The organism is Vibrio phycocola (assembly GCF_054404255.1).
The window spans coordinates 691,324-745,569 of the sequence record NZ_JBTAMQ010000001.1 but is presented as its reverse complement, the minus strand read 5'-3'; the positions used below and the strand labels follow the sequence as shown (position 1 = coordinate 745,569).

43 protein-coding genes (1 of these 43 only partly in view) are annotated in these 54,246 nt (G+C 40.2%); 20 read left to right on the top strand and 23 right to left on the bottom strand.

Translation table 11 applies throughout. The features are described from left to right. Window positions 1-612 precede the first annotated feature (612 nt). Together ACXJY6_RS03570 and ACXJY6_RS03565 are read right to left on the bottom strand one after the other, a co-directional pair. Window positions 613-1,092, bottom strand: a complete 480-nt coding sequence (locus ACXJY6_RS03570; RefSeq protein WP_458767415.1) for a hypothetical protein — start codon at window positions 1,090-1,092, stop codon at window positions 613-615. Between the two features lie 98 nt (window positions 1,093-1,190). Then, the gene (locus tag ACXJY6_RS03565; RefSeq protein ID WP_458767414.1) at window positions 1,191-1,589 is read right to left on the bottom strand and encodes a GFA family protein; all 399 of its coding nucleotides are present in this window, start codon (window positions 1,587-1,589) and stop codon (window positions 1,191-1,193) included. Between the two features lie 124 nt (window positions 1,590-1,713). On the opposite strand from ACXJY6_RS03565, the gene ACXJY6_RS03560 reads away from it, so the two are divergent. Next, complete coding sequence (locus ACXJY6_RS03560; RefSeq protein ID WP_458767413.1) at window positions 1,714-2,289, top strand: TetR/AcrR family transcriptional regulator; 576 nt, start codon at window positions 1,714-1,716, stop codon at window positions 2,287-2,289. Window positions 2,290-2,430: 141 nt separating this feature from the next. On the opposite strand, the gene ACXJY6_RS03555 is transcribed toward ACXJY6_RS03560, so the two are convergent. From ACXJY6_RS03555 to yciH, 7 genes are all read right to left on the bottom strand, one after another. Next, window positions 2,431-2,772 carry a hypothetical protein gene (locus tag ACXJY6_RS03555; RefSeq protein ID WP_458767412.1) on the bottom strand — a complete coding sequence of 114 codons (342 nt, stop codon included), beginning with the start codon at window positions 2,770-2,772 and terminating at the stop codon, window positions 2,431-2,433. A gap of 150 nt (window positions 2,773-2,922) precedes the next feature. Continuing rightward, window positions 2,923-3,723, bottom strand: coding sequence for a DUF2971 domain-containing protein (locus ACXJY6_RS03550; protein ID WP_458767411.1), 801 nt, complete (start codon window positions 3,721-3,723; stop codon window positions 2,923-2,925). Between the two features lie 43 nt (window positions 3,724-3,766). After that, entirely contained in the window at window positions 3,767-4,360 is a 594-nt protein-coding gene (locus tag ACXJY6_RS03545; protein WP_458767410.1) for a hypothetical protein, read from the bottom strand. A gap of 1,142 nt (window positions 4,361-5,502) precedes the next feature. After that, complete coding sequence (locus tag ACXJY6_RS03540; protein WP_456050420.1) at window positions 5,503-5,844, bottom strand: carboxymuconolactone decarboxylase family protein; 342 nt, start codon at window positions 5,842-5,844, stop codon at window positions 5,503-5,505. Window positions 5,845-5,868: 24 nt separating this feature from the next. Then, a complete protein-coding gene (locus ACXJY6_RS03535) occupies window positions 5,869-6,843 on the bottom strand; it encodes an SLAC1 anion channel family protein (RefSeq protein WP_458767409.1) in 975 nt (324 codons plus the stop codon). A 133-nt stretch (window positions 6,844-6,976) separates the two neighbouring features. Next, window positions 6,977-7,450 carry an NYN domain-containing protein gene (locus ACXJY6_RS03530; RefSeq protein WP_458767408.1) on the bottom strand — a complete coding sequence of 158 codons (474 nt, stop codon included), beginning with the start codon at window positions 7,448-7,450 and terminating at the stop codon, window positions 6,977-6,979. 95 nt (window positions 7,451-7,545) lie between these two features. Then, complete coding sequence (yciH, locus tag ACXJY6_RS03525; RefSeq protein WP_456050423.1) at window positions 7,546-7,857, bottom strand: stress response translation initiation inhibitor YciH; 312 nt, start codon at window positions 7,855-7,857, stop codon at window positions 7,546-7,548. A 140-nt stretch (window positions 7,858-7,997) separates the two neighbouring features. Between yciH and ACXJY6_RS03520 the strand changes: the two genes are divergently transcribed. Continuing rightward, window positions 7,998-8,966 (top strand): site-specific integrase, encoded by a 969-nt coding sequence (locus ACXJY6_RS03520; RefSeq protein WP_458767407.1) that lies wholly within the window; start codon window positions 7,998-8,000, stop codon window positions 8,964-8,966. On the opposite strand, the gene ACXJY6_RS03515 is transcribed toward ACXJY6_RS03520, so the two are convergent. Together ACXJY6_RS03515 and ACXJY6_RS03510 are read right to left on the bottom strand one after the other, a co-directional pair. Then, entirely contained in the window at window positions 8,959-9,957 is a 999-nt protein-coding gene (locus tag ACXJY6_RS03515; protein WP_456050425.1) for a D-alanine--D-alanine ligase, read from the bottom strand. The genes ACXJY6_RS03520 and ACXJY6_RS03515 overlap by 8 nt on opposite strands. Window positions 9,958-10,083: 126 nt before the next feature. Continuing rightward, entirely contained in the window at window positions 10,084-10,653 is a 570-nt protein-coding gene (locus ACXJY6_RS03510) for an SPOR domain-containing protein (RefSeq protein ID WP_458767406.1), read from the bottom strand. Between the two features lie 211 nt (window positions 10,654-10,864). On the opposite strand from ACXJY6_RS03510, the gene ACXJY6_RS03505 reads away from it, so the two are divergent. Continuing rightward, entirely contained in the window at window positions 10,865-13,543 is a 2,679-nt protein-coding gene (locus ACXJY6_RS03505) for a bifunctional acetate--CoA ligase family protein/GNAT family N-acetyltransferase (RefSeq protein WP_458767405.1), read from the top strand. Between the two features lie 371 nt (window positions 13,544-13,914). Here the strand turns inward: ACXJY6_RS03505 and ACXJY6_RS03500 are convergent, their stop codons facing one another. Together ACXJY6_RS03500 and ACXJY6_RS03495 are read right to left on the bottom strand one after the other, a co-directional pair. After that, window positions 13,915-15,570: an SgrR family transcriptional regulator gene (locus ACXJY6_RS03500; protein WP_458767404.1), complete on the bottom strand. Its 1,656-nt coding sequence runs from the start codon at window positions 15,568-15,570 to the stop codon at window positions 13,915-13,917. A 101-nt stretch (window positions 15,571-15,671) separates the two neighbouring features. Continuing rightward, the gene (locus ACXJY6_RS03495; protein ID WP_458767403.1) at window positions 15,672-16,100 is read right to left on the bottom strand and encodes a hotdog fold thioesterase; all 429 of its coding nucleotides are present in this window, start codon (window positions 16,098-16,100) and stop codon (window positions 15,672-15,674) included. A gap of 143 nt (window positions 16,101-16,243) precedes the next feature. On the opposite strand from ACXJY6_RS03495, the gene ACXJY6_RS03490 reads away from it, so the two are divergent. Beyond that, entirely contained in the window at window positions 16,244-17,041 is a 798-nt protein-coding gene (locus ACXJY6_RS03490; protein WP_458767402.1) for a M48 family metallopeptidase, read from the top strand. An 82-nt stretch (window positions 17,042-17,123) separates the two neighbouring features. Continuing rightward, window positions 17,124-17,690: a PhnA domain-containing protein gene (locus ACXJY6_RS03485; protein ID WP_456050431.1), complete on the top strand. Its 567-nt coding sequence runs from the start codon at window positions 17,124-17,126 to the stop codon at window positions 17,688-17,690. An 84-nt stretch (window positions 17,691-17,774) separates the two neighbouring features. Here ACXJY6_RS03485 and ACXJY6_RS03480 read toward each other — a convergent pair whose 3' ends face one another. Continuing rightward, window positions 17,775-19,013, bottom strand: coding sequence for a sensor domain-containing diguanylate cyclase (locus ACXJY6_RS03480; protein ID WP_458767401.1), 1,239 nt, complete (start codon window positions 19,011-19,013; stop codon window positions 17,775-17,777). A 296-nt stretch (window positions 19,014-19,309) separates the two neighbouring features. After that, a complete protein-coding gene (locus ACXJY6_RS03475; protein WP_458767400.1) occupies window positions 19,310-20,980 on the bottom strand; it encodes a bifunctional metallophosphatase/5'-nucleotidase in 1,671 nt (556 codons plus the stop codon). 242 nt (window positions 20,981-21,222) lie between these two features. On the opposite strand from ACXJY6_RS03475, the gene ACXJY6_RS03470 reads away from it, so the two are divergent. The 3 genes from ACXJY6_RS03470 to ACXJY6_RS03460 all read left to right on the top strand — a co-directional run bounded on the left by ACXJY6_RS03470 (window position 21,223) and on the right by ACXJY6_RS03460 (window position 25,623). Next, entirely contained in the window at window positions 21,223-22,863 is a 1,641-nt protein-coding gene (locus ACXJY6_RS03470; RefSeq protein WP_458767399.1) for a DUF2813 domain-containing protein, read from the top strand. 305 nt (window positions 22,864-23,168) lie between these two features. Further along, window positions 23,169-24,710: a DUF3360 family protein gene (locus ACXJY6_RS03465; RefSeq protein ID WP_456050435.1), complete on the top strand. Its 1,542-nt coding sequence runs from the start codon at window positions 23,169-23,171 to the stop codon at window positions 24,708-24,710. Window positions 24,711-24,891: 181 nt separating this feature from the next. Then, entirely contained in the window at window positions 24,892-25,623 is a 732-nt protein-coding gene (locus ACXJY6_RS03460) for a DUF3108 domain-containing protein (RefSeq protein ID WP_456050436.1), read from the top strand. Between the two features lie 5 nt (window positions 25,624-25,628). Here ACXJY6_RS03460 and cbiB read toward each other — a convergent pair whose 3' ends face one another. Next, window positions 25,629-26,594 (bottom strand): adenosylcobinamide-phosphate synthase CbiB, encoded by a 966-nt coding sequence (cbiB, locus tag ACXJY6_RS03455; RefSeq protein ID WP_458767398.1) that lies wholly within the window; start codon window positions 26,592-26,594, stop codon window positions 25,629-25,631. A 171-nt stretch (window positions 26,595-26,765) separates the two neighbouring features. Between cbiB and cobD the strand changes: the two genes are divergently transcribed. After that, a complete protein-coding gene (gene cobD, locus ACXJY6_RS03450) occupies window positions 26,766-27,839 on the top strand; it encodes a threonine-phosphate decarboxylase CobD (protein WP_458767397.1) in 1,074 nt (357 codons plus the stop codon). A 196-nt stretch (window positions 27,840-28,035) separates the two neighbouring features. Continuing rightward, entirely contained in the window at window positions 28,036-28,950 is a 915-nt protein-coding gene (locus ACXJY6_RS03445; RefSeq protein ID WP_458767396.1) for an EamA family transporter, read from the top strand. A 17-nt stretch (window positions 28,951-28,967) separates the two neighbouring features. Here ACXJY6_RS03445 and ACXJY6_RS03440 read toward each other — a convergent pair whose 3' ends face one another. Continuing rightward, a complete protein-coding gene (locus ACXJY6_RS03440; RefSeq protein ID WP_458767395.1) occupies window positions 28,968-29,837 on the bottom strand; it encodes an AraC family transcriptional regulator in 870 nt (289 codons plus the stop codon). 140 nt (window positions 29,838-29,977) lie between these two features. On the opposite strand from ACXJY6_RS03440, the gene ACXJY6_RS03435 reads away from it, so the two are divergent. The 9 genes from ACXJY6_RS03435 (at window position 29,978) to ACXJY6_RS03395 (ending at window position 42,413) form a co-directional block, all read left to right on the top strand. Continuing rightward, window positions 29,978-31,132, top strand: a complete 1,155-nt coding sequence (locus tag ACXJY6_RS03435; RefSeq protein WP_458767394.1) for an aminotransferase-like domain-containing protein — start codon at window positions 29,978-29,980, stop codon at window positions 31,130-31,132. 335 nt (window positions 31,133-31,467) lie between these two features. Beyond that, on the top strand, window positions 31,468-32,883 hold the full coding sequence (gene xdhA, locus ACXJY6_RS03430) for a xanthine dehydrogenase small subunit (RefSeq protein WP_458767393.1): 1,416 nt from the start codon (window positions 31,468-31,470) through the stop codon (window positions 32,881-32,883). Beyond that, window positions 32,876-35,224 (top strand): xanthine dehydrogenase molybdopterin binding subunit, encoded by a 2,349-nt coding sequence (xdhB, locus tag ACXJY6_RS03425; protein ID WP_458767392.1) that lies wholly within the window; start codon window positions 32,876-32,878, stop codon window positions 35,222-35,224. The genes xdhA and xdhB overlap by 8 nt, the downstream gene beginning before the upstream one ends. Before the next feature lies 1 nt (window position 35,225). Then, window positions 35,226-36,104 (top strand): xanthine dehydrogenase accessory protein XdhC, encoded by an 879-nt coding sequence (gene xdhC, locus ACXJY6_RS03420; protein WP_458767391.1) that lies wholly within the window; start codon window positions 35,226-35,228, stop codon window positions 36,102-36,104. Between the two features lie 2 nt (window positions 36,105-36,106). Next, window positions 36,107-36,598, top strand: coding sequence for a 2-oxo-4-hydroxy-4-carboxy-5-ureidoimidazoline decarboxylase (locus ACXJY6_RS03415; RefSeq protein WP_458767389.1), 492 nt, complete (start codon window positions 36,107-36,109; stop codon window positions 36,596-36,598). Then, entirely contained in the window at window positions 36,595-36,918 is a 324-nt protein-coding gene (gene uraH, locus ACXJY6_RS03410; RefSeq protein WP_458767388.1) for a hydroxyisourate hydrolase, read from the top strand. The genes ACXJY6_RS03415 and uraH overlap by 4 nt, the downstream gene beginning before the upstream one ends. A 77-nt stretch (window positions 36,919-36,995) precedes the next feature. Beyond that, a complete protein-coding gene (locus tag ACXJY6_RS03405; protein WP_458767387.1) occupies window positions 36,996-38,243 on the top strand; it encodes a urate hydroxylase PuuD in 1,248 nt (415 codons plus the stop codon). Between the two features lie 180 nt (window positions 38,244-38,423). Continuing rightward, window positions 38,424-39,815, top strand: coding sequence for a uracil-xanthine permease family protein (locus ACXJY6_RS03400; protein WP_458767386.1), 1,392 nt, complete (start codon window positions 38,424-38,426; stop codon window positions 39,813-39,815). A gap of 816 nt (window positions 39,816-40,631) precedes the next feature. Then, complete coding sequence (locus ACXJY6_RS03395) at window positions 40,632-42,413, top strand: sodium:solute symporter family transporter (protein ID WP_456050450.1); 1,782 nt, start codon at window positions 40,632-40,634, stop codon at window positions 42,411-42,413. A gap of 118 nt (window positions 42,414-42,531) precedes the next feature. Here ACXJY6_RS03395 and ACXJY6_RS03390 read toward each other — a convergent pair whose 3' ends face one another. The 5 genes from ACXJY6_RS03390 to ACXJY6_RS03370 all read right to left on the bottom strand — a co-directional run bounded on the left by ACXJY6_RS03390 (window position 42,532) and on the right by ACXJY6_RS03370 (window position 50,703). After that, the gene (locus ACXJY6_RS03390) at window positions 42,532-43,068 is read right to left on the bottom strand and encodes a peroxiredoxin family protein (protein ID WP_458767385.1); all 537 of its coding nucleotides are present in this window, start codon (window positions 43,066-43,068) and stop codon (window positions 42,532-42,534) included. Between the two features lie 46 nt (window positions 43,069-43,114). Further along, entirely contained in the window at window positions 43,115-43,519 is a 405-nt protein-coding gene (locus tag ACXJY6_RS03385) for a DoxX family membrane protein (protein ID WP_458767384.1), read from the bottom strand. Between the two features lie 380 nt (window positions 43,520-43,899). Beyond that, on the bottom strand, window positions 43,900-46,506 hold the full coding sequence (locus tag ACXJY6_RS03380) for a sensor domain-containing diguanylate cyclase (protein WP_458767383.1): 2,607 nt from the start codon (window positions 46,504-46,506) through the stop codon (window positions 43,900-43,902). A gap of 217 nt (window positions 46,507-46,723) precedes the next feature. Beyond that, window positions 46,724-48,541, bottom strand: a complete 1,818-nt coding sequence (locus ACXJY6_RS03375; protein WP_456050454.1) for an AMP-dependent synthetase/ligase — start codon at window positions 48,539-48,541, stop codon at window positions 46,724-46,726. 368 nt (window positions 48,542-48,909) lie between these two features. Next, window positions 48,910-50,703, bottom strand: a complete 1,794-nt coding sequence (locus tag ACXJY6_RS03370; RefSeq protein WP_458767382.1) for a hypothetical protein — start codon at window positions 50,701-50,703, stop codon at window positions 48,910-48,912. A gap of 420 nt (window positions 50,704-51,123) precedes the next feature. On the opposite strand from ACXJY6_RS03370, the gene ACXJY6_RS03365 reads away from it, so the two are divergent. Then, window positions 51,124-52,230 (top strand): CdaR family transcriptional regulator, encoded by a 1,107-nt coding sequence (locus tag ACXJY6_RS03365; protein ID WP_456050456.1) that lies wholly within the window; start codon window positions 51,124-51,126, stop codon window positions 52,228-52,230. 57 nt (window positions 52,231-52,287) lie between these two features. On the opposite strand, the gene ACXJY6_RS03360 is transcribed toward ACXJY6_RS03365, so the two are convergent. After that, a protein-coding gene (locus tag ACXJY6_RS03360) for a heparinase II/III domain-containing protein (protein WP_458767381.1) crosses the window boundary here: on the bottom strand, window positions 52,288-54,246 show its 3' portion. It continues 300 nt past the right edge of the window; the window shows 1,959 of its 2,259 coding nt (coding positions 301-2,259); its start codon lies beyond the right edge, outside the window; the stop codon is at window positions 52,288-52,290.

Here is a 54,246-nt window from a genome sequence, read left to right as displayed (position 1 = left end):
TCATCTGGTGATACAGATGGTTCACTCATAAAGCGGTGAACAACGCTTCATACGACTTCAGGTCGCACGGGCATAAATGAGTTAGCGATGAACTCGCTAACTCGAACATAGACAAAAGTTTGTTACGAATTTCATACGATAGAGTGAACTCGAAGAACCACAGCTACTTAGGGAGCCTGAATCGGCCAACCTTCCAATCGCCAACAAGGTCATGGTCAACTTTACTCGTCCACTACAATATTGATAGCCCTCACCTCAAAATACAAACTGAATAGACACCGACGTAATAGATGCGTTTTTGTTAGACAGAATACTTTTCAACTTAAGGTGGGGTAATTTCTGGGGTAAAAGAAGTAAAAAGTAACTCTAAGCTTTATCCGTTTATTTATTGTCTTATACTTAAAATGAGGGTGGACGAATACAGTAGTTTTAGATCTCTAGATTCACACCTGTTTTACCCAGAAACCTGCACTATATAGGTAAGATTGAAATACAGAAATGAGTCGGTCTGTGCTAACTCCTGACAAACCTTAAGACAGAAACGATTATCGGCCAAGACATTGTTCCTACCAAGCTAATAAGTATCTCGAGACCTAAACCTTCTTGTTATATTCATTTTTGCGGAACCAACACTTCGTTAAAAAATTGAGCTGTCGCTAACAACAATTCAGGGTCATTTCCTAAATGAATAGCGGCATTCTCATAAGAATATCTATTATCAATGAAAGCATTATCTAAAAGTTCCAGAACTTCGAGTAATGATTGTATTCCCAAATTCCACTTGCTACTTTCAAATGCCCGATCCAAAAGGGACTGCGTTGTGTCTCCTAGCTTAGAAAACAATTGACTTAGCCTGTGCCCTTTTAAATTAGATTTAGTAAAACTCTTAAATATCTGAGCATCACCAACTTCAAGGACTAGCCTATCTTCGGAAATTGCGTCAATCGATTTTAGAAATAGCTCTATAGAAAACGCCAAGTTAGCATTATACGCATATTTATAATCATATATTTCTACACTATGTATTTCAGCCACTTGGCAAAGCTGTAAAAACTGCCTTGCCGATAAATATATGTGTTTATTAACTTCCACGGCTCAATACCTCATTGAATATAACGCCGAAAACACCGGTGGAAAAACCAGAGCGAAACGGCAGTTTTGACATCCGTGTGATTTGCCTTGTTATATTTTTAGCTAAATACTGGCACATCATCATGTATACATGACCACCTCGCCTTTTCAGATGTATATACCTGAATCTGCGGTGCCAGCTCATCTATGTAATCTTCAACTACTCCAAGCGGTAGAACAACATCATCTGGAAAGTGTTTGCCATTTACTAAATGCGTTGGAGTACCACACTTGGAGCAAAAATTCTTATGTGACACCTTTGTTCCTCGATAACTAGTAATCGAGCCTTTCCCTTTCGATAACAAGAATTGCTCCTTTGGGACAACAACATATGTACTGTGATCTGAGCCGTGAAACTTCCTACACATAGAACAATGACACTTCACTACTGTCTTAATAGGGAGATCAAACTCCCAGTTTACAGAATCACAATGACAACTACCTTTTATTTTACTCATTTCCCGTCTCCGTGAAATATAAATGCTGATTAAATTCATTTTTCCAATTTACATTAAGGCTACATGTTAATTCCGAAATAATATATGATACAGATCATATTAAATTTTAAGCGTATAAGAACCCATGCCTTACACAAGAGAACACAAGGAAACCACCCGTAGAAGGATTCTTGAAAGTGCATTCAGGCTATTTACTGTCAAAGGTTTTGATGGTGTTACTGTGAATGGAGTAATGAAAGATTGCGGACTCACGAGGGGAGCATTTTACGCACATTTCAGCAGTAAGGCGGTACTGTATCGTGAGTCTTTAAAATTTGCAGCTAATGACACTAAGCTTGCCGAACTCAAGCCAGCAGGCACCACCGATAAGGTGTGGTTATGCCTACTGCTTGATGGATACCTTAGCTTGGAGCACGTGCGGGGTGAATATCCGTGCCCACTTGCATTCTTGGCTACGGACATAGTCATGCATGATGAAGAAACAAAAGCAACCTATGCAAAGGTCTACGGTAGTATGAACAAAGCTATTTTGGAATATGCTAGTAGCTATATCGATTGCAATGAGGATGACATTTTGTCAGTAACTGCAATGCTCATCGGTTCGGTAGCAATAGCAAGAACTATACGCGATGAGAATTCAGTTGCAAAATTATTGCAAGCATGTCGACGAGAGGCGGGGCTGAAGCTGGGTGGAATATAACACTTTAATAACTGGCGTATAGGTTGGTGTTGGGTTTACGTCTTTTTCTTTTTCAAAAACGATGATAACCGTAATGCGCCCAGTTGATTAACTTTTTATGTTTGCTAAATTCGTATGCTAAGTGCCAATGGACACAGAGTCCTAGCTAGGTTTTTCTACAGGGGTTTTTAGTCTTTTCCATTCAGCACTGCTAGCTAGTGGAACAGTAGTTCTTATATGAGTAAAACCAGAACGATATCCAATATTAGACAAATCCATTTTGTATACTTTTTCAAGCTCACATTCAGTTAGGGGAACATACCATTCTTCATGCTCGTTTTCTTTAAGCTGGAGGTTATTCCACCAATTTTCTTCTCGGTAACGATAGAGCCAATAAATGTGGCAATCGGGACACTGTTTCACATCAAATTTGTCTGCATTTGACTTGTAAATTCGTCTAACCAGCTTGAGAGTATTGGTATTACAACAATTATTTAGTTTCATTCCTAACCTCTGCTTAATTAGCCTGCAAAAATATTACACCTTTAAAAAACATAACGCCCCACTAAGAGGCAAATGATAGTTGGTTAAAATAAGCGACGAAGGAGCAAAAACCAACTGTTATTTGTCCTTTTGAGTGACTTGTTATAAGCACTAAAACTGCCTCAATGGAATTTGAGAAAACTCGATAGAAAAGTCATAACCGTAAATTTTTTTAAACATTTCTAGAGATTTTAATGCCAGCTCTTTATGCTGCATTGGGCCAATTATAATCTTTTTTACAATATGCTTGGGAAAGTCAAATGGCAAAAAAGGGACCAAAATGCTTGTTTTTTCGAAAAAATCCAAACCCGTAAGCGCAAAATCAACGCTGGGTCTTTTTGAAAAAAGCCTTACTTCATTCTCGGTTTCAAATTTAGCATCCTTGGTAATTGCTATCTCTCTAGCTGCAATTGGAACAAGATTATAAAGAGCCATGTCTCGCTCTACTTGATTTTCGACCGCATCAATTGCTTGTTCTACATTCGCGGCAGATGCTATAAACTTATAAGGCTCTTCGTTGTAGTTCACATCATGAATTTCAAAGTCTTGTTTTCGAGCGTTTTCTTCTAATGCCACTCTATCAAAACCAATTGAATACCCTCCGCTAGGGGGACAATATGACACCCACTGCGCTAATTTATCCCCTTCTTTGCAGAAAGATGCAGTGAAGAATAGAGAGTTACCAATAGAGCTGATAATCTTTTCCATAAACTCAATTGTATTAGGTATTGGTTCTTCATATTTCTTAGCGCTTAAGTTCTGAGATATTTCATTAGCAGCTCGTTCAAGACCACGAAGAATTTCATTCGTATCGTTTAGATACCGAGAATCAGTCACTCGCATCGTTGGTGAGTCTTGACTTAAAATCCCTTTTAATCCTGCAACGCTTGTATAATGATAAATTAGTTCCAATTACTTATTCTCCGTAAGAGTCGAGAGAGCTTATAACGCCTTATTAGCTACAATTTTCACCAATACCAGCAAGTTCAACCGCAGCATTCAAAGGAATTATTTGATCATTACTAAAACTAGCTTTAAGGGTCAAAAATGCAGATATATTTTTATATTTAGTCAAATTTTTATTGGGTTCAATTACAATATTTAGATAAAAACTCAGGCTGTCTGAGGGTCTAATAAGTTCACCAATATGTTTATAAGAAGCCTTAAACTCCGGTAAAGTTTTTATTTGTTCCAGCCACATTAATGGAACTGGACCGATAGAAGTATTTGACATATAAACCTTATATGGCAAATTCATATCTAAATCTTTTTCCGAGAAGTTAACGAAACTAACAAGTGGAAAATCGCCATCAGGTAAGAGTTGCTTTAAAGTTACCGACTGCTTTCCTGAATTGTGAAATGTTATTGGGACAGATAGTGCATATGAACATTGATCATTATTTATTGCGGCATAATTAATCAGCCCACTGCCATGAACTATGAAAGGTTTGTTTGCATTCAAAGATGTAATATATGCCAAACCACTTAAAATAAGAGCACCTAAAGCTATTATTTCAGACCAGCCGATTTCCTTTCTAAACTTGAACATATATTCCCTATATTGACTTTGTAGCTAACATTTTTAATAACAGGCCGTCTCGTTTTTCTGCGCGCCTAACTTTTACCCAAGTTACCATAACTCACTAAAAATTAAAGCATATATGTCATATTTCGCACTTTGTTATCAGTTCAAAACGAGCCTGCGAGTTATCACTTTTTAACAATGCGCGTTTTCTTAGCAAAGGCAAAGACAACTATCTGATTAATAATAACTTATCAAATTTTACATATACAAAGCGTCACCGTACTCTCGACAAAACAAGCCATTTTTAGATGTCAGACGAGATTAAAAACCCAATGGACTGTATAAATATACAAATGTAGGAGTTTGGAGGTGGTAAGCAAATTTTTAGGAAAAATCTGGCGACATATATGAATGTCGGGATACAGTCTGTATACAGTAAAGCCTACTGAAAGGCAGACGGTTAACGAGTAGGAATAATTGACCATCGTGCGGGTTATTACCTAACTATTAATATTTTTAACTAGAAAGGTTTTGGACAAAAATGTATTAGTGCAATGGTGCAGGTGATGGCTTAATTGTTGGATTTTTATTGTTCATTAAATATATTGAGCAATATTGCCTTCAGGCGGATAGTTTTGTGATGAAGTTCTAATAATCGAGATGTTAAGTTCATGAACCTATGAAAACACTATTGTGTGATTCGCACCCCTTAGATTTGAAGTTCATGAAGCTAAATCCGGTTCATGAAGGTGCCGCTGTATATTTTTAAATATTATTTTTAATATAAACAATACATTACTTAAAATTAGGTCGATTATTTACTTATGTACTTGTTTAGAACCCATAATAGTTAAATAATGTTTATGTAAACTAAGATATTTCCCCTATCTGAAGACTCATCATGATTAGAACTTTTTTATCAACTTCGATGCCTATATTTGTAAGTCTTTACTCAATCGAATCCAATACGCACTTAACGATATTAAATTCGATTGAGTGAGAGTTTTGTCTAATGATTTTCTTCGATGAGTTTATATAGTTCTTCTTTTAAGAATAAGTTATATAAGTAATAAGAGCCTTCTTTCGTTAGATGGCGATCATCAAAAAGCAACGCTGAGTTTTGATCATCAATTTTGCCTAAACGTTTGTCGCTATTGTGATTCAAGCTATGCTGACAATTCATCAACAGCCGCAAGTGCCTGGATTCCGTATGTAACTGAGGGGCCGCCTCCCATTAATACAGCGACATCAATGGTTTCGACTAATTCTTGACGTGTAGCTCCTGCCTTTAACGCTGCGGACACATGCGAAGCAATACAACCATCACAACGGGCGGCAATGGCGATGCCTGTGGCGATCAATTCTTTATTCTTAATGCTCACCTCGCCTTTGACCATGACCGCTTTGCGTAATGCAACAAAGGCATTGAGTGTCGCTGGACTGGAATTTTTGTATTCCATCCCCTGCTCGCGCAGCGATTGATTGAGTTCTTTGTAGCTTTTAGCCATAATTTTGATTCCTTTTTTAGACTTTTATTCTGATACGAAAATGCCGCCCGTTTTGGCTAGTTTTATCGTGTTGATTACTAACCAAGTAATTAATACCGTTGTGCCTAATGTTAACAACTGACCCAATATCGCTAATATATCGCTGTTTATCAAATGCGCCATTTTAACGGTTGCCGTAGCCAGTGCCGCGCTTGGAAATGAATACGCCCAAGAGGTTAAGTAGAACGGTAAACGAGCAAATTTAATGATATTAATAGAAAGCAAAATGCTTAAAAATATGGCGGTGTAGTAGAGTATCCGTGCGAAATTATCAATGCCACCGATGATATGTGTATAAGAGATAAAACCGATAGATGGCGGCGCTAAAAGGATAAACAGCATTGGATACAGTTTTGGCGGAAGTTGGTCATGGAAAAACAGGCGATAGAACAATACGGTGAGTAGAATTATCCAAAAAACGATTCCGATGCTAAAAAAGAACCAGCTTAACTCAATAAATCCTAACGTTACTCCTGAAATCGGTACGATGATGTTGCCGACGACTGGAATGAACCAACTTGGGTTTACATGAGATATTGTGTAGTGACTATGATGTATCCAGCTCGTCATTACATACAAAGTTAATGTAAATTGCACGATTGTTCCCACACTCCACAATATTAGTGACAATGTAGCGTAATCGTTCCAAATAGCTGATATCAGCAATAAACTAATTGAGAAAGCTGGGAAGAAATTCATTCGTATTGGATGTTTTAATTCATGCAATACGGCTTGTTTAAACTTAAAGATTTTAAATAGATAAAACGCTGAGAATATGAGCATAATTAATGATGTGGATGTGGCTAACAGTAAGCTTATTGGATATGCGATTGACCAACTATTGACACTCCAAGTAATCGTTAACCCACTTAGGCCCATGATTATCGCGAACAATGATATTGGGAAATGAACGAGTTTATTTTCTACGAAGTGGTTAAGATTGCTTGGTTGTGAAATCATGTCACTCCCCTAATACGATAACGGTGTTAATCCCTACTAACGAAAATTTTGTTCTGAAGAGTTAAAGCCTCAAAATAAAAATCAATGCTCCAAGAAAGTTATTTATTTTACATATGCAACATATGGGCTTGCACTACATTAAGAGATTGCCTTCAATTGGAATATATTGACTTGCCGAATTAATCAAAGAATAGGCGGTAAGTTGAGGAACACCATAAACTTCACTTTTTACACCATAATTTGTGTAAAGTTTAAGTAGCAGTAGATCAAAGTCGCCATCTCCAGACACTAAAACGACGGTATCAGCTTGCTGCCCATATTCTATAGCATCTAATGTGATGCCTACGTCCCAGTCACCTTTTGCGGTTCCATCACTACGTTGGATAAATGGCTTTAGTTTAACTTCGAATCCAATCGCCCTTAAAATATTTTGAAATTGACGTTGCTTTTCATCTCCACGGTCGATTGCATAAGCAATTGCCTTTACGGCTTCACGATCCTTTGTCACCTGACGCCAAAATTCATTGTAATCAAAGTTACGTTTATAGGCTTGTTTGGTTGTGTAATAGACGTTTTGTACATCGACGAGCAGAACTATTTTTTCCATTGCAAAAGCACCTTACGGTAAATGGATAACTAAAATTAAAAGAGATCGAAAAAGATCGCTCGTGATCATATCGAATAAACTAATTTTTTTATGAATTAGCCGCCTGCAAGCTTAACGTTATAACCTTTTTGTTCAAGGAGTTGCTTTAATTTATCTCGTACATCTCCTTGGATTTCGATATCACCATCTTTGATTGCACCACCGCAGCCACATTTCTTCTTTAATTCTGCAGCCAGTAATTTTAGTGGCGCATCTTCTAAGCCTAGTCCAGTAATGATAGAAACGCCTTTGCCTTTACGGCCCTTTGTTACCCGTTGAATACGGACGATACCATCACCAATTGGTCGTTGTTTTTTTTCGGCTTCTGGCTTAATACGGCCAGTTTCGGTTGAGTATACTAATGTCATGGGAGGTACTCATGTATGCTAGCGAATATAATATTTGATTTTATCACATCTTATTGAATTTGTTATGTTGGCTTTATCTTATAGCGTGTGAAATTTATGATATTATTATTTATATAGTTACTTAGTTATAGTGCATTAGAATGAAAAAAAACGTTATCGTAAAAAGTCAATTTGATAAAGACCGCTATTGTCGTTATTTATCTCAGGACATCTCGATCGAACAATTACAAATGATGACTCAGAAACAATATTCTCGTAACTCACTATTGGCAATACGCAGAGATTGGTTGAGTTTTACCGATTATGCGAAGTTAAAGCAGCGTCCCTTTCTACCAGCTTCCGTGGATACCGTCTTAGAATTTATAACGATGATGAGTCATAAGCGTAAGTTCTCGTCGTTAAAACGTTACGTTATCACAATATCAAATATTCATAACATCTTATCCTATAAAGACCCTACATCATCAGTTCAAGTTAGCCTTCTACTTAATCGATTGAAACTTGAAAAGCTCGGCGATGAGAAGCAAACCCCTTCATTTACACTAAATCATTTAGAACGAATCCGCGATCTACTGATTGTTGATTCTACTCCTGTAGCGTGCCGAGATTTAGCCATTTATTCGATTATGTTTGAATGCGCATTGAAAAGAAGTGAAGTAAGAGAACTTAATTTTAGCCAATTCACAAATAGCTCATCTGAAGATGACAATATAATCGTTCAGATATCAGAAAAGTCATATCAACTATCCTGCGATACAAGCCAGGCTCTTAATCGTTGGTTCTTGTTACTAGATAAGTTAGAAGGTCCCGTATTCCGCTCAATCAATCGTCACCAGCAGATAAATAATGCTGTTTTGAATGATTCATCTATTTATCGAATTCTTAAAAAAGCCTCAACAATGCTTGGACTCCCGGAACATTTAAGTTTTTCCGGTCAATCAGCTCGGGTTGGTGCCGTCACAGAGCTCTTTAGTCAAGGTTATAACATAAAGGACATTCAAAGTTTTGGACGTTGGAATAGCCCTGTAATGCCAAATCTGTATTTAGGAAAAACTCATTTGGCAGAACAAGGAAAACTCATATTTAAATCTTTCAATAAAATTAACTGATCCGAGATAGGATGGCACTTGCAAGAAATTCTGAAACTTTATGACCATTGTTTTCCAACATTTTTGGAAACATTGATATAGGTGTCATACCAGGAAATGTATTTACTTCATTTAAGAATACGTCACCTTCTGGAGTCAGAAAAAAATCAATGCGCGATAGATCGCGCAGTTTTGTATGTGTAAAAACTTTGCGAGCATAACACTCAATTTCTTCACGCTGCGACAAAGTGAGATCACTAGCTTCAATTTTAGTCAGTGAGTGACTTGATGAACTATATTTTTCTTCATAAGTATAAAATGCTCCATCGGGAGCGATCACTTCACCGGGTTTGGTTATGTGCAGCTCACCATTGATTTGATAAGCAGCAACTTCCAATTCTCGAGGCTTAACCGCGAGTTCGACCAACACTTGATTCGAATATCCAAATGCTTTATCAATTGCATCCCCTAGTAAATTCGAATCTGTGACCTTGTAACACCCTATGGATGACCCTTGGCAAGCAGCTTTTATAAACACTCCATTTTGACAAGTACTAAAAAAGTCTTTCGCTTTTTCAATTGCTTGTGGTGAGTTTTCGGATAAAAACATATAAGGTGTGTTAGGTATATCAAGAGCATCGTACCAAAGTTTTGAAGTGATTTTATTAAAGCTGATGTTGCTTGCTTCGGGACCACATCCTAAGTAAGGAATACCGGCTAACTCAAGCATTGATTGGATATCGCCGGTTTCCCCAGGAAAACCGTGGATACAAGGAACGACAAAATCAATTTTGTTGCTACTCGATTTACTATTAATCGTTGCATTATTCGTGTCTAAATACGCAAGTTCGGTATTTTCAAAAAACCAACCATCTGATTTTATTTCGACACGTATAACATTAAACTGACGACTTTTTCTTAGTTCATCATAGAGATAGTCAGCGGAAACAACCGAAACTTCATGCTCAGCGGAAGTACCACCACACAACAACAGTATATTAATTTGATCCATCACTTGTTCCGTATTGTGTATTTTTGATGCTCTATCATAGTTAAGAACCCGACTATATCCAAAAAATTTATAATAAACGCTTTCTAATTGCCTAATTATCAAGCGTATTCATATTTTAAAAGAACATTAGTTTAGTTTTTTCAACATTGGATATGCTGAATTCTTAATCTCATCGATGCTTTTAACAAACGGCTTCAAATCTCTGATATTTTTAGGCATGTCTTTAATCGCAAGTTTTGCATCAGATTTTGTCGCATAATCTCCATACAAGACCGTATACCAATTGGTGCCATTGACTTGCTTGTAGTTTTGCCAAATTGGCTCGACTTGTTGAGGTAATTGTGACGCAAACTTGGTTGCTTCCATTTCATTTGAGACAGCAACCACTTGTATTGAATAACCAAATCTAGCGGCTGCCTTCATTTGTTTCTCTGTTGGTGGTTTGATATCGACAATAGTCGCTGTCGATTGTTCCGCTGTGGTCTCGGTACCAAATAAGTTTGTCGCCTTTTCTTTTGTTTCGTTTTTCGCATCTTGGAGAGATGGTACAGCTGCTTCTTCAATTGCTATAACAGGTTCTATTGTGGCTACATTGTAGTCTTGGATAGAACCTTCCGTTTTAACGTCCGTAACATAAGTACCTGATGAACAGGCGGTTAAAAACACGGATGCGCATAGCAAAAATTTAGTATTCATAATCAATAAAATCCTGAGAAAACGGTTTTCTAACTATGCCGACAGAGTTCGTGATAATCAAGTTCATGTCGTGCATACCCTAGTTAATGATGTGACAGATAACACAAAAACACTAGATAAGGCCAGACTATATATGAGTTTTTATCGCTAGAACAAGCATTTGTCTCGTATTAGACATACGATAACTAAAAATGTGAAGAGGGAAATAAGTATGTCGACATTAACTCCATTTTTCAGACCAAAATCTGTAGCAGTCATCGGTGCCTCGAATCGCCCACTTCGTGCTGGAAATGTCGTCATGAACAACCTTTTACAGTCGAAATTTGATGGTGCTATTATGCCGGTCACACCGAGATATAAGGCGGTTTGTGGCGTTCTAGCCTACCCCGATGTAAATGCTCTCCCATTGGTTCCCGACGTCGCGATTTTATGTACCAATGCTTCACACAATATTGAGGTATTCGAACAACTGGCACAATGCAGAGTTCCCGTTGCCATTATCTTGTCGTCCGATATGAATAAAGAAAGTGAAAAAGGAAAGTCAATCCAGCAACAATGTGAAGAAATCGCAGCAAGAGCGGGGATTAAAATCCTAGGACCAAATAGTTTAGGCGTGTTGCTACCATGGCAAAATTTCAACGCATCATTTTCTCCTATATCTGCGTTACGGGGGAATATAGCGTTCATTTCTCAATCAGCAGCGGTCTGTACAACCATTTTAGACTGGGCTTATGAAAAGCAAATTGGGTTCTCGGCTTTCATCTCATTAGGAAATGCCTCAGATATAGATTTCGCCGACTTGTTAGATTTTCTTTCGACCGACACCCATACCGACTCCATCCTTCTCTATATCGATTCAATACGTGATGCGCGGCGTTTTATTTCTGCATCTCGTGCTGCATCACGCAATAAACGAATTCTCGTCTTAAAAGGCGGTAGAACTCTTGAAGGATCTGCAGCCGCTTATGCACACACCGGTGGTATAGAATCTCTGGATATCATTTACGATTCGGTAATTCGTCGTAGTGGAATGCTTCGAGTCCAAAATACTCATGAATTGTTTGCCGCGGTAGAGACTCTAACTCATTCGGTGCCACTTCGCGGTGAACGCTTAGCCATCATTACCAACGGTGGCGGACCAGCAATCATGGCTGTTGACACCTTGTTAGATCGAGGTGGGAAACTGGCACAATTGGATGATGACATACGTGATAAACTTAGTGCCATATTACCTTCAAGTTGGTCACACAGTAACCCAATTGATCTCGTTGGTGACGCAGATGACCAACGCTATGTGCAAGTTTTGAACCTACTGTTAGATTCCGATATCGCTGATGCTATCTTGGTCATGCATTGCCCTTCTGCTGTTGCACAATCTGATCAAACCGCTCAAGCAATTATTGACACCCTTCAAGCGCATCCAAAGTCGCGACAATTTAACGTATTAACTAATTGGGCAGGTGAGACGACGACCAAAAATGCGCGTGCTTTATTCAATAAAGCTAAGATTCCGACCTACCGTACTGCCGAAAGTGCTGTAATTGCATTAATGCACATGGTTGAGTACAAGCGAAACCAAAAGCAACTAATACAAACACCAACATCTGAGTCATCAATTCCAGAGATCAAACTCAAGCAAGCGAGAACCTGGATCCAACATTCACTTGATCGGAACGCTCATCATCTCGATACACACCAAATTGGTGAACTACTCTCGTTATTTAACTTTAATGTTCTAGCAACATGGTTAGCTGCCGATCATATTGAAGCGGGGAATGTGGCTGATAAAATTGGATATCCAGTTGCGGTTAAATTGCGGTCACCAGACATTGCTCATAAGTCAGATGTACATGGTGTTGTGCTTAACTTACACAACCGAAGTGAAGTCGAGGATGCGGCTGTATCCATCATTAACCGTGTTAAACAGAATTATCCTGACGCAAGAATTGAAAGCCTTGTCGTACAAGCGATGGCACAATTAGCAGGCGGAGAAGAATTGCGCTTAAAAGTTAAAAATGATCAGGTTTTCGGGCCTGTAATATTAATTGGGCAAGGTGGTTCTGAATGGAACATTGCACTCGATGCGGAAGCGTCGTTACCGCCACTCAATAATGCGCTAGCCCGTTACGTGATAACTAAAGCGATTAGAAATGGAAAGCTCCGTCTTAAGCAACTACCGGGTACTATCGATATCGATGCATTAGCCGGCTTAATGGTCAAGGTTTCCCAAATGATCATCGAATGCCCAGAAATTCATGAAATCGATTTTCATCCATTACTGGCGAACAACAATAAGTTTACCGTGTTGGATGCTGACATAACATTGAGAGCCTACAGTGGTCCGCGCCAAAAACGACTAGCGATTCGCCCCTATCCTTCTGAATTAGAGAGCAAGGCTCAACTAAAAGATGGACGAACAATCTTATTGCGCCCCATTCTTCCAGAAGATGAACCGCTGCACGCCGATTTTATTAAGCATGTATCGAAAGAAGATCTTTACCGCCGTTTTTTTACGGAAGTGGGCGAATTTAATCATGAGGCTCTGGCGAATTTAACCCAGATAGATTTTGATCGTGAAATGGCATTTGTTGCTGTGATGAGTGTAAACCATCAAGACACAATTATAGGTGTATCAAGAGCGTTGGTTTCTCCAGACAATCAAGACTCCGAGTTTGCAATTTTAGTTCGTTCAGATATGAAGGGAATGGGACTTGGATATCTACTTATGGATAAAATTATCGAGTACTGCAAAGTTAAACAAACCAAACGAATGTCAGGTATGACAATGCCAACAAATCGAGGAATGTTACAACTAGCACAAAAAATGGGGTTTTCCATTGATGTTCAATTTGAAGATGGTACCGCTGATATGAGTATGGAGCTAAACTAGGTCATATAAAAAGCCTCTTCAAATAATAGATCTTGATTTACTATTTGGAGAGGCTTAATTCATTACGACTCAATTTTATAAAGAATGGAGACCGAAATATTAACGTTCCTGACGCAGCATCCAAAATGCAGCGGCTAGGAAAAAGAGGATTAACGCTAGTGCCATTATTTGTCCTTTACTCATTTAGTGACGTTCAAGTTTATAGATCAGTCTTCACCAACCATCCAGCGCGGCAATAATGCACTAACACAGGTCATAGTACAACCAAAGTGGCGATTAATTCGTCTAAATAGCGATCATGATCGATTGGCACTATTTTTCGACGATTTAGTTGGCCTCTTTGATTGGCAATTTTGAGATAAACAAGTAATTTACACTACAAGTGCGTCATTTAACGGTATATGATGCTGATAACAATTTTCTTCACAACCTAGCCACTGGTGTGATAGTGGGATAATGTGATGATGTTGAATAAACCATTTACTTAACGATTTGACTGGGAAGTCCATAACGTCACCGATACGCCACTGTTCAACCAATGAATATGGATATGTAAATTGCTCTGGTGTGCAAAACTGTTCTAAGTGGGATGAGTTAAATAACCAACTCACTAACGAATCGTTATTGTTATCAATTAGGTCTATTGAATCTAAAATGACATCGACGTCGTGACCACCCTCGATATGATCACGAATACTAACCACTTCAACGTCAATATTATCCGTTGCTAATATGGCGATAATCGCATCAACGTAGTAATGAAAATAAGGGTGTCTTTCACAGTAAGCCAAGGTAATTGTGTTGTTCGATTTCGGTCGTACCACATCCGATGTTTGGTTCGTATGATACCATCCAGACTTCATTCCATAAGCGGGTAATAAGTGGTAATTAACCATTAAGGATACGGAAATCTCTCGGAAAATAGCAGACGAATTTAACTTCGTAGCTAAATAGCGCGCCCAATCGTTATCTTGAGCTACCCCCGAACGTTGATTTACCATTAGATAGCTGCATCCAAAGTCTAAATAAGCTTCTTCATTTTTATACTCCCTCTTACGACGTGGGCAATCGAACGAAGGGTAAGTCAACGCGAATGGCGCATTGGTAAGTATTTGTATTTCAAGTTTCTCGATTAGAGGACGTTGGCCAAAATAGGTATCATGAATAACGAGATCCAACTTATCGTCGTCATATTTTTCAAGCTTAAACGGGCCTGTACCAATCAACTGTGATGTGGTGACTTTTGACTCATCGATCGTTTCGTGTCGCAACAACCGAATTTTTGCCCAAGTTTCTGCCAATGTTCTATCTAGATGAATATCTGGTGATGTCAGCAATATATCTACAATATTATCAGAAACTACAATGACATCGTCGATATGACTGTAAAACGAAAAACGACGTAAATCTAATATACAGAGAGCAACATGAGAACTGTCTAAGCGTTGACCGTTGTGAAAGTACACCCCTGTACGTAAATAGAAACGCCAATGTGTATTTGAAATTGCTTCCCACTTATATGCCAGATCTGCTTTAACACCCAAATTTACGTCATATTTTACCAATCCATTAAATACTTGCCCTATCAGTTGTTGTTCCATTCGAGATCGCGCTTTGATAGGGTCGAGCGTTGCTACAGGTTTGAAATAGGGGAAACGTGCAATTGGTAGTTCGTCATCAATATGAACACCAAAATAATCAAGTAAAACTTGATCCAGCTCTGACGGATCAGACTTTAAAACGGCTAATGCTGAAGCATAGTTGCCATCTTCTAAATAGCGTCGAGCAAGATGATGACTTATTTCATCTCGACTTTGCTTGAAAACTAACTGTGATGATTTACCGCGGCCTGCAGACGGGTGCCATTCTATCCACCCCTGCTCTTCAAGTTTATTCAAAACCATCCTAGCGTTACGGCGGGTACAAGAAAAAATGTCAGTAATTTCTTCTATTTGAACATTCACATCAACTCCGTGAAAGTGTTCAAACAAGGTTTCAAATTGGACTCGTAAACGCTGACTACTCATAAAGAGGAAAAGTTCTCATGTACTGATTAACGAATATTTCCTCATTTTAAACACATCCACAGATATTGTGTAGTTTTATAAAATAATCCTAAATTTACGTGCTATTTAATTCGCTGTTTCATGATGGCGACTGTGAGTCGACTGGTACAAACTAAACGATCACGCTCATCTGAAATTGCTATTTGCCAAACTTGCGTTGTCGCACCTAAATGCACTGGCGAAGCAACACCAGTAACGTACCCTTCTCGAACAGCACGTATATGATTGGCATTAATATCCAAACCGACACCGTAATATTGCTCTGAAACACAAAAGTTTGCCGCAACAGACCCCAGCGTTTCAGCAAGAACAACCGATGCCCCGCCGTGCAACAAACCAAATGGCTGATGTGTAAAAGAACAAACTGGCATGGTTGCAGTAAGACTGTTCTCACTATACTCGCTATATACGATTCCAAGGTGATCTATAAGCGTATTCACTGAAGTAGCGTTCAAGGTTTCGAGATCGATATTTTTTTTCCAAATTTTCATATTAGTGACACTCATAGCAATAAGAAATATTATTAGTAACAAAGAACGTTTTTAGAAATATAGTAGAATTAGACATTACATTAATTGATTCGATTCCAGCAGGCAAAGCATTGTTTGTTTTTAACCTTCAAAGGAACATTTAGATGAATTGGAAAACTCGGACACTCTCGATCCTACTGGCATCCGTGTTAGTAGGATGTAGCGCCTCACCTACTGGAAGAAATCAGATACTTTTATTTTCCGATAGCCAGATGAACACGCTCGGCGCGCAGTCATTTGAGGAGATGAAAAAGTCTCAAGCCGTAAATAACGATCCGCGTATAAATAAATATGTCCAATGTGTTTCGGATGCAGTAACACAAAATGTAACCAAAACTGGCTTCAGCGAATGGGAAATCGTTGTTTTTGATAGCGATCAAATTAACGCCTTTGCGTTACCGGGCGGCAAAATTGGTGTCTATACAGGGTTATTGAAAACAGCAAAAACGGCCGACCAGCTTGCAACTGTGATTGGGCACGAAATTGCACACGTTATCGCCTCTCACGGCAACGAACGTATGTCTCAAACCTCACTGGCATCAACCGGACTTCAAATCAGTTCACTTGTCATCGGTACAAGTCAATATTCTCAATATCATAATGTCGCGATGGCAGCACTAGGCGTTGGTGTTCAAGTCGGAGTTGTCTTACCTTACGGACGCAGTCAAGAGTCTGAAGCCGATATTATAGGACTAGAGCTTATGACAAAATCAGGATTCGATCCTAATGCCAGTGTTCAGCTTTGGAAAAACATGAGCGCGGCATCGAATGGTCAACAGCAGCCCGAGCTTCTTTCGACGCACCCATCACATTCGACTCGAATTAATGATCTCAATGATAAGATAAAAACCTTACCGGCCAGTCAAGTGACAAAGCCAAACTGTGGCACAATTCAAATATAAGATTACCTTATCAAAACCCTTTAATTTCTGGGCGTATAGTGGATAATACGCCCTTAAATTAACTCTTAAGGTCAAATGTTATATGTCTACTGAAGCTACTCTACTTGAACGCTGCCAATCCACTTGCGAACTCTGTTCTGCTGATTCGTCATTAACGCCTTTTGTTGTCACTCCTCACTCTTCGGTTACTGTCGATCACGCGGTGATGATTTGTCAAACCTGTCGCGACCAAATTGAAGAGACTACACCGGTTGACGCAAACCACTGGCGCTGCCTGAATGACAGCATGTGGAGTCAAGTGCCGCCAGTTCAGGTTATGGCATGGCGTCAACTTAAGCTTCTTTCACAAAGCGAAGCTTGGGCGACCGATTTGCTCGACATGATGTACATGGAAGAAGATGTGGCGAAATGGGCTGAAATCGGCATGGACGATGATGAAGAAAAACCACGTGATGTAAACGGCGTTGAACTTAAAAAAGGTGACGACGTAACAGTTATAAAAGACCTTCCGGTCAAAGGTTCTTCTCAAGTTATCAAACAAGGCACTGTCGTTCGTGGCATTAGTCTCAGCGATGATCCAAAACTTATTTCTGGCAAAGCTAACGGACAATCAATGTACTTAATTGCTGAATATTGCCGTAAGAAATAAGAAATAAAAAATCGAAATCAATTAGGGAGCCTTATAATGGCTCCCTTCTCTTTTGGTGAGTAAGTTATTCTTTTGAAATATAGTTTATTTTTGTGAAAGAATCTCATCAAATAATACTACTCGATTTCGTCCTGTGCGCTTCGCTTGGTACAAGGCTTTATCCGCTTCTTCGATCAATGCCGCTTCGCTCTTAACGACTTTTTTATCCTGTGATACTGCTATTCCCATACTGACCGTGACACTAAAATTGTCTTTGGAACCCACAAAACTGAGATGAGATATCTGATGACGAATACGCTCTGCCACGATAAAAGCACCTGAACGGTCCGCTTCAGGAATAATAATTAAAAACTCTTCTCCACCATAACGCCCAAAGCAGTCAGAATCGCGTAAACACTCCGTTACTGTTTGAGCGACTTTCTTAAGAACTATATCGCCGGTTTGGTGACCGTGAATATCATTGACCGCTTTAAAATAGTCTAGATCGAGCATAATAACGGAAACGGGAGAATGACTTCTTGCTGTGGCACGGAGTATCTTGGTGAGAAACTCCATAACAACACCACGATGATATACTTCGGTTAGTGAGTCATAGCACGATTGTAATTTGACTTGTTCCAATGCTGTATTGAGTTGTTCATTCAAGTTCTTTACTGTTTCGTACATATGCCCTTTACACACTAGCAGTGCAATACTTCTCGAAACGGCAACGAAAAACTCTTGGTGTACATTCTTGTAAGTATTAGGAGTTCGACTCGAGAAAAACAAGAAGCCAACCAAATTAGAATCTACATTTAGAGGGCATGTTAAGCTGGATTGGACCCCTTCATTTAACATCATTTTGGTCATGACTGAATTCGGGTTTTCTAGCCCATACAATGCTAAGTCATTAATGATACGGGGTTGCTTTTGGTTTGCTAATTCTCCCAGACTTGTTTCTTCAATAGGAACCGAAAAGCTATCACTTGCCTTAAATGAAGGTTCGTACTTAGTTCGGACCCAATATTGGCTCAGGCTAGTCCCATCTTTTGATACCAGCGAGCAACCAATGCGGTCAAAAGGAATGATCGTTTTGAAATTATCAAATGTCAGGGTCAACACTTCATCCAACGTCATACCGCCAATAATTTCTGCGAGAGTATTGTTTATTAACCTCGACTGATCGAGTTCTTTTTTAACCCACCGAGCCAAATTCGCTAATTCGGCTTCAAAATTACGTTGTTCTTGGGTGTGTTCGTTAGAATTGTCTGGCTCATATTGAAATTCGCCACTCATTATTTCTGTTAGTACGTGTTGGTATTTTTTAAAGTTAACTTGATCCATAACCAAAGAGCTCATTCTATTAATAGACGCCACAACTCTTTAAACTATATGTTATGAATGATCACTCTGCTAAATTTATATCGGTGTTTATACATAAACGTGATCTTAATTAATCACGATATCGGCTAATGGATAAAAGAAAGCTAATAATGTCCAAACCATTATCCATCCAATAACAACAAATAGATCAATCCAGTCTCGGTTTAATATACGATTCATAATTTAAAGTACCTCACAGCTTGTCACATATTTTATTATGCAAAGTACATACCAATATAAAGACGTTAGGATTAATTCTATTTGCACACAGAATAATTAGATATTTTTAACCAACTTATAAATGCATCGGCCATACTAACGTTCGAAATAAAATTCGGCTTTGCTGTATTATGAATCGCTTGATAACCTTCTTTCCCGCTCATTGTATAAAGCGAGGAACTACCATAGTAATACTCTGTTTCTATTACTTTTTCCCATTTATTATTTCTATTGCATTCTAAATTTATGATGCGTTCATTTATCGGATTTTCCTTGATATAGTCGAAACGAAGTCCATCGCAATATGGATAACTCCCTTCCCCCGTACCAGTTACACTATTATTAAGCGCATTATTAATTGCACCTTCCAATATCTGAGCCAATATTTTACCGCTTACCTGATATCGGCCAATTGGGATGGTATATGGCAATAACTTACCGCTTATATCAGCACAAGTAATATCTCCACTTTCGATTGAACAGCGAACACCTCCAGAGTTATGGATTGCGAAGTCTGTCGCCATGCCCAATTCGTTCAAAGTATGGCGAAACGATTTCGCGACCAATGGCGCTATTTCGCTGTCACCTTGTTGGTCGGGGACTCGTACATGACGCATTTTTTTTGGAAAATACGCGATTCTCTTAGCTTCCAACTCACGAATTTGATTCGTATACTTTGCCAAAAGGTGTTGGTGTATATCGTCATCTTTCTTTGTATAACAAACACCAGGAAGGTTTACTAACGTCTCTTGGGTCGGAGTATTTAAATTGCATTCACCAACCAATAATTCATTTTTGCCATTGAAATTAGCTATTGAACCATCGGCATTAAAGTCAATATGACAATGCCCTAAACCAATCGAGTTACACCCGCTTTGAACGATTCGCGTTCCATTAATTTCAATACCATAATCGTCATGATACGGCAGCCCTAGCCATTGAAAATCACCTTGAAGTACATGATTATGTCCTCCGATAATCAAACTGATTCCATTACATTGTTTCGCCAGCTTTTTATCACCTTCATAGCCTAAATGGCTCAACACAATAATTTTGTTAATGCCTTTTCGTTGTATTTCATCAATGGTATTTTGAGCTGTAATATAAGCATCGACAAAGGGAGTATCGGAATCAGGATTGGAAATATCGCCCATTAAATTATGACTAAGACCAAATATTGCTATTTTCTCTCCATCGCAAAAGATGGTCATATAATTGGCACATTGTAATACTGGGCAATAACTCAAGACTTTTGGATTGTTAGATAAACGTACTGGCTTATTGTTATCTTCTGCTGTTAGATCCCAGTTACCCGCTAATAATTTAAAATCAATATTGTTAGCAAATTCAGCTAATACGCTATTGCCCAAATCTAATTCGTGATTTCCCACCACCATAGCGTCAATGTTGAGGCGATTAAGTAAGTCAGCATTAGCTCGCCCTCGAAACAGAGAAAAATACAGAGTCCCCTGAAAACAATCGCCTGCGTGAAGAAATAAAAACTGGCGCTTGGCTAAAGCCGCGGTTTCTTTTAATTGATCAACTCTAGTTTTGATTCGCGCATACCCACCAATACTTAACTGTGGTGGTTGAGCCTTCACTATTTCGTCAGATACGAGTGCTTCATAAGTAACCTGGGTTGGTTCAAAATAAGAGTGAGTATCATTGATATGGGCGATAGTAATGCTGCATGGGGAATGAGGTGTCATAAGATCAAATCTGTTTTACCTTAAAAATATAATAGTAGGTCATTTTATTGTTACTTGCCTAACCAATAACTGGAGCAAGACTGCATACATATTGATATATCAACGCCTGTCACTTTCTATGTCTAACATGCTGGATAATCGGAATTTTTTGCTTATAGTGAGGGTATATCAACTTTTAACAATCGTCACTGTATTATCGTCACTAACGACTATGAATATCTTTTAGTACAAAGGATGAGAATATGCAACTTGAACATATAGAGATCGCAGGTTTTCGCGGAATTCGTCGTTTATCGTTAGATTTCGAGCAATTAACGACTTTAATTGGTGAGAATACTTGGGGTAAATCTTCATTGTTAGAAGCACTTAATATTGCCCTGCCGTCGAACTCAACACTTTACCAATTTACAGTTCAAGATTTCCATGTTGATTATGCTATTGCACTTCCACAGACCCAGCACCTTCAGATAATTCTTCGATTTTCATCAACAAGTCAGAAAGAACGTAATTCTGGGCGATATAGAAAACTCAAACCTCTTTGGCAAAATAATGCGAAAAGAGAAGAAGCTAGCCTTATTTATCGAGTGAGTGCGTCAAGAGATGACTTTAATGTGACCACTAACTACGGTTTTCTGGATTCTAGTGGGCAGCCCCTTAACTTTCATTCTATAGAAAAATTCGCTCTAGAATTATGCTCACTTCATCCTGTCATTCACCTTAAAGATTCACGTCGTTTTGAACGTACGTTTGATAGCAACTACACCAATCGTAAGAATGCAAAAATTGAACGACGTATAAACAATACATACCGTCGACTCTTAGCTACGCCTGGGCATGTAAATAAAGGTGAGATACGCAGTAGCATCAACTCGATGACGTCATTAGTTGAGCACTACTTTTCACACAAAGATCATATCCGACGTAATCCGCGATATGAACGGGCAAACTTGGGCTCTAGCGGCTCGACGACACAAACCTCATTTGCTCAATTTTTAGCGAAGCCGCACAGTAAACAGACAAAAATGCTATTTATGGGTTTACTTAATGCCTATCTACAGGCGATGGGGCCAAATGAATTAAGACGCACAGCTAGACCTATCCTAATTTTAGAAGATCCAGAAGGCAGGCTACATCCAACCCATTTAGCGAGAGCATGGAATCTTATCCAGATGCTACCGATGCAGAAAATCCTCACCACTAATAGTGGTGATTTACTGGCTTCAGTACCTATTTATTCGATTCGTCGTTTGATTCGAAATTCAGACCGTACCAACGCGCTATCATTATCCACAAACGCTCTTTCACACGACGAATTACGCCGTGTAAGCTTTCATGTACGCTTTCATCGGCCAAGTGCCCTATTTGCACGTTGTTGGTTGCTTGTTGAAGGTGAAACAGAAGTTTGGCTGTTCAACGAGCTTTCTCGCCAATGTGGTTATAACCTTGCTGCCGAGGGAGTACAAATTATCGAGTTTGCTCAGTCGGGTCTTAAGTCACTAATCAAAGTCGCGAAAACCTTTGGCATTGATTGGCATGTCGTTACCGATGGTGACCCCGCTGGTAAAAAATATTCTGCAACAGCCCGAAGTCAACTCGGTATTGAACAAGAACGTCACCGACTTACAGAGCTACCCGACAGAGATATTGAGCACTATTTATATAACCACGGCTATGAAGAATTTTTTAAGTCAATCATTCGAATTCCTCTTGACCACCCTATCCCCCCCAAAAAAGTCGTAGCGAAAGTGTTAAAAAAATTCGCTAAACCTGATCTCGCATTGGCAATAACAAAATACAGCGAAGAGCAAGGTGTAACTAAAATACCTATTTTATTACGTTGGACTATCAAAAGGGTCATCATGCTTGCTCATGGCAACACTTAACATAATTGTTAGGTTTATCAACAACCAACCAAATACCCGGTCATATTTGATGTTACTTACCACGTCGACACGTTACGCACATAAGCTCATAGTAAATGTTGTTAAATTACAGTAATATTAATTAACTGATCAAGATCAATCATATATCGTCTTAAGCACGTTAAACTCGCCACTTATTGACGTTTTCTTTCTGTCAGCTAAATTTGTGCTCTTTGCGGCGAAATGTTGGGTGTTATTCAAGATATTTTTCCGTAATGTGAGCAATAGACAAACAGAATTATTAACTTTTTTATAACGAGGAACCTATGCCAGGTAAGTTAAATCAAGGGCAATCAGATATTGAGACTAAAAGCTATCAAGAGCTTCACCGTCCTTCATCTGAATTTGAAACCCGCGCTGACTATCTAAACAACGAACTTCAAATAATGAAGCCACGCCGTTACGGGCTGAACCTTCCTGGACGTGACTTTCGTTTTGAACTGGAAGATTTAGTTCCAGCCGTTGCGGGTACGATTGGTATTATCGCAATGTATTCGGCTGTCTCGATGTCTTGGGCTGAAGGGCTAACTCAAGCATGGGATCATGTTCAACTTGGTAAAGAGTTTGCAATCGAAGTCGCTCGAGTTGAAATGTTAATTCCAGCGCTTTTATTCTGTGTTCTCGCATCTGGTTTTATTAACCCAAGAGCAAACTTAGCGGGTAACCATGGCCCGATGATTCCACTTATCGGTTCGATTGCTCTTGCTGGCGCTCACCCACTCGCGCTCGCGATACTTCTTGGGGTATTTGGTTTAATCCTTAGTTATTTTAAAGGAGGATCCAAGTTAGTTAACCTCACCTCCGAAGGAACCGCCGGTGGTTTGTTAATCTATCTCGGTTTTACCGGCACCATCAGTCAAATAACGTCTATCCAAAACTGGGCTATGGGCCTAGAAAGCGCAGATGTCGTTGCTGGTAGCATGGGCTATATCGGACTTATCGTCTTGGTTACCAATATTGCACTTTACGCGTATTTGGCGAAAATCAACATGCGTTGGTTAGCAATACCAATCTGTGCCATGGTTGGACTTGCGATTGCATTGGTTTGCGGTGCAAGTTTCGATCTAGTGATTGAAACTCAAACCGGCCTACCTCACCTAAGCCCAGTTTACTGGTGGGGAAGCACTGAACAAGGTTGGATGCTTGGCTTACCAAACCTATCTCATATGATTGCATCGATCCCATTTGCAATTCTTGCTGTTGCAATGTGGTCTCCAGATTTCCTTGGTCACCGTATTTTCCAAGAACTGAACTACCCTAAAAAGACTGAAAAAGTGCTTATGGATGTTGATGACACCATGACCATGTGTTCAATCCGTCAAATGGTAGGTACGTCTCTTGGTGGTTGTAACATAACCTCATCTTGGGGTACTTACATGATTCCTGCGGCAATCGCTAAGCGTCCAATTCCAGGCGGAGCCATCATTCTTGGTGTGCTTGTAATCGCAATCGCGATCCTAGGCTTCCCAATGGATGTTGCTGTATGGCCTCCAGTAATGCGTATTGCACTTTTAGTTGGTGTATTCCTTCCTCTACTTGAAGCAGGTATGCAGATGATTAAGTCATCAACATCGTCTCAAGCAGCAGGTATCTGTATCTTTGGTAGTGCGGTAGTTAATCCAGTACTTGCTTGGGCAATCACTATGTTCCTTGATAACAACGGACTAATTGGTGATAAATCTCGTGCTGAGCGTCTATCTTTCGTTGATAAAGTCATTATCCCTGGTGGTGTATTAGTGATTTGTCTATTAGCGATGCTTGCCGTTGGTATGCTAGAGGCTGATTACGGTCTCAAAGCCTGGCTATAAGATTTAAACCAGACACGAACTAGAATCTGTTTATTATCACGTTAAGCCATGTGGACTTTGTTCACATGGTTTTTTTATACCCTCAAAATACCTTGATACGACTTTTATGCGTAATACATTTCAATACGGTATACTCTTACCACTGCGAAAAATTGAAACACGAATTTATATTGAGAACTGAATGATTAAACTCATCTTTAAGTTACTAATCTTAATTGCCGCATTTAGCCACTTATCCTATGCGGATGAGCAAACTGTTAAAGAAACCACAGATGTCGCAAAGTCCACTCATAAGCATTTCGTTTATGAAGTCTCGTATAGTGGTATCAAAATCGGTAAGATCGATCGTGATGAACGACATAATAACAATCGGTATTACCTTAGTTTATCGGCCGACCTCTCCTTTTTATTTTTGAACTTGAGCGGCTTCCAAAACTCAACGGCATTATGGCAAGAAGATAAGCAATGGTTTAAGGCGATAAGTTTAGATCGCAAAACAAAAGGATTTGACACTAAAAGAGTTAAGGCAAAAATCAGCGATGATTCTCTCAGTTCAACAGTAGAGTTCGAAGGTAAGACCTCGTTTTATGAAACCAAAAAAGGTCCAATTACTGAACTCAACGCGATGTTTCTACAAGTTAGAGCTGGTTTAATGAATGGCCAAAAAGCGTTCGACTTCTACATGCAAACCTCTGATGGGATTGACCATCACTTTTTTGAAGTGAAAGATGAAGAGATAATAGAAACCAAATTCGGGGAATTTAAAACCTTTCGTATAGAACAAACTCAAGTTAAAAATCGAGCATTGTCGATTTGGTACGCTCCTGATTTGGATATGCAAATGGTTAAATTCTATTACGAGCGTAAAATTGTTAATCTCACCGGTGAACTTACCAACTATTATTTAAAATAATGAATTTACGAGCAAAGATAAGTCACTATTAAAAACACTAGGGCAAAGGCACCCAACGCGACTGTCGAAGAACGATACATCAATTGATTTGTCGTTCTAATATCTTCAATATCGATGTCGCGACACCCATCTCCAATCCATGGCTTTTCAACCGTTTGACCAAAATACACATTTGGCCCACCTAAACGAACTCCTAATGCTCCAGCGACAGCGCCTTCAGACCATGCACAATTTGGGCTCTTATGGTTATTTCTATCTCTATACCCAACCGTCAAAGCGGCACGGTAATCAAGTTTCATAGAATAGGCAGCTAAGGAAAGAAAGAAATAACTTAAACGTGCGGGAAGCCAGTTTGCGACATCATCAACTTTAGCCGACACAAACCCCATCTGGGCGTATTTATCGTTTTTATACCCTACCATCGAGTCTAGGGTGTTCACCGCTTTATAAGCCATAGCAAGCGGAATGCCACCAATAAATAAATAGAACAGCGGCGCAATGACACCATCTACGGTGTTCTCTGCAACCGTTTCCACTACTGCACGCTGAATCTGCTTCCGATCCAAGTTTGTCGTATCTCTGCCGACGATATACGATAATTTCGTTCGACTCTCCTCCAATGACCCGTATTTCAAAGCTTGATAGACTTCAATCGCTGCGTCATTAAGACTTCGACTCGCCAATACTGTGAGTGCGAGCCAAATTTGAACAACAACGCCAAACCAAATCGTTACCTGATAACTGAATACTATCAAAAGCCAAGTTGCTGACCATGTCAGTCCAACCGTTACAAACCAAAGAACAAACCCACCGATATACAAATGACGCTCGGTGTGGCAACGGCTCCGAATCCAGCGTTCGAGTTTCGATATCAGCGAGCCAATCCAACGAATTGGGTGCGGCCAACTTGGTGGATCGCCAATAAAACGATCTAATAAATACGCAAAAATAATCAGCCCAAGTGTCATCATGTTGCTTACAATAATTCCGGTTACAAAGAAGAACAGGGTATTTTGGTGCGACTCTCGATAAATTACAACGAGATAGTGAGTAAAAAAGTTACCTCATTGTCGTTTTATAACATCATTCTGTTAAACTCAGGCGCGGATTTTTAGATTAATTAGATTGATATGAACCATAGTATGAAAAGTGGCCAACACGGTGGAAATGTACGCGAAAAAGCCGAGCAATATGGCTTCGAGACACAAGATATCGTAGATTTTAGTGCCAACATCAATCCTTTAGGGATGCCCGCTGAATTAAAGCAAGCAATTGTTAATAAACTCGATGACGCTCATTTATATCCAGACATAGATTACGTTAACCTCCACAAAACCATCGCACTTGCGACCCATTGTGCACCAGAACAGGTTCTCGCAGGAAATGGAGCAACGGAACTTATCTATCTTTGGGTAAAACACATTAACCCTCAATGCGCGCTACTCGTAGAGCCGACGTTTGCTGAATACCGACGCGCCTTAACGTTAAATGACGCATCAATAGTAACTTACCAACTTACTTACGATCAAAAATTCATCATTAACGAGTCGATTCTCAATGAATTGCATCAGGGTTTAGACGCGTTAGTCTTGTGTTCACCTAATAATCCAACCGGTGCTTTAATTCCTCAATCCCTATTAACACGCATACTCGAAAAATGTTTATCCTTGAATGTTGCGGTGTTGCTAGACGAATCATTCATCGACTTTTCGCCTGATATGCAATCTGCGATTGGTTGGATAAATGAGTACCCAAACTTAACGGTATTGCAATCGTTAACCAAATTCTATGCGATTCCGGGCATTCGCCTAGGATATATGGTTTCCTCAAACACCGCTTTAATCGAAGCCATTCACTCGCAGCGCGAGCCTTGGAGCATTAACGCTTTTGCAGTGATTGCAGGCGAAACGGTGTTTGATTGTCACGACTACCAACATCGCACCCATCATTGGTTAAAAGATGAATATCGTTATCTTTATAGCCAGCTCACTACATTTAGTCAGTTAGAAGTTTGGCCAAGTACCGCCAACTATCTCTTTTTTCGATGTCACGATGCTTTGCTTGATTTGCAGGACTTACTGATGCAGCACGGTATTCTTATCCGCAGTTGTGCTAACTATCCAGGGCTCGACAACCACTATTACCGCGTCGCGATAAAGTCACATTCAGATAATCAACGCTTAGTGAACGCACTAACTGTGGCGTTAGCCAGCTAGCATTATAATCGACTAGTGATTGACTATTGTTTAGCGATAACATCCTAAGTTAACGCTAAACTTAATGTAATTATTGCCAGATTTTAATAAATACGGCATTCTCCACAATTGTGATTCTATCATTTCTAATTGTCATCATTTTATTGAGCACATCGATAAGATATTCCCAGCATTTCGATTTATTAAGGATTATTAAGTGACTCTGCGTGATCGTATTTTAGCGCTCGTAATCGTAATGCTTTGGGGCATTAATTTCGTCGTTATTAAAGTGGGCTTGCAAGGCTTTCCACCGTTGCTATTGGCAGGTATGCGATTTGTTATAGTCGCCCTCCCCGCTATATTCTTTATCAAGCGCCCAGATATTCCTTATCGCTGGCTGTTTTTATACGGCATTACCATCTGTTTTGGGCAATTTGCGTTGCTATTCTGGGCAATGAAGATCGGAATGGCGGCAGGCTTAGCGTCATTATTACTCCAAGCTCAAGCCTTTATTACTCTGCTTATGGGGGTTGTTCTTCTAAAAGAAACGATTAAGCCTCATAACGTCATCGCGATGTTTATCGCTGCGATTGGAATCTACATACTTGCTTCGGCGCAAGGAGAAACCAAAGCAAGCTTAACTTGGTTTACTTTGCTGTTAGTTATTGGTGCTGCTTCCTTTTGGTCTATGGGTAACATCACCAACAAAGTGATCATGAAAAACTATAATGTGCCAACAATGGCTCTGATTATATGGAGCGCCCCCGTTCCGGCTATTTCGTTTTTCGTCAGCTCATTTATCTTTGAAGGCCCGACGTTGATCATGGATTCTCTGATTCACATTGAATGGCATAATATCTTTGCTATTGGATACCTTTCGATCCTTGCAACCATCGTTGGGTATGGTGGGTGGAGCTATTTGTTGAGCCGCTACGAAACTTCATTAGTCGCACCATTATCTCTGCTTGTCCCTGTATTTGGTTTGTTTAGTGCCATGATTATTTTGGATGAACATTTAACTCTGTTACAAGGCGTTGGTGTCTCAGTCATTGCCATTGGATTAACATTTAATGTCTTCGGGAAACGGTTGATTGCAAACAGGCATAGCAAGCTAGATGCCTCTTCAAATTAAAATTAATGAAACGTGAGTTAAAAGAAGCCTATAGGCAAGTAAAACTCTAATTCAAACTCTTCTTGCTTGTTCAAGAAATGGTTTTTGTGGTAGTGAACGTAAGCGGGCGTTGAACGCAGTTTAAATCCGGAACTTGGTAGCCACTGTTCTAAGATTTTACTTAGTTGGGGAAGTAAATCGCCATATACGCCATTCAACGTAAATACGGCGTGCAAACCTCCAGGAATGACGAGCTGGTTAACGATGCCATGCAGTTTTATCGGCTCTTCTATTTCAATACACGCGACGTAACGACATTCATCTAATTCAACCCATGCAGGGTTCGAGTGATGCAATCCATATTGAACGGTAAAGTCTCGTCCTTCCTTATTCGCCCATGCGTTTAATAACCGCCATGCATTTGAAATCGAACGATTGTAACCAGTGTGGCGTACATACGCGGCTTTCCGTGGTTCAACTTCCTGAATTTTGGGAGTCGGTAGTTGCTGCTTAGCAACTCGTTGATACCCCAACGCTATTTCTTTATCTTTTAAATACGGTTTGTCTGAAATATTTAGATCGTGTTTGCGCCAATCTCGCGGAGAAAGGCCAAAGGTGGCTTTAAACGCTCGATTAAATGACGACGCCGAACTAAACCCGCTTTTGGTCACAATATCTATGACTGGCGTTTGCGGATCAAACATAAACTGATTGGCGGCATATTCCATTCGAATTCTCCGAACATATTGATGCACCGACTCACCCACCACCAATTTAAAGGTTCGATGAAAATGTTGCTCTGAATAAGCCGCGACTTTTGACAAGGCTTGAGCGGACAAGTCTCGAGTAATGTCTTGGTGTATATAAAACAGGACATCATTAATTCTCGATTGGTGCAGTGTATTCATCGTTTTACTATTAGCATAAATGGACATATTAGTAAGCATATATGGACAATTATTTATTGCCAAGTGCCTTTACGATTAACTCACCATTTCTATTACGACGCGAACAATTGACTTCGCTAATCACGGACACAGGAATTACTATGGAAATTGCACAATCAGTTCAAGGGATCAAGCCATCGTACATTAGAGAAATACTCGCAGCAGCCAGTGACACCAATGTCATTTCGCTTGCGGGGGGATTACCAGATGAGCAAACTTTTCCATTAGAATTAATGAAGCCAACGATAGACTCACTGTTGAGCACACCGAGTGTATTCCAATATGGCGGCACGGTGGGATATCCGCCACTGTTGGATCACTTACATCAACGCTACGAATTACCCGAATCCCACTCAGTAATGACCACCACGGGATCCCAACAAGGGTTGGACTTAATCGCCAGAGCTTATATTAACCCAGGCGATACTATTGCGATGGAAGCCCCGTGTTACCTTGGTGCAATGCAAGTATTTAATCTCGCATGTGCAAACTTGGTGACTGTTTCACAAGAAAAAGATGGGCCAAATATCAATCAGTTAGAAGAGTGTTTTAGGAGTGAACAACCTAAACTGTTTTATAGTGTACCTGATTTTCACAATCCAACAGGTGTGTGCTGGTCGTTACAAAAACGTCATGCAGTAGCAAATTTATGTATGCAATATAACGTGACGCTTATTGAAGATGCACCCTATCGAGAACTTCGCTTTAGTGGCGAAACGCTTCCAATGGTTTCAGATTTATGTCCACTCCTTTCCATCGTATTGCGTTCTTTTTCAAAAATCGCTTCACCAGGGTTAAGAGTGGGATCGATCAGCACAACCAAAGAGTACCTCGCACCAATAATCAAAGTAAAACAAGGAGCCGACCTACATTCAAGCGTTCCACCACAAGCGATGTTGTTAGGCTTGCTGCAACACCCTCACTATTCGCTACACCTTGAGAGCATACGTCATCAATATAAAGAGAAGCGTGACGCCTTAGTCAATGCTCTGGAGCAACATTTACCGGAGCAATGCGAAATATACGCTCCCCAAGGCGGTATGTTTGTTTGGGTGACGCTTCCACCATGTGATCCATTTGAATTCGCACAAACAATGCTCGAGCAACACATCGCGATTGTTCCGAGCCCGGTATTTTATCCTGATAACTATAACGCTGATCCAGCCATCAGGCTTAACTACACAAATGCCAGTAGCGAAGAACTGAATACAGCGGTACAACGAATGGCTGAAACGTTGAAGCTACGTTACTGCTAATCAATACCGAAAAATAATTGATCGAACCGATAAATATGCTGTGACAGTTTGCTACTAGTGCGTTTCATCCTCTCTATAGCAAAGGCATATTTTCGGTCTTTAAAACCTTGCCACTTCTATTGCGCCTGAAGCGTGCAACAAAGCACTAACACATCGCAACCTTGCCTTAACATGTTATTCATGTTTCATATAGCTATCACCCTAAAGCAATATAACCACATGTTTTATAAGAATAAATAATATATTTTATATTTTTTGTCCAATTGGTCAGCTTTTTGCTAATTAGAGTTAAAGAACTAAAAAATAATATTTATATGTAATAGATGGAGGTCATTATGTTGGAACTCATGGTGAATAAGGAAGTGCTCAAACTCTCTTCCAATCACGCAGACGATATGCTTCTCCCTTATTTACGTGAACAAAAATTTTTAACGGGAACAAAAGAAGGATGTGCGAGTGGCGACTGTGGCGCTTGTACCGTTGTGTTGGTAGATAAAGATACGCCAAAAGGCTCGCTTAGATATCGGCAAATAAATGCTTGTATTACCCCACTTCACGCATTACATGGTAAACAGATCATTACCGTCGAACACCTTAAACAGAATGATTCCCTTCACCCGATACAGCAAATGATTGTCGATAACCACGGTAGTCAGTGTGGTTTTTGTACTCCAGGCATTGTGATGTCATTGTATGCACTATCAAAACAGGCTAATTCGCATCTGGATCCAACTGAGTACCTTGCAGGCAATCTATGTCGCTGTACTGGCTATCGCCCGTTAATCAAATGCGCGAATGCAATTGCAAAAACGCCAATTAACGACCCTTTGGATCTATTTAGCGATGACGTTGTTCAATGGATGGATTCTGTTGATTCACTTAAACACCCGAACTATTTCACACCTTCCGACCGAGCGTCATTACGTGAAGTACGTTTACAGCACCCCGACGCCAAGTTGATCTCAGGGGCAACGGATCTCGCGTTAGAAGTTACCCAGCACTACAGAAAGCTTGAGAAATTAATCGATGTCTCAAAGGTGAATGACTTATTGACCATAGAGAATTGCGAACACGGATGCCGAATCGGAGCTGCGGTACCTTTATATCAAGTCCATGATTTTATGAAAGATCACTACCCGTCAACAACAGAAATCATCCAACGCCTTGGTAGTTTAACCATTAGGAATAGAGCGACGTTAGGTGGCAGTCTTGGTCACGCGTCACCGATAGGCGATATTGCACCTCTGTTAATGAGTCTAGGAGGAACCATTGAGCTTGATAACGGGATCGAAAAAGTTCTTTGTGCTCCAGAGGACTATATCCTCGATTATCGAACCACCGCTTTAAATCCCGACCAATGGATAAGCGCAATTCATATCCCGAAGCTAACTAAAAGTCATAATCACGCCATTTATAAGATTAGTAAACGCTATGAAGATGACATCGCGACAGTAGTCCTCGCGATTAATATGGTTGTTGATGAAGATAGTCGTGTTTCTAAATGCGTGATAGCGGCAGGTGGTATTGCGGCGAAATCGTTGCGTTTAACAAGGCTAGAAAACATATTTGAAGGAAAAACACTCAATCAAGAGCTTATCGATCTCGCTAAAAGTCATGTCAGTCACGAAATCCAGCCCATGAGCGATGTACGTGCCAGTGCTCAATATAGGATTAAATTAGTCGAAAACTTAATCCAGCGATATTTCTACGAGACACAGAGAATTTCAACAAGGTTGGTGCATCATGCGTAAATTGACCTCACTAACTCCTTCGGAAATGACGCTTGAGGACAAACCTGTAGGGAAGCCTATTCAACATGAAAGTGCCACCAAGCAAGTTTCGGGTGAGGCGTTATTTATCGATGATTATCCTAACTCACAAGCACTGCTTCACGCGGCTGTTATTACAAGTAACATTGCAAAAGGCGTCATTACGTCAATAGATCTAAGCGATGTCGAGGCGTGCGATGGTGTGGTGTGCATATTGGATGAATCGGATATACCTGGCTTAAAAGATATTGGCGCGATCTACAAAGGTGACCCATTACTTGCCATAGATAATATCGTGCATTATTTCGGACAACCTATTGCAGTGGTCTTAGCCACTTCTCACAACACCGCATGGAAAGCGGCTCAATTAGCCAAAGTAGAGTACGATATTAGTGACAACGTCACCACCAATCACCTAAGCAATGCTCATGACAACCAAGTTTTATTGCCACCGCATCAAATGGGAACACCGATTTCAAACTCAATATTTGATGGTGCTTACCATCAAGTCCAAGGTGATTTATGGGTCGGAGGACAAGAGCATTTTTATTTAGAGACCCAAATTAGCATTGCAGAGGTGACAGAAGACCGAGGAATATTTCTACGCTGCTCAACTCAACACCCAGCTGAAATACAAAAGCTTGTCGCCGAAGTGCTAGCAATAGACTTTAATCAAGTTACCGTTGATATGCGGCGAATGGGTGGTGGATTCGGTGGAAAAGAGAGTCAAGCAGGTCAATGGGCGTGCCTTGCAGCGTTGGGGGCTTATCACACAAAAAAATCAGTCAAAATTCGCTTGCCTAGAAGTGTCGATATGACCTCTACAGGAAAGCGGCACCCTTTCTATCAACGCTATCATCTCGCTACCGATCAACATGGCAAAATTTTAGCCTCGCAAATCGAGATTAACGGCTTATGTGGTCACTCGCCTGACCTTTCCGATGCAATCGTCGATCGCGCAATGTTTCATACCGACAACGCATACTCCCTTGGCGATGCTCATATTGAAGGGCATCGACTAAAAACTGATACCGTTTCCCACACCGCTTTTCGTGGGTTTGGTGGTCCACAAGGGATGATCATCATCGAAAAAGCCATGCAGCAACTCTCCATAACTACTGCGAAAGATGCGTTAGATTTACGTTATTTGAATTTGTACAACGCCGACAGTAATACCACGCCGTATGGGATGAAGGTAACTCAAACCGAGACAATGTATAAAATCATGCGCGATCTGGAACAGCAAAGTGATTATCGTAGACGTCGTGAAGAAATCGAGCGCTGGAATTTAACTAACCCAATATTAAAGAAAGGTCTCGCTTTAACACCAGTAAAATTTGGTATTTCTTTTACCGCTAAACATTTAAATCAAGCCGGAGCACTGCTCCATATCTATACCGATGGTTCTGTTCAAGTTTCTCACGGTGGAACCGAAATGGGTCAAGGTTTACATACCAAGATACAACAAATCGTAGCGCAATCGCTTGGTATTAATCTTTCACGAGTATTAGTCACTTCGACACGGACAGACAAAGTTCCTAATAGCTCACCGACTGCCGCTTCATCCGGTGCGGATCTCAATGGCATGGCTGCGCACAATGCGGCAATCACCCTAAAAACTCGCTTATTGGAGTTTATCTCTTCATTCCACAATACCGACAAGCCACTCCAGATTGAAGGCGAAAAAGTGATTGGTTTAGATATCGATTTAACTTGGCCTGAGCTGATACAGCAGGCGTATATGAACCGTATATCGTTATCCACCACCGGCTTTTATCAGACACCTAAAATTCATTACGATCGAGATAAAGCACAAGGACGCCCATTTTATTACTTTGCGCTCGGCGCATCCTGCTCTGAAGTAACAATAGATACACTTACCGGAGAACTTTCTGTAGAACGAGTCGATATTATTCACGATGTCGGACAAAGCTTAAACCCAGCGATAGACGAAGGACAAATAGAAGGCGCATTTATTCAAGGAATGGGTTGGTTAACCACTGAAGAGTTGGTGTGGAAAGATGACGGGCAATTGATGAGCAATAGCCCTATGAACTACAAAATCCCAACGATTGGCGACTATCCGAAGTCTCTTAATATTCACTTATTTGACGAAATAAATCCTGAATACAATATATATCGGTCCAAAGCAGTCGGGGAACCGCCGTTTATGCACGCAATTAGTGTTTGGTGCGCAATCTACGATGCTGTGGCTTCGGTAAGCGGTCACACCACCCCTCCATTGCTTCACGCACCAGCAACAGGTGAGGCGATCTTATCGGCTTGTGAACACCAACTATCCCAACTCAATCAGGAGGAATAATATGACACCTCTGACGCATCTAACTCATATGACGCAATTATCTTGGCTCGAAGCATGCCATTCGTTAGAACAGTCAGGCGAGGCCTATGTGATCGCAACCGTTGTTGCTTGCGTCGGTTCAGTACCTCGAGAAATGGGTTCTAAGATGGTTATCACTCAAAGTGCACAGTTTGACACAATCGGTGGTGGAAACCTTGAATATGAAGTCATTAAGTCTGCACGTCATGATTTAAAGCAACACGCAAGTTCAGTCCGAATTGAACGATTTGCCCTATCCGCTGATCTTGGCCAATGTTGTGGAGGCGCTGTGCAAATCATGTTTGAGTATTTTCTCACTCAAGTACCCCACGTAACAATTTTTGGCGCAGGCCATGTAAGTCAAGCGTTATGCACAATTTTAAAATCATTACCCTGTCACACAACCGTTATCGATAATCGCACAAATTGGAGCGAGTCGATTCAAGCCATAGGTGGGATTAACGTAATAGTTAACGCAGACCCATGTGCAACGATATCAACCATCCCAGACGATTCCTACATCGTAATCATGACGCAAGACCACATACTTGATTTCGAACTCACGCGTTTGTGTTTAGAGCAACAACGTTTCAATTACATTGGATTGATTGGCTCTCAAGGAAAGAGCCAGCGATTTCGCTTTAGACTGAACGAGCAACTAAGCAACGCTAACCTAGCGGCACAATTAATATGTCCTATAGGACACCCAGAGATAAAAGGAAAGCTTCCGATGCAAGTGGCACTTTCTGTTGCTGCGCAATTGTCTACTTTATGGGAGTCAGCGGCCGCAGAGCCTACTACTTGTAAACAATCGGGGTGGGAAGCGTGTAATCAAACTAGGAAGTTCATCAAGGAGCACTAAGAATGATGGCAACCACTTATCCGTTAATACTTGATACAACAGAGTTAATGAATATTTGCAGCAGTTCAACATGGATTGCACGAATGAAAGAGTCCATGCCTTTTGACAACTTCGCTCACTTTGAAGCTTTAGCGGAAAGTACATTCAACTCATTAAGTGACGATGATTGGCTTCAAGCTTTTGCAGGTCATCCAATGATTGGCGACCTCTCGACCTTGCATCAGAAATATAAAACGAGCAAAGCGCTCAGTGCACAAGAGCAAGGCTTGGTTGAGCAAGCATCGGATTCTACCTTGAGAGCGTTATTGCAATACAACCACGCCTACTTAGACAAATTTGGGTTTATTTTTATCGTATGTGCGAGCGGAAAGAGTGCAGAGGAGATGTTAATGATTTTAAAAGCTAGGTTTCTACGTTCCAAACAAGAGGAATTGATTCAAGCGGCATTTGAACAACGCAAAATTAGCAAAATTCGTATGGAGGCATATCTATGAGTCAGTTGAGTTGCCACATTTTAGATACAGCCAGTGGTATGCCTGCAATGGGGGTTGATGTTGAGCTTTTACGATTGAACGACTCTCAATGTTTAGCTCGAGAAACAACCAACGATGACGGAAGAACATCCTTTGACACTCTCCACTTGTGTCCCGGCCAATATACTTTGCGCTTTATGGTCGCTCCTTATTGCACCACTCACTTTGGAGAGGCGTTTTTTCCCATGATTGATATTCACTTTGTCGTCGACGGTCAGCGTAATTATCACATTCCATTATTGCTGTCGCCCTACTCGTTTTCGAGTTATCGCGGCAGTTAATGAAGACACAGCGTAAAAGCGCTACGTAGTATTACGGCCCAATTATTCATCAACATACGTTAAAAGGATTTAAAGTTATGTGGCCACACTTTTATGAATGGATTGCATTGTTCATCAAATGGTTTCATGTCATTTGTGGGATAGCGTGGATTGGGGCAAGTTTCTATTTTACTTGGCTTGATAATAGTTTAGAAACGCCACCAGATTGGAAGAAGAAAAAAGGAATAAAAGGCGATCTATGGGCTGTTCATGGCGGTGGCTTTTATGAAGTTGCTAAATATCAAGCAGGCCCAGAGAAGATGCCCGAACACTTACATTGGTTTAAGTGGGAAGCCTATACCACTTGGATCACGGGTTCTGTCTTAATGGTATGGATGTACTATTTCAATGCACAAGCCTATCTAATTGATCCGCGTGTAATGGAGCTCTCTTCCCCCGCTGCGATAAGTTTAGGTATTGGCGGTATTATGTTAGGCGTTCTAATATACGAACTCATAATGCGTTCACCGCTCGCCAACAACTCTCAGGTTTTCGTTACCAGTATCATCGTACTTGGCACCCTATTCTTTTATGGGTTCACAGAGTTATTTAGTGGCCGCGGTGCCTTTATTCACATGGGCGCTCTAATTGGGTCCATCATGGTGAATAATGTTTTCCATAAGATCATTCCTGGACAAAGGAAAATGGTGGCGCAGGTCGAGGCAGGTGAAGCCATTGATCCTAAACCGGGTTTAGAAGGTAAACAACGTTCTATTCATAATAACTATTTCACCTTGCCCGTGATTTTCTTAATGATAAGTAATCACTATCCGATGATTTATCAGCACGCTCAAAGTTGGCTAGTTGGTTCAGTCGTGATGTTACTGAGTGCCTATATTCGCCACTATTTCAACCTAAAACATTCTGGAAAAAATAAGCCAGCCGTGCTCGTGTCGGGTATCACCGCTATGTTTGTACTCGCGATAGCATTGAGCATACCTAAACAAACTACACGCATTTCAGTTCACGACACTACGGCGATTGAGGCTACCAATGATAAGCGTTCAGTTGATACGCCATCTAACATCACTGCAAAGCAAAGTGCGATCGATATTATCGGAGCTCGTTGCACACAATGTCATAGTTCCACCCCTAATGATGATGTGTTTACGATCGCTCCAAGTGGCGCAATATTCGATAACTGGGAAGACATACAACGATGGAAAGCTCGAATCATTGCGAGAACCGTTGAAACTCGAGACATGCCTTTCCTAAATAAAACAGACATGACGGATGAAGAGCGTGCGTTGTTGCTCAAGGCTTTCAATCAAATACAGCCTAATTAGGACTTTAACGATATTTGAAAGCCAAAGTTACATATGTTCGCACTAAAAGTGATCGTTTAACTAGTTGTACTCGGTGACCCAAAAACTTAACACTCTGATTTTATATCATATTGTTCAACGAAAAATGTGGCATGTGAGTTGCTGCTTAATTATTAATCAAACATACACAAGGAAGTGATTATGTCTAAACCAAAACACAGTGAATTGGTCTACGAGCTTGAAGATCGCCCTACTACAGGAAAGGCGATGTACGCAGGTTTACAGCACGTATTAGCAAGCTTTGTCGGTATTATTACCCCAACATTAATTATCGGCGGCGTGCTTGGACTAGGTGAAAACGTCCCTTATTTGATTTCTATGGCTCTGATTGTATCGGGCGTTGGTACATTTATCCAAGCAAGACGTATTGGCCCTGTAGGTGCCGGTATGATATGTGTTCAAGGAACGAGCTTCGCATTTTTAAGTTCAGTATTAGCCGCGGGGTTTATCGCTAAGTCTAAAGGTGGGGGGCCAGAAGAGATATTGGCACTTATTTTTGGTGTCTGTTTTTTTGGTGCATTTATCGAAATTGCTCTCTCGCAGTTTATTGGTAAGCTTAAACGCATCATTACCCCGGTAGTTACGGGCACTGTTGTGACGATAATTGGAATTTCACTAATTAAAGTAGGCATGACAGATTTAGCAGGTGGTGCTAACGCTCCAGATTTTGGCTCGTTACAAAACTTAATCTTAGGTTCGATTGTATTAGTCACCATCATTGGCTTAAATCGTTCACCTAATATTATGCTTCGCCTTTCATCAATTCTGATAGGCATGCTAGTAGGCTATATCGTAGCGACGGGAATGGGACTAGTTAACTTAGCCGGTATATTTAATCAGCCACTGGTTAGCGTCCCTCTTCCATTTAAGTATGGTTTTTCATTTGATTGGGTAGCATTTGTCCCAATCGCGGTTATTTATACTATTACCGCAATCGAATCTACCGGCGATATTACCGCAAACTGCATGGTTACCAAGCAACCAGTAACTGGGTCATCGTATTTAAAACGTATAAAAGCCGGTGTTCTGGCAGATGGCGTTAATTCTCTCATCGCTGCTACATTCAATACCTTCCCCAACACCACGTTCAGCCAAAATAATAGTGTCATTCAATTAACCGGAATTGCCAGTCGCTACGTAGGCTACTTTGTCGCCTTGATTCTTGTCGTACTTGGTCTATTTCCAATAGTAGGAGCTATTTTAACAACCATTCCGAAGCCAGTAATTGGAGGTGCGACATTGGTTATGTTTGGTACCGTTGCGGCGGCAGGAATCAAGATCATTGCACGAGAAGAGTTAGATCGACGTAACTTAATGATCTTAGCCGTATCTTTTGGCATTGGTTTGGGTGTCATGATGGTACCAGAAACAGTCCAATTATTGCCTAAGGTTCTCCAGAGTGTATTTGGCTCAGCCGTTACAACAAGTGGGATCGCTGCAATCGTGATGACATTAGTGTTACCAAAAAATAAACCCGAAGAATCGACCTCTTCCGATACGATTTCAGCTACTTTGTCTCCACAAGGTGATTAGTACTGAATAAAACAACGGCTTTTCTCAAGCGATTAAAGCCGTTGTCTCCAATGGCAAGAATATTAAATTTAAACATCAATCTAGTCGTTTAATAATACAACGATTGAATTATTCAAGTATGAAAACAAAAATGCGACATCACTTTTAGTTACTATCGAACAGCATTTGAGTGATGCATCTCTCACTAATAGTTCAGCGTAAATAGCTATTGTAGTATTAATTATAAAGGGTATTATCGTTCTTAATCTTGGCTTTTATCAGCCAACCAACAAAGACATCGAACAACATCAGCCTATCATTTTGTAACAACCCGATGGCCTCTCGTAAATAATGAATGTTACGCACCAAACTAGTTGCTGATAGAAATTTGAATTAGATCATATTGAATACTTCTTAACCACACTAAAAACAAATGTATCATTAATAATTTTTAATGACCTAAATCACAATTTAATTGTACAAATAGAATCGATATGATTTTCAATTTCAATAAAGACAGTCATTTAGTAAACCTTTCAAATTAATCTTTAAAATTTAAAACTTTATTATATTGACAATAAAAATAATATTTTAGCCCATGACTAACAATGTCTGTTTTCAACGCGATTTAGCAATAGAATTAAATGGTCTTACGTACGGTATTTTGAGCGATACCTTCATCATACGAAGTATTTATTCTTACAACGCTCAACTTGTCATACAAATAACACACTGAAAGATGACCTAGGTCACGCAATTGCGCTATTGTAGTACAATACGATTATAATATGGTTATGATGGCACCGTTGTATTTACTTTTTAATATAGGAAAAAACGATGGAACTTGATCTAAATACCACCATTGTCGGAGTCTATTTCCTTTTCTTAATTGCTATAGGATGGATGTTCCGAACTTTTACAAGTAACACAAGTGACTACTTTCGTGGGGGCGGTAACATGCTCTGGTGGATGGTAGGTGCTACTGCATTTATGACCCAGTTCAGTGCTTGGACGTTTACCGGTGCTGCTGGTAAAGCCTATAACGATGGCTTCGCGGTTGCGGTAATATTCCTTGCCAACGCATTCGGCTACTTTATGAACTTCGCGTATTTCGCTCCTAAGTTCCGTCAGCTACGTGTAGTTACCGTTATCGAAGCAATTCGCATGCGTTTTGGTTCTGCAAACGAACAGGTCTTCACTTGGTCTTCAATGCCTAACAGTGTTGTCTCTGCTGGTGTTTGGCTTAATGCTCTTGCAATCATTGCATCAGGTATTTTTGGATTCGACATGACAATGACGATCTGGATTACAGGTCTGGTTGTTTTAGCAATGTCTGTAACAGGTGGTTCATGGGCGGTAATCGCATCTGACTTTATGCAGATGGTTATTATCATGGCTGTGACCGTTACCTGTGCTGTTGTGGCTTACTTTCAAGGTGGTGGTATTGGCGAGATCGTTAACAACTTCCCTGTTGGCGAATCAGGTACTTTCGTATCGGGCAACAACCTTAACTACTTAAGCATCTTCAGCATTTGGGCATTTTTCATCTTTGTTAAGCAGTTCTCTATCACAAACAACATGCTTAACTCTTACCGTTACCTAGCGGCAAAAGACTCTAAAAATGCGAAAAAAGCTGCGCTTCTAGCGTGTGTGCTAATGCTTTGTGGTGTATTTATTTGGTTTATGCCTTCTTGGTACATTGCCGGTCAAGGTGTTGATTTAGCAGCAGCTTACCCAGACGCAGGTAAAAAAGCAGGCGATTTCGCATACTTATACTTCGTGCAAGAATACATGCCTGCAGGTATGGTTGGTCTTCTTGTAGCCGCTATGTTTGCCGCAACCATGTCATCAATGGATTCAGGCCTTAACCGTAACTCTGGTATCTTTGTTAAGAACTTCTACGAAAACATCGTTCGTAAGAATCAAGCATCAGAAAAAGAGTTGGTTACCGTTTCTAAGATCACATCAACTGTATTCGGTATCTTTATCATCTTAATTGCACAGTTCATTAACTCTCTTAAAGGGTTGAGCCTGTTTGATACGATGATGTATGTTGGTGCACTTATCGGCTTCCCAATGACTATTCCAGCATTCCTTGGCTTCTTTATTAAGAAGACTCCAGACTGGGCTGGTTGGGGTACACTGGTTGTTGGTGCTCTTGTTTCTTACATCGTTGGCTTCGTTATTAACGCAGAAATGGTGTCATCAGTACTAGGACTTGAAGAGTTAACTAAACGTGAATGGTCAGACGTTAAAGTCGCAATTGGCCTGATGGGTCACATCACTTTCACAGGTGGTTTCTTCATCCTATCAACACTGTTCTACAAACCGTTAACTGGTAAGCGTCAAGCTGACGTAGATAAGTTCTTTGAAAATCTATCTACTCCACTTGTGTCTGAGTCTGCAGAACAACAGCAACTAGACAACAAACAACGTGGAATGCTTGGTAAGCTAATCGCAGTAGCTGGTGTATTCATCTGCTTTATGGCACTACTACCTAACCCAATGTGGGGACGCTTAGTATTTATACTTTGTGGCCTGATCGTTGGTGGTGTTGGTGTACTATTGGTTAAAGCAGTTGATAACAAAACAGAGAACCCTCAAGAAGCGCTATCTTAATAACGCAACATGAACGTTTAATCTGTTCGCACTAGATAAAATAAAAGCCAAGAAGATTCCTTCTTGGCTTTTTTACATCACCCTAAATCGAGTTTTGTTTTATCAATCTGTCACTCACTTAATAAGCAACTGTGCCGCGTATTGGGTAATTCTCTTGACTACGTACAAATGTTACCCCTTTCACAATCACATCTAGTTCAGGTCGAAGAAATGGAACATTTGAGATATCGACTGCTTGAAGGTTGCCTTTTTCGTTTATGATAAACAAAGCAGGTTCAGAATAGTTATGATCAGTTTCCTGCTCTGTTCTCGGCTGAGAAATATATACACCCAAAGATTTCATTTGATCTTCTGTCAAACCGTAAGCGATCGGAAAACTCACCGTCAGTTTGTCCATCATCTCAGTGAGTTGCTCTTTAGAATCTGCTGATACTGCAAGCACACTTACTCCAATCGATGCTAGAGCTTCTTTATGTTCTTCAAGAGCATTCAAATATCGAACACATAAAGGACAATGCTTGCCACGATAAACCACAACCATTTGCCAGTCAGCTGACCCTAAAGGTTTTCCTAATTCAATCGCAGTGCCATCGAGTAACTGAGCGGAAACACTAGGAAATCGATCACCAGTTGTTAGTTTTATTGAATTTGCCATAAATCACCTTCTTTAATTTATATAGAATTGAGACAAGACTATCGTTTTATTGTTTATCTAAGACCCAAGCGTCTTCTTCCTGAAGTGCAATCAATAAAAGACTGGCAGCGAAAATTATAATTGATGGATAGAACAACGCGTTTGTACCCGCGAGAAACCATCCCCATGGGTCAAGTACAGATTTAAATACCGCCATTAACGAACCAGCATTTAATACTGCAAGGACAGGGAAAGTCCATTTACGTGCAAATCCTACGACAATGCACAAACCTATGAGAATCTGTAAAACCCCAAGAACCGGTACAATACTGGTTGAAGTAAACAATCCAAAATAGAACTTATTGGCGACTATAAGGCTATGTTCAATATTGAAAACCTTATCAGCCCCCCAAATGACCATTAACCAACCTAAAGAAACTCGCAACAGTAATAAACTAACATTTTTCATCATTTAATCTCCTCGTTTAATAGCGATTTATGTAGAGCATTAGTATTTCCTTCAACCAAATATTGAGCTATTTCGACGTTGATTAAACTAAGCCTTTTACAAGATTGTGTATATGAAACCACAACTTACCCACATATTTGAATGATCGTTCAAATATAAGCGTCCAATGTAACTCAAAGAAATGTACGATTCAATAATAAATTGAACGGCCGTTCACACAATATTGTAAGGAGTTTTTAAGATCCAACTGGCGGTCATCGATGTTAACACTTAGATTCAAAAAAGGCCGTGAGAGAATAGCCTGAGCGGAATTAGACGTGTTAAATCGAGTGTTCAAAGGAGATTAAGAGAATCGGACGAATTAAGAGAAATAACACGACTTGTTATGGACTATAGATAACCGTTCTATTCCGCCCGTTTTTCTTGGCAACGTATAATGATTTGTCTGCAGAAACCAACCATTCATTTAAAGAATGTATTTTGCCATCTAGAGCACAAACTCCGATACTGACCGTAATGTCTATATCAACCGGAGAAAGTTGCATTGGTGCTTGATAGTGAATTGTGTGTTGTTCGATCGCTTTACGTAACTTTTCTGCAAATAGAAATGTTTCGGTTTCATCACAATTTGGAGCCAAGATCAAAAACTCTTCTCCTCCAAACCGGCCAAATATATCGGATTCACGCAACAGCGATGAAATGATTGATGTTATTGATTTTAAGACAAAATCCCCTGCATCATGTCCCCACTTATCATTCACATTTTTAAACTTATCGACGTCAATTAGCAATATCGATGCCATCGTTTGATAACGGTTATGTCGTTTCCACTCATCTGTCAGATTCGCCATTAGTGACCTTCGATTTGGGATTTTGGTCAACTCATCAGTCAAAGCCAAAGACGATAACTTTTCTTCTAATTCCTTTTGAGAGGTTATATCTTGAATAAACCCAATCACAGAGCCGACTTGATTTGATTCATTTAATTGCGGTGTACCTACAACCTGTAACCACGTCGTGGAGAGCGTAGTATCTTCAATCACCTTAGCTTGAATTTCAAATTTAGTTTGATACAAAATTGCAGCTTCTAACGCTTGCGTTAGCCGAAGTTTCTCCTCGTTTGGAAAGAGATCAAGAATCTGATTTAAAGTGAGAGAGCCAGTTGAATTGCTCTCGTCGATAGTATTGCGAAAGCTATCATTTGTGATAAAAAACTCTGCGTTCCCTACTTCGTATAAAAATCCAGAAAAGAGCGCAATGTCACCAGCAGTATGCATAATCTGCTGTAGTTGATTAGAATATTTTTCCACTTCCATTTGTTTGGTTAAATCTTTACCTATCCCCATATAGCCAATAATTTCGTCTGACTTATTCAAAATCGACGTAACTGATACAGATACCGGAAACCGATGGCCGTTTTTTGTTACATAAGTCCATACTCGTTCATCAACGATCCCCATTTTAGGTTTTAAAACAAGTGTTTCAAATCCAGGAGTTACCGTTGTGTTTAGCTCTTGATTTAACTCATTCGTATATTGAACGAGCTCTTCTTCAATATGAAATATATGTGGGGTTGCGCAGTTAATCAATTCGTCAGCACGATACTCAAGCAGTCGTTCGGCCGTCTTATTAAAGTGGGTAATCGTGCCATCAGGCCGAGTTACAATAATTGTAAAGTTACCCGAATCGAGAATAGTATTCTGAAGTGCGATGATCTCATTTAGTTGTTTATCTTGTAAATATCTTGTTGAGATATCCTGAAAGCTCCCAATTACCCATTCACCTTGTAAGAGAGCTGTAACACTAAACCAGCGCTTTTTATCTACATCGAAACAAACGACGGTATTTATTTCATCTCCATTGCCAAGATTATCAAATGCCAATTTTAATGGTTCAAAGTCTTGTGTTGTAATGACACTCGCTAGATAAGACCAAGTGACTGATTGATTTAATGTTAAGTCTAGCATTTCATGGAAATTGGTTGAACATACCCATTGTCCTGCCGCTTGATGACAACGAAAGCTACCCAGCTTCGATATTTTCTCAGCTTCATTTAACTGAATTTTCGCTTCAATTTCCCTGGTAATATCATATGCGAACCCAATGTAACCTTCTGTTTGTCCAAGTACATTTTTAATCGGAGATATGGTGCTATGAAGCCAAAATAGTTCCCCAGTTTTGGTTCGATTACATATATCGCCTTGCCATACCTGTCCCTTTATTAACTGATGCCACATGTCAGCATAAAATTTAGGTGATTGATGCTTACTCTTAAAAATTCGATGGGTCTGTCCGATAACTTCCTCTCGCGTGAACTTCGCGATATGTAAAAAATTATCGTTAATCTCTGTGATGACACCTTGCGCATCAGTCGTCGATATAAGACTAAAATGATTCAGGCTCTTGTGCAGTGCTGTAAGCCGATTGGTTTGGGCATCCAATTCACGAGATGTCGTTCGTAATTGTTCAAACTGGGCAATTTTATCGGCTGCGGCCAGCGCTCGCCCAAACTGATCCGCCAAGACACTAGTGAAGACAATATCACCTTCTGTCCACGTCCTAACCTCATTCATATGTTCACAACAAACAACGCCCACTGTGACCCCATTTCGGCGAATAGGTGCGTCCAGCATTGATTTGATATTCAGGACGTCTAAATACCCAATACAAAATTCTGACGTCAGAGGATCGTTAACCGCATCATTGGCACATATCACGATCTCGTCATCAAGCGCCGAAAAATAACGAGGAAAATTGTCTCTGTTGAGTTGAAGCGCGGTATCGCGAGTTCGATGCTGTTTATCTATCACTAACTGAGAATGAAGATAACTACGTTCTGAATCACCATCTAACCAAATACCAGCTCGCTGAATTTCGAGCCCAGCAATCAAACTAGTCACGATTAAATCGCTCGCTTCGTCTAACAACCCACCATCGATAACTTTACTCATCATTATGGTGTTAAGCAGTTGCTGTTGTAATGGGTTCATGACGTATCGGCCTACGCTTAAGTATTTTAATTATTATTATAGTCATTAACTCTCAACCTTGCCTCTTGACCGCTGCAACAAACGAGATCCGTCGAATATCCAAAATTCATGAACTCTATAGGCCTGCGATTGCAGAGTACCAGAAACCAAAAAACCCCTAAACACGATGGTTTAGGGGTTTAAAAATAAATGGAATGATACAAGATTAAGTTAGAGGCTACTCATCTTGTTTCTTTTTAGGTTTTTCACAATACATATCTTCAATTTCGACTTCATAACGTTGGTTGATCACCTTACGACGAAGCTTTTGCGTCGGAGTCAGTTCGCCCTTATCCATAGAAAATGCCTTTGGCAACAAGGTGAATTTTTTCACTTGCTCAAACTTAGCAAGATCTTTTTGCAGTTCAGCTACTCGCTTTTCTAGCATTTCAACGATATGACTGTGTTTTAACAATTCAATTCGATCTTGATATTTAATGTTGAGCTCTTTGGCATATTCTTCAAGTGATTCGAAACTTGGCACAATTAACGCAGATACAAACTTACGAGTGTCTGCAATAATTGCAATTTGCTCAATAAAGTGATCTTTGCCAATTGCTCCTTCAACAACTTGAGGTGCAATATACTTACCACCGGAGGTTTTCATTAACTCTTTAATTCGGTCAGTAATGAATAAGTTACCTTGCTCGTCAAACTCTCCTGCATCACCTGTTTTAAGGTAGCCATCTTGATCGAATGTCGCCGCAGTTTCTTCCGGCATTTTGTAATATCCGCGCATTACCATTGGGCCACGGACTAATATTTCATTTTCAGGCCCAATTTTAATGTCGGTTCCAGGCATTGGCTTACCAATTGAGTCCGGATCAAATATATCGTCGTTCCAACATGATAACGTTGCAGTGGTTTCTGTCATTCCGTAACCCAGTTTGACATTAATTCCGATTGCGTGAAAAAAACGCCCTATCGTTGTATCAAGTTTGGCACCACCACATGGCATAAACTTAATATTTCCACCAAGTAATGCTCTTAATTTGGCTAGTACTGCTTTGTCAGCGAGTTTGTAACTCTGTTTCAATAGGAACGAAGGTTTTCGTCCTTCCTGCTTACATGCAGAAATACGAGCGCCCATATTCACCGCCCACGTAAATACCAATTTACGATGAAACGGAGCTCGCGACACTTTTTCATGAATCGCTGAGAATATTTTTTCATAAAACCTCGGTACCGCGCACATCACAGTTGGACGAACGTCACTCAATGCGTCACGAACTTGCATTGTATCTTGCAAATAACAAACGGTCGCACCGCGATACAAGACATAGAAACACCAAGCGCGCTCATAGACATGTGATAAAGGTAAGAAGCAGAGTGAGATATCTTCATCAGTCACCACCATTCGTTGATCGTGGCCGTTTAACTGTGATCCCATATTGGTATAATCGAGCATTACCCCTTTAGGTCGCCCAGTCGTACCGGAAGTGTATATTAATGTGAATAAATCATTGTTATTGGCTTGGTCTAGGCGCTCTTCGAATTGAGATTGAAATGCAGGTCCACCCGTTTCTATAAATGCATCCCAAGAAAGGCTATGGGTGTTTTCCTGTAGAATAACCTCGTCACTCATAACAACGATCAACTTGAGTTCATCACAGGATTCAAAAATGGATTCCGCTGAATCATACTGAGCTTGCTCACCGACAAAGAGAATTTTCACATCAGCATCGTTGAGAACATACGCTGATTGTTCAGCGGTATTTGTAGGATATATAGGAACGGTGATCGCGCGAACCTGTAATGCGCCAATGTCAGCGATCGTCCACTTCATCATATTGTTAGAATAAATACCGACCTTGTCTTGTGACTCTATCCCATGTGCTAACAATGCAAGCGACACGGCATCAAGTTGCTGACCAAATTGAGTCCAGCTAATGCCATTCCAAACACCTTCATCTTTTTGACGAAGCGCTATCCGGTCACCGCCTTTGGTAACTTGTTTTCTTACAGTTGTAACAACATGAAAATCTAAATTGGTCATATTTTCTACCTTTGGCTTACACATGTAAGCTTAAACAGGCGGTAAGTGTACATTCAGCAATATAAAAGGCAACTAATGAAACATGTTCTGTATCCCATAACCTTCATTCGGGCTAAGCTTTTACTTCGTCCCTTAATAATGCAGTACCTACAGGGCTTATCTCAGCGATAGGTGTGGCATTATTGTTACGCCAAAATGAAAAATGTAACGACAATTTAACAAAAAGAGAAAGGTTAATCATGAAAAAAGTGTAAATGGTAGGAAAACCAACGACGGCCTAATAGAAAGGAACTAGCACAGATCGAGTTCTAGTAGCATGCATGTGATTATCGATTAATTCCGTGTCTTGCGATACACAGCAGTTACTGCTAAAACTTCCACCCGGCACCAATATAAGCTTGCCCTGTAGAGTAGTCTAAGTCTTCGGTATATTTAATACTCATGGTCGGTCCTTTACCATTAGAATTTGCCCAGGTTTTCTCCAGCCCAACTTGAACCGTCGCACTCGAGCCTGGCATGAAGATCGGAAGATCACCTATCGGCGCCTGATAAGCCGTATTGATTGCCCAGAGACTCGATCTATCCTTTAACTCTGCTGACAAAATACCAGACGTGCCGACATTATATAAAACAACGGTACCATCAGTTGTTAGCTGTAGATCTTCGCCAATCCGAAAGCCGAGATTTGTGCTCCACCTCATATTATCAAAGGCTAAGGTATACCCCTCGGATACATTCACCTCGTTTTCGTAGTCTATATATCCCGACGCTATAACTTCTGATCTCAGAGAAGTATGTTTGTTTGGGCTATACCATGCACTTTGTAAGCCCAGAGAAAGCGTGGATGTGACTTCGTCATTGGTACCTTCTGTTCGACTGTTATCACTGCTTATCACCGTATTGTTCATGTACATCAATTCAATCTCGCCACTGCCAATACCATTCACCGTGATGTTGTCTGTTATGTTTAAGCGTGGCGTTTTTTGAATTGATTTGAGTCTAAAATACAGGGCTTTCTGCTCTATCGAGACCAATGTTCGTTCGCCTTCTCGGGTGATGCCTGAAAGACCGATTTCCATTGACGAATATTTTGATCTCATTGTATGGTTTAACGCGACACCAACGACACTGTCGCCAGCGGTAGTTTCTGCTGTGAATAGTGAACCTTGTCCATACGCGGTATCAACGATGGCTTGTTGCAAGGCGTACGATTTTGAAATATCTCTTTTGCTGTAATCACCATTTGTGACCTCATTGAACACTTGTCCAATCTCGGAAGGAACACGAGCTACGGGAGTACCTTCATGATCGTAAACCCTAAAATACATTCCAAAGTCAGGCGAATAATTGTCTTGTGTTAGCGCCGCTCCGCCTTTCACATCGCCTTCTTGTGTTATGTATCCGTAGTTTAATTTCGCTATGTTGCCTGATTCTTCATCTTCAACAACCAACACTGCGTGGCTCCCCGTCACTTTGGAGTAGCCCACCATATAAATTGAGTCCTTATCAACGCCAAGTGCGGTTAAGATTTGCGCCTGAGCTAACACAACATCGCGACACACGCCGCCAGGATCATCGGTTGAAATACTTGCCAGCATCTCTTCTATCGTTACGACACCTTCTCCAGAGTCACCGACATTATCTGCACGTTCGTAGTTATAATCTTGGCCAAATACATCACCGAAATAAGATGCTACTTCTATCTTGTCGCTAAAAGAGAGATCATCTTTAACATTCTCAAGTTCTGTCTTCCAGTTACTTGGGTCGTCGATCATCGATTGGATGACATTCATCGCGCTGAGGGTATTGCTACTCAATCCGACAGTGCTTGAAGATAAAGAGTGATACGAACTATATGTACCTTCTGAATGGGCGAGACTATCAGGAGAATATGAGGTTCCAATGAAATAGAAAGAAGAATCATGTTTCCCTCTGCTCGTTTTCACCCTTGGACTTCTCTCATATTTAGGCGAATCGGAACACTCGACACATGAGTCTAATGGTGATCTAACCGTGTGGTCTACGTTAATCGCGAGCGTAAACTCGGGGCTCTGAGGCTTTATGGTAGCCAATGGGACTTCACTAAGATCAGCATCATTCGCGATACTTTGAAACGATATCACTAAACACAGAATGGCAGTTTTTTTAATCACTAGACTCATAACAATATCCCGATGAATTTAATTTCCTATCGGCTATTGCTTTAAATAACTTGAGCGATTTAATTCACTTTATTTTATTGACAAAATTAGCGTTGATAACTAGCACCATGCTGATTGTATACGCAGCTTGTTACCCATCAATATTAACCTAGTAACATACCCTTCATACTCAACTAAATTACTATTGCTTTCTATTGGGTTTATTTTAGATGCAAAAATAACACTATTGCCTAACGGCCTAGTTCCCGATTTATTCCTTTTCATATTAATTTAATAAAAATAATATTTTTCATAAACTTATACCTGTTTTAATAATTAATATCAAAAGTTTAAATGATTGTTGTTATGTTGCGATATGGCTCTCAGTAAAAATATTATAATAATTTAATATTGATAAAATTTAAATTTTCATAGAAATCGATGAATATTCAACTCAAGGAAAGTTTGGCACAACGTATTGTTGAAGGCGCAAATAAAATCACCAACTATCCAATAAGTGTTATGGATAAAGATGGTTATATTATTGCGTCAACAAACCCTGCTCGTTTATATCAAAAACATGGCGGAGCAATATTGGCGATTAGTGAACAAAAACCGATTGAAATTTCATCGCATATGCTTGCTGAATTTCCCAACGTCACACCAGGAATCAATTTACCGATATTATTTAATAAAGAACCCATTGGTGTTATTGGAATTGCTGGACCTTTGGAAGATGTTCGTCCTCTAGGTGAAATGGTTAAGATGGCGGCCGAACTCGTTGTTGAGTATATGTCAATGATGGACGCCACTCGCTGGAATGAACGCCAAGGAGAAGAGTTTTTACTCGAGTGTATCGATTCAGAAACCCCTCCCAATCACATATTAAACCGAGCTTCAATGCTTAAACTTACCTTAGATGAGCCCTTTGCCTTGGTTATCGTTGAAAGCCAAATAGGTGATGATATTCAAGATAATATAGACATTTTGAAGTCTTGGTCGTCGAAACATATCATGGCAGAGTACACGAATAATATGAGTATTATCTTGATGACAATGTCAAATAGCGACCGTTTTTCTAATGATATAATGGCTGATTGGCAGGGGTTAAAGAATTACTTTGAAGAGTCATTCCCAAGTAATATCATCTGTGCTTTAGGTAGCATTTACCACAATATTATCGATCTGCCAAAAGCATTTGAAAGTGCGCTAGCTGTTTTGAAATCTGGTAAACGTTTAAAACCTGATAACCATTTTTATCAATATTCCGACTTTGAATTACCCGCTTTATTTGATGGTGTATTTAATGAGTGGCAATTTAGTAAAATTCATCACTATGTTGAACTATTAGAATTGACAGATCCAAGTTTGATTGACGTATTAATTTGTTGGTATGAACACGATTGTGATATTAAAAAAACATCCTCGAAGTTATTTATTCACCCAAATACATTACGATATCGTATTAAGCGAGCTGAAGAAATTTGTCATTTAAATCTATCTGATTATAAAGATAAATGTCGCCTTTATTTTAGTCTAATTCTGTAATTATTAAACGCTAAACCTTCTCAATAAGCATTTTGCTTATTGAGAAGGTTTTTTCAACTACACGTCTCTATTACTCAAAATTTCCTCAATAAGTGGAATGACTATTTTCTCCCCTTGTATTTCGAGTTCGATAGAAGCGCGTTGTGATGACGGATTTGTAGTCATGCGAACTTCAGGAAACTCCACGCCTTCACGAATACAACAAGCAACGACAGTGTGTGCTTTGTGAGCAGGCAACTGCCAATCTAGGTGCACGACTCGTTCGCTCGCATCAGTTTCGATTTCCCGAGCTGGAAAAACCATATCCTCTGAATAACCATGAGCTAAAGTCGATTCTGCATCGGAATGGTTAAGTAACTTACACTTATATAAATCTAGATCACGGCGATTATGTGTGAGCAAGATAGTACTGCTGCTAGAACTCAAGGTCGCGTTAAGTTGGCTATGTAAACGCCAGTTTAAAACCTGTTCGCTCTCTAGACAGATCGAATCGATGATAACCAACCCATATTCCTCAACCAATACCAGCGTACGATAAAAGTGGTTAACTGGCTCGGCATAAGAATGACTTAAGTCCAATGTGACGATCTCGAAGCTCGGTTCATTCCGTCTCGTTACTACTTCGCCAATCGCTTTTTGATCATCCAATTTTTGACCGGAATTACCAACCAAGGGTAAGTTGTGGGCGATGGTTTGTCGGGTCCACTCACTATGATGGCGACTACCAAAGCGATATCCATAACTACCTGTTGGGATTAAAACTCCAACATCACGATCAAAAAATGCAATATTACCTTGGTCTCCATGGCGGTGAGAACTGTTGCCGAAAGCGCTCGCTCGATAATAAAGAGACATATTACGTCGCATTAGTTTGCCCAGGCCTGCATATGAGTAATAGTGGTTTAGTGTGTGTTGTTCTTCTATTTTTTTCGCAGTCGGTTTCTTGTTTTTTACATTCAGTTCAAACTCCAATTGCGTTGCTGTAGGGACAACGTCGAGCAAGTGAAGTTGATAATCATTGATAAGTCGCTCTAATTGCAATGAGTGCTGGTAGTCGACCGAATCACCAAAGCGCGCCGAATAGATTCTTAACGGGTTTTGTGCAAAAAACCCTGGCCACTCTTTACCATCACGCTTACACCAGAATCCATCACCAAATGGGTAAATGGCTTGCTCAGGCGTGATAAAATCACGCGCGAATTTATGGAAGTTTCTATAAAACGGATGTTCATAAAAAGAGAACCCAGATAACCGTTCAACGCTTAAGAAAAATGGATGATGCCACTTCGTATACGACGATGCATAGAATGGTCCTTCAACCCAACTGCCATCGATTCCACCATAAAATGGTAAGATGCCTCGATAAATCATGATTGAGTAATTTAACCACTCCTCGCACTCTTCTTTGTCATGTTCACGATGCAGAGCTAATGCCGCAACGCCTAAATATCCAGAGAGTCTTGAGGTATGTGAATGGCCAGGATATTGTGCAAAATTATCTTGTTCAAGTCGCTGACGAAGTTGTTTACCAATTCTGACTAACATCGGGCGAATAAACGCTTTTTCTGATTCATTGAGTAACGGGGCTAACCAATGATAAACAAGGAATAGATTACGAGATAACGATAACCCTACTTCATCTCCCCACGTACAAGGACGCAGTAATGACGCGGGGCCTTCTGGGCTCCATTCTGCAAGCTGCAATAATCGACTTAACGCTTCATTACCGTGCTTTTGCTCTCCCCAAATTCGGTACAATAATGCATTTACCACTAAGTCCCGATCGATCCATTTTCTCACATTGGCGATGGCTTCTCGTTTTCCTTCTTCGAGCCCACGTTGATAATGTGATGGATAATAAATTTCAGACATTGACACAGCTTGAAGCGCAGTTTGCTTCAACTTAGGGTAAATATCGAAACACTGTTCTTTTATAGGAGAAACATCTTCATTAAAGTACATCAACCACTGTTCACGACCACTACATTGCTCAAATAGCTCACTCGCGGTGGGCGC

Coding starts and splice junctions, on each gene's coding strand:
- yciH (WP_456050423.1), bottom strand. CDS start 7,857: ATGACATTAGTATACTCAACCGAAACTGGCCGTATTAAGCCAGAAGCC.
- ACXJY6_RS03535 (WP_458767409.1), bottom strand. CDS start 6,843: ATGATTTCACAACCAAGCAATCTTAACCACTTCGTAGAAAATAAACTC.
- ACXJY6_RS03370 (WP_458767382.1), bottom strand. CDS start 50,703: ATGAGTCTAGTGATTAAAAAAACTGCCATTCTGTGTTTAGTGATATCG.
- xdhB (WP_458767392.1), top strand. CDS start 32,876: ATGCGTAAATTGACCTCACTAACTCCTTCGGAAATGACGCTTGAGGAC.
- xdhC (WP_458767391.1), top strand. CDS start 35,226: ATGACACCTCTGACGCATCTAACTCATATGACGCAATTATCTTGGCTC.
- ACXJY6_RS03385 (WP_458767384.1), bottom strand. CDS start 43,519: ATGATGAAAAATGTTAGTTTATTACTGTTGCGAGTTTCTTTAGGTTGG.
- ACXJY6_RS03365 (WP_456050456.1), top strand. CDS start 51,124: ATGAATATTCAACTCAAGGAAAGTTTGGCACAACGTATTGTTGAAGGC.
- ACXJY6_RS03495 (WP_458767403.1), bottom strand. CDS start 16,100: ATGAAAATTTGGAAAAAAAATATCGATCTCGAAACCTTGAACGCTACT.
- ACXJY6_RS03480 (WP_458767401.1), bottom strand. CDS start 19,013: ATGGATCAAGTTAACTTTAAAAAATACCAACACGTACTAACAGAAATA.
- ACXJY6_RS03485 (WP_456050431.1), top strand. CDS start 17,124: ATGTCTACTGAAGCTACTCTACTTGAACGCTGCCAATCCACTTGCGAA.
- ACXJY6_RS03380 (WP_458767383.1), bottom strand. CDS start 46,506: ATGAACCCATTACAACAGCAACTGCTTAACACCATAATGATGAGTAAA.
- ACXJY6_RS03520 (WP_458767407.1), top strand. CDS start 7,998: ATGAAAAAAAACGTTATCGTAAAAAGTCAATTTGATAAAGACCGCTAT.
- ACXJY6_RS03460 (WP_456050436.1), top strand. CDS start 24,892: ATGATTAAACTCATCTTTAAGTTACTAATCTTAATTGCCGCATTTAGC.
- cbiB (WP_458767398.1), bottom strand. CDS start 26,594: ATGATGACACTTGGGCTGATTATTTTTGCGTATTTATTAGATCGTTTT.
- uraH (WP_458767388.1), top strand. CDS start 36,595: ATGAGTCAGTTGAGTTGCCACATTTTAGATACAGCCAGTGGTATGCCT.
- ACXJY6_RS03400 (WP_458767386.1), top strand. CDS start 38,424: ATGTCTAAACCAAAACACAGTGAATTGGTCTACGAGCTTGAAGATCGC.
- ACXJY6_RS03505 (WP_458767405.1), top strand. CDS start 10,865: ATGTCGACATTAACTCCATTTTTCAGACCAAAATCTGTAGCAGTCATC.
- ACXJY6_RS03565 (WP_458767414.1), bottom strand. CDS start 1,589: ATGAGTAAAATAAAAGGTAGTTGTCATTGTGATTCTGTAAACTGGGAG.
- xdhA (WP_458767393.1), top strand. CDS start 31,468: ATGTTGGAACTCATGGTGAATAAGGAAGTGCTCAAACTCTCTTCCAAT.
- ACXJY6_RS03475 (WP_458767400.1), bottom strand. CDS start 20,980: ATGACACCTCATTCCCCATGCAGCATTACTATCGCCCATATCAATGAT.
- ACXJY6_RS03395 (WP_456050450.1), top strand. CDS start 40,632: ATGGAACTTGATCTAAATACCACCATTGTCGGAGTCTATTTCCTTTTC.
- ACXJY6_RS03390 (WP_458767385.1), bottom strand. CDS start 43,068: ATGGCAAATTCAATAAAACTAACAACTGGTGATCGATTTCCTAGTGTT.
- ACXJY6_RS03440 (WP_458767395.1), bottom strand. CDS start 29,837: ATGAATACACTGCACCAATCGAGAATTAATGATGTCCTGTTTTATATA.
- ACXJY6_RS03540 (WP_456050420.1), bottom strand. CDS start 5,844: ATGGCTAAAAGCTACAAAGAACTCAATCAATCGCTGCGCGAGCAGGGG.
- ACXJY6_RS03510 (WP_458767406.1), bottom strand. CDS start 10,653: ATGAATACTAAATTTTTGCTATGCGCATCCGTGTTTTTAACCGCCTGT.
- ACXJY6_RS03465 (WP_456050435.1), top strand. CDS start 23,169: ATGCCAGGTAAGTTAAATCAAGGGCAATCAGATATTGAGACTAAAAGC.
- ACXJY6_RS03405 (WP_458767387.1), top strand. CDS start 36,996: ATGTGGCCACACTTTTATGAATGGATTGCATTGTTCATCAAATGGTTT.
- ACXJY6_RS03515 (WP_456050425.1), bottom strand. CDS start 9,957: ATGGATCAAATTAATATACTGTTGTTGTGTGGTGGTACTTCCGCTGAG.
- ACXJY6_RS03435 (WP_458767394.1), top strand. CDS start 29,978: ATGGAAATTGCACAATCAGTTCAAGGGATCAAGCCATCGTACATTAGA.
- ACXJY6_RS03375 (WP_456050454.1), bottom strand. CDS start 48,541: ATGACCAATTTAGATTTTCATGTTGTTACAACTGTAAGAAAACAAGTT.
- ACXJY6_RS03560 (WP_458767413.1), top strand. CDS start 1,714: ATGCCTTACACAAGAGAACACAAGGAAACCACCCGTAGAAGGATTCTT.
- ACXJY6_RS03500 (WP_458767404.1), bottom strand. CDS start 15,570: ATGAGTAGTCAGCGTTTACGAGTCCAATTTGAAACCTTGTTTGAACAC.
- ACXJY6_RS03555 (WP_458767412.1), bottom strand. CDS start 2,772: ATGAAACTAAATAATTGTTGTAATACCAATACTCTCAAGCTGGTTAGA.
- ACXJY6_RS03545 (WP_458767410.1), bottom strand. CDS start 4,360: ATGTTCAAGTTTAGAAAGGAAATCGGCTGGTCTGAAATAATAGCTTTA.
- ACXJY6_RS03470 (WP_458767399.1), top strand. CDS start 21,223: ATGCAACTTGAACATATAGAGATCGCAGGTTTTCGCGGAATTCGTCGT.
- ACXJY6_RS03530 (WP_458767408.1), bottom strand. CDS start 7,450: ATGGAAAAAATAGTTCTGCTCGTCGATGTACAAAACGTCTATTACACA.
- ACXJY6_RS03415 (WP_458767389.1), top strand. CDS start 36,107: ATGATGGCAACCACTTATCCGTTAATACTTGATACAACAGAGTTAATG.
- ACXJY6_RS03490 (WP_458767402.1), top strand. CDS start 16,244: ATGAATTGGAAAACTCGGACACTCTCGATCCTACTGGCATCCGTGTTA.
- cobD (WP_458767397.1), top strand. CDS start 26,766: ATGAAAAGTGGCCAACACGGTGGAAATGTACGCGAAAAAGCCGAGCAA.